This window comes from Sphingobacterium anhuiense, from assembly GCF_042686355.1.
In the GTDB taxonomy this organism is placed as follows: domain Bacteria; phylum Bacteroidota; class Bacteroidia; order Sphingobacteriales; family Sphingobacteriaceae; genus Sphingobacterium; species Sphingobacterium anhuiense.
In genome coordinates this window covers 230,687-285,142 of sequence record NZ_JBHUPE010000020.1, presented here as the reverse complement: position 1 = coordinate 285,142, position 54,456 = coordinate 230,687, and the positions used below count along the sequence as shown (strand labels likewise).

Annotated in this window: 44 protein-coding genes (1 of these 44 running past the window's edge); 30 read left to right on the top strand and 14 right to left on the bottom strand. The window is 36.2% G+C overall.

The window, feature by feature from the left end; all coding sequences use genetic code 11:
* Window positions 1-153: 153 nt before the first annotated feature.
* From ACFS6I_RS24435 to ACFS6I_RS24340, 20 genes are all read left to right on the top strand, one after another.
* Window positions 154-1,170, top strand: a complete 1,017-nt coding sequence (locus tag ACFS6I_RS24435) for a LacI family DNA-binding transcriptional regulator (RefSeq protein WP_021187795.1) — start codon at window positions 154-156, stop codon at window positions 1,168-1,170.
* Between the two features lie 184 nt (window positions 1,171-1,354).
* Complete coding sequence (locus tag ACFS6I_RS24430; protein ID WP_380924454.1) at window positions 1,355-3,946, top strand: alpha-amylase family glycosyl hydrolase; 2,592 nt, start codon at window positions 1,355-1,357, stop codon at window positions 3,944-3,946.
* A 21-nt stretch (window positions 3,947-3,967) separates the two neighbouring features.
* Window positions 3,968-6,952 (top strand): SusC/RagA family TonB-linked outer membrane protein, encoded by a 2,985-nt coding sequence (locus tag ACFS6I_RS24425; protein WP_380924452.1) that lies wholly within the window; start codon window positions 3,968-3,970, stop codon window positions 6,950-6,952.
* 19 nt (window positions 6,953-6,971) lie between these two features.
* Window positions 6,972-8,528: a RagB/SusD family nutrient uptake outer membrane protein gene (locus ACFS6I_RS24420; protein ID WP_380924450.1), complete on the top strand. Its 1,557-nt coding sequence runs from the start codon at window positions 6,972-6,974 to the stop codon at window positions 8,526-8,528.
* 26 nt (window positions 8,529-8,554) lie between these two features.
* A complete protein-coding gene (locus ACFS6I_RS24415) occupies window positions 8,555-9,529 on the top strand; it encodes a SusF/SusE family outer membrane protein (protein ID WP_380924448.1) in 975 nt (324 codons plus the stop codon).
* Window positions 9,530-9,578: 49 nt separating this feature from the next.
* Window positions 9,579-11,426, top strand: coding sequence for a glycoside hydrolase family 13 protein (locus ACFS6I_RS24410; RefSeq protein ID WP_380924446.1), 1,848 nt, complete (start codon window positions 9,579-9,581; stop codon window positions 11,424-11,426).
* 3 nt (window positions 11,427-11,429) lie between these two features.
* Window positions 11,430-12,077: a beta-phosphoglucomutase gene (gene pgmB, locus ACFS6I_RS24405; protein WP_380924444.1), complete on the top strand. Its 648-nt coding sequence runs from the start codon at window positions 11,430-11,432 to the stop codon at window positions 12,075-12,077.
* 15 nt (window positions 12,078-12,092) lie between these two features.
* A complete protein-coding gene (locus ACFS6I_RS24400; RefSeq protein ID WP_380924442.1) occupies window positions 12,093-14,375 on the top strand; it encodes a family 65 glycosyl hydrolase domain-containing protein in 2,283 nt (760 codons plus the stop codon).
* Window positions 14,376-14,394: 19 nt separating this feature from the next.
* Window positions 14,395-15,732 (top strand): MFS transporter, encoded by a 1,338-nt coding sequence (locus tag ACFS6I_RS24395; RefSeq protein ID WP_380924440.1) that lies wholly within the window; start codon window positions 14,395-14,397, stop codon window positions 15,730-15,732.
* 108 nt (window positions 15,733-15,840) lie between these two features.
* Window positions 15,841-16,731 (top strand): DUF4886 domain-containing protein, encoded by an 891-nt coding sequence (locus tag ACFS6I_RS24390; RefSeq protein ID WP_380924438.1) that lies wholly within the window; start codon window positions 15,841-15,843, stop codon window positions 16,729-16,731.
* 52 nt (window positions 16,732-16,783) lie between these two features.
* Window positions 16,784-17,731: a polysaccharide deacetylase family protein gene (locus tag ACFS6I_RS24385; protein WP_380924436.1), complete on the top strand. Its 948-nt coding sequence runs from the start codon at window positions 16,784-16,786 to the stop codon at window positions 17,729-17,731.
* A 53-nt stretch (window positions 17,732-17,784) separates the two neighbouring features.
* Entirely contained in the window at window positions 17,785-18,273 is a 489-nt protein-coding gene (locus ACFS6I_RS24380) for a DinB family protein (protein ID WP_380924434.1), read from the top strand.
* Between the two features lie 261 nt (window positions 18,274-18,534).
* A complete protein-coding gene (locus ACFS6I_RS24375) occupies window positions 18,535-20,352 on the top strand; it encodes a M60 family metallopeptidase (protein ID WP_380924432.1) in 1,818 nt (605 codons plus the stop codon).
* A gap of 205 nt (window positions 20,353-20,557) precedes the next feature.
* Window positions 20,558-21,718 carry a metallophosphoesterase family protein gene (locus ACFS6I_RS24370; protein WP_380924430.1) on the top strand — a complete coding sequence of 387 codons (1,161 nt, stop codon included), beginning with the start codon at window positions 20,558-20,560 and terminating at the stop codon, window positions 21,716-21,718.
* 339 nt (window positions 21,719-22,057) lie between these two features.
* Window positions 22,058-22,573, top strand: coding sequence for an RNA polymerase sigma factor (locus tag ACFS6I_RS24365; RefSeq protein WP_021187805.1), 516 nt, complete (start codon window positions 22,058-22,060; stop codon window positions 22,571-22,573).
* Entirely contained in the window at window positions 22,539-23,189 is a 651-nt protein-coding gene (locus ACFS6I_RS24360) for a hypothetical protein (RefSeq protein ID WP_380924427.1), read from the top strand. The genes ACFS6I_RS24365 and ACFS6I_RS24360 overlap by 35 nt, the downstream gene beginning before the upstream one ends.
* 5 nt (window positions 23,190-23,194) lie before the next feature.
* Window positions 23,195-23,668: a DUF4252 domain-containing protein gene (locus ACFS6I_RS24355; RefSeq protein WP_021187807.1), complete on the top strand. Its 474-nt coding sequence runs from the start codon at window positions 23,195-23,197 to the stop codon at window positions 23,666-23,668.
* Between the two features lie 85 nt (window positions 23,669-23,753).
* Complete coding sequence (locus ACFS6I_RS24350; RefSeq protein ID WP_380924458.1) at window positions 23,754-24,200, top strand: DUF4252 domain-containing protein; 447 nt, start codon at window positions 23,754-23,756, stop codon at window positions 24,198-24,200.
* A gap of 2 nt (window positions 24,201-24,202) precedes the next feature.
* Window positions 24,203-24,685 carry a hypothetical protein gene (locus ACFS6I_RS24345; protein ID WP_380924425.1) on the top strand — a complete coding sequence of 161 codons (483 nt, stop codon included), beginning with the start codon at window positions 24,203-24,205 and terminating at the stop codon, window positions 24,683-24,685.
* An 81-nt stretch (window positions 24,686-24,766) separates the two neighbouring features.
* Complete coding sequence (locus tag ACFS6I_RS24340; protein ID WP_380924423.1) at window positions 24,767-25,249, top strand: DUF4252 domain-containing protein; 483 nt, start codon at window positions 24,767-24,769, stop codon at window positions 25,247-25,249.
* 62 nt (window positions 25,250-25,311) lie between these two features.
* Here ACFS6I_RS24340 and sucD read toward each other — a convergent pair whose 3' ends face one another.
* Entirely contained in the window at window positions 25,312-26,190 is an 879-nt protein-coding gene (sucD, locus tag ACFS6I_RS24335) for a succinate--CoA ligase subunit alpha (RefSeq protein ID WP_132772105.1), read from the bottom strand.
* Window positions 26,191-26,281: 91 nt separating this feature from the next.
* On the bottom strand, window positions 26,282-26,815 hold the full coding sequence (locus ACFS6I_RS24330; RefSeq protein ID WP_021187810.1) for an RNA methyltransferase: 534 nt from the start codon (window positions 26,813-26,815) through the stop codon (window positions 26,282-26,284).
* A 111-nt stretch (window positions 26,816-26,926) separates the two neighbouring features.
* Between ACFS6I_RS24330 and rpsT the strand changes: the two genes are divergently transcribed.
* Window positions 26,927-27,181: a 30S ribosomal protein S20 gene (rpsT, locus tag ACFS6I_RS24325; RefSeq protein ID WP_132844653.1), complete on the top strand. Its 255-nt coding sequence runs from the start codon at window positions 26,927-26,929 to the stop codon at window positions 27,179-27,181.
* A 139-nt stretch (window positions 27,182-27,320) separates the two neighbouring features.
* Here rpsT and ACFS6I_RS24320 read toward each other — a convergent pair whose 3' ends face one another.
* Together ACFS6I_RS24320 and ACFS6I_RS24315 are read right to left on the bottom strand one after the other, a co-directional pair.
* On the bottom strand, window positions 27,321-28,163 hold the full coding sequence (locus ACFS6I_RS24320) for a 3-keto-disaccharide hydrolase (RefSeq protein WP_132772107.1): 843 nt from the start codon (window positions 28,161-28,163) through the stop codon (window positions 27,321-27,323).
* A 43-nt stretch (window positions 28,164-28,206) separates the two neighbouring features.
* Window positions 28,207-29,040 (bottom strand): helix-turn-helix transcriptional regulator, encoded by an 834-nt coding sequence (locus tag ACFS6I_RS24315; RefSeq protein ID WP_380924420.1) that lies wholly within the window; start codon window positions 29,038-29,040, stop codon window positions 28,207-28,209.
* A 397-nt stretch (window positions 29,041-29,437) separates the two neighbouring features.
* Here ACFS6I_RS24315 and ACFS6I_RS24310 point away from each other — a divergent pair, with 397 nt between their 5' ends.
* A complete protein-coding gene (locus ACFS6I_RS24310; protein ID WP_021187814.1) occupies window positions 29,438-30,928 on the top strand; it encodes a succinate CoA transferase in 1,491 nt (496 codons plus the stop codon).
* Window positions 30,929-31,099: 171 nt separating this feature from the next.
* Here the strand turns inward: ACFS6I_RS24310 and ACFS6I_RS24305 are convergent, their stop codons facing one another.
* From ACFS6I_RS24305 to ACFS6I_RS24290, 4 genes are read right to left on the bottom strand one after another with little or no spacing between them, the layout of a single operon-like run.
* A complete protein-coding gene (locus ACFS6I_RS24305; RefSeq protein ID WP_132772108.1) occupies window positions 31,100-32,041 on the bottom strand; it encodes a glycerophosphodiester phosphodiesterase family protein in 942 nt (313 codons plus the stop codon).
* A gap of 11 nt (window positions 32,042-32,052) precedes the next feature.
* The gene (locus tag ACFS6I_RS24300) at window positions 32,053-32,565 is read right to left on the bottom strand and encodes a shikimate kinase (protein WP_132772109.1); all 513 of its coding nucleotides are present in this window, start codon (window positions 32,563-32,565) and stop codon (window positions 32,053-32,055) included.
* A gap of 4 nt (window positions 32,566-32,569) precedes the next feature.
* Window positions 32,570-33,760 (bottom strand): BT_3928 family protein, encoded by a 1,191-nt coding sequence (locus tag ACFS6I_RS24295; RefSeq protein WP_380924456.1) that lies wholly within the window; start codon window positions 33,758-33,760, stop codon window positions 32,570-32,572.
* Window position 33,761: 1 nt separating this feature from the next.
* Window positions 33,762-34,307 (bottom strand): DUF1599 domain-containing protein, encoded by a 546-nt coding sequence (locus tag ACFS6I_RS24290; protein WP_132844649.1) that lies wholly within the window; start codon window positions 34,305-34,307, stop codon window positions 33,762-33,764.
* A gap of 187 nt (window positions 34,308-34,494) precedes the next feature.
* Between ACFS6I_RS24290 and ACFS6I_RS24285 the strand changes: the two genes are divergently transcribed.
* The 6 genes from ACFS6I_RS24285 (at window position 34,495) to ACFS6I_RS24260 (ending at window position 43,273) form a co-directional block, all read left to right on the top strand.
* A complete protein-coding gene (locus ACFS6I_RS24285; RefSeq protein WP_346582775.1) occupies window positions 34,495-35,292 on the top strand; it encodes a HipA family kinase in 798 nt (265 codons plus the stop codon).
* Window positions 35,270-35,653 carry a DUF3037 domain-containing protein gene (locus ACFS6I_RS24280; protein ID WP_183915864.1) on the top strand — a complete coding sequence of 128 codons (384 nt, stop codon included), beginning with the start codon at window positions 35,270-35,272 and terminating at the stop codon, window positions 35,651-35,653. Before ACFS6I_RS24285 ends, ACFS6I_RS24280 begins: the two co-directional genes overlap by 23 nt.
* Before the next feature lie 65 nt (window positions 35,654-35,718).
* Window positions 35,719-36,528 (top strand): serine O-acetyltransferase, encoded by an 810-nt coding sequence (locus ACFS6I_RS24275; protein WP_021189639.1) that lies wholly within the window; start codon window positions 35,719-35,721, stop codon window positions 36,526-36,528.
* Between the two features lies 1 nt (window position 36,529).
* Window positions 36,530-37,402 (top strand): cysteine synthase CysM, encoded by an 873-nt coding sequence (gene cysM, locus ACFS6I_RS24270; protein ID WP_380924416.1) that lies wholly within the window; start codon window positions 36,530-36,532, stop codon window positions 37,400-37,402.
* A 751-nt stretch (window positions 37,403-38,153) separates the two neighbouring features.
* A complete protein-coding gene (locus tag ACFS6I_RS24265; protein WP_380924414.1) occupies window positions 38,154-41,375 on the top strand; it encodes a SusC/RagA family TonB-linked outer membrane protein in 3,222 nt (1,073 codons plus the stop codon).
* A gap of 11 nt (window positions 41,376-41,386) precedes the next feature.
* Window positions 41,387-43,273, top strand: a complete 1,887-nt coding sequence (locus ACFS6I_RS24260) for a RagB/SusD family nutrient uptake outer membrane protein (protein WP_380924412.1) — start codon at window positions 41,387-41,389, stop codon at window positions 43,271-43,273.
* 98 nt (window positions 43,274-43,371) lie between these two features.
* Here the strand turns inward: ACFS6I_RS24260 and ACFS6I_RS24255 are convergent, their stop codons facing one another.
* From ACFS6I_RS24255 to ACFS6I_RS24245, 3 genes are all read right to left on the bottom strand, one after another.
* Entirely contained in the window at window positions 43,372-43,662 is a 291-nt protein-coding gene (locus tag ACFS6I_RS24255) for a hypothetical protein (RefSeq protein ID WP_132772114.1), read from the bottom strand.
* Window positions 43,663-43,725: 63 nt separating this feature from the next.
* Complete coding sequence (locus ACFS6I_RS24250; protein WP_380924410.1) at window positions 43,726-45,972, bottom strand: Tex family protein; 2,247 nt, start codon at window positions 45,970-45,972, stop codon at window positions 43,726-43,728.
* Window positions 45,973-46,068: 96 nt separating this feature from the next.
* The gene (locus ACFS6I_RS24245) at window positions 46,069-46,584 is read right to left on the bottom strand and encodes a Sec-independent protein translocase subunit TatA/TatB (protein WP_346582764.1); all 516 of its coding nucleotides are present in this window, start codon (window positions 46,582-46,584) and stop codon (window positions 46,069-46,071) included.
* Between the two features lie 208 nt (window positions 46,585-46,792).
* On the opposite strand from ACFS6I_RS24245, the gene ACFS6I_RS24240 reads away from it, so the two are divergent.
* Complete coding sequence (locus tag ACFS6I_RS24240; RefSeq protein ID WP_380924408.1) at window positions 46,793-48,148, top strand: MATE family efflux transporter; 1,356 nt, start codon at window positions 46,793-46,795, stop codon at window positions 48,146-48,148.
* A 60-nt stretch (window positions 48,149-48,208) separates the two neighbouring features.
* Here the strand turns inward: ACFS6I_RS24240 and ACFS6I_RS24235 are convergent, their stop codons facing one another.
* The 3 genes from ACFS6I_RS24235 to ACFS6I_RS24225 all read right to left on the bottom strand — a co-directional run bounded on the left by ACFS6I_RS24235 (window position 48,209) and on the right by ACFS6I_RS24225 (window position 53,715).
* Window positions 48,209-49,600: a dihydrolipoamide acetyltransferase family protein gene (locus ACFS6I_RS24235; RefSeq protein WP_380924406.1), complete on the bottom strand. Its 1,392-nt coding sequence runs from the start codon at window positions 49,598-49,600 to the stop codon at window positions 48,209-48,211.
* Between the two features lie 107 nt (window positions 49,601-49,707).
* The gene (locus ACFS6I_RS24230) at window positions 49,708-50,970 is read right to left on the bottom strand and encodes a competence/damage-inducible protein A (protein WP_380924404.1); all 1,263 of its coding nucleotides are present in this window, start codon (window positions 50,968-50,970) and stop codon (window positions 49,708-49,710) included.
* Between the two features lie 102 nt (window positions 50,971-51,072).
* Window positions 51,073-53,715: a putative LPS assembly protein LptD gene (locus tag ACFS6I_RS24225; protein ID WP_380924402.1), complete on the bottom strand. Its 2,643-nt coding sequence runs from the start codon at window positions 53,713-53,715 to the stop codon at window positions 51,073-51,075.
* A 171-nt stretch (window positions 53,716-53,886) separates the two neighbouring features.
* On the opposite strand from ACFS6I_RS24225, the gene ACFS6I_RS24220 reads away from it, so the two are divergent.
* Window positions 53,887-54,456 carry the 5' portion of an N-acetylmuramoyl-L-alanine amidase family protein gene (locus ACFS6I_RS24220; protein ID WP_232789198.1) on the top strand. It continues 261 nt past the right edge of the window, so the window shows 570 of its 831 coding nt (coding positions 1-570); the start codon lies at window positions 53,887-53,889; its stop codon lies off the right edge, out of view.

Here is a 54,456-nt window from a genome sequence, read left to right as displayed (position 1 = left end):
AGTAGGTCGGTGCCTTTTTTTATACAGAAGCCTTTGCTATACAGCAGAGGCTTTTTTGTGTTTGTACCTTTTTATACCTTAGCTATTCTTACTTTAAGCTTCATTTAAATCCTAAATTTGTTCTATATTTGAGATGCTTTTATTTCAGCAACAATGTCACATATAACAATTATAGAATTAGCGGAACGTTTAGGTCTATCCAAGTCTACAGTATCACGGGCTTTCCGCGATGGTAATGATATCAATCCAAATACAAAAGCACGTATTTTAAAAATGGCTGATGAATTAGGCTTTTCACCAAATATGTATGCGAGCAATTTAAGAGCTAATAAAAGCAGTACCATCGCTATTATAATACCTGAATTTGGAAATAAATTTTTTAGTCAGGCGATTAAAGGAATTGAATTGGTTGCCCGTTCAAAAAATTACCATACTTTAATTTATGTAACAGACCACCGCGTGGATAAAGAAGCTTCTATTATACGATCGTTGATCAACGGACGAGTAGATGGAGTTATTATGTCTGCTTCTGGTGAAGGCCATGATCATAGCCATCTTCAGGTACTAAAAGATAATAATATACCGGTTGTTTTCTTTGATAGAACTTATGATGATGTGAATACCAGCTATGTAACTGGAAACGATTTTGAAGCAAGTTTTGCTGCTACAGAGCATTTAATAGAGAACGACTGTAGACGAATTGCTTATTTAGTAATTAATCAAAATGTTTCTATTGGTAAGGTACGTATGGCGGGTTATCAGGCTGCTTTGGAAAAATATAAAATTCCTTTTGATGCTAATTTGGTGCTTGATACCGTGAATGAATCAGAAGGTAATATGGAAGACATTAAGAATTTGTATAAAATACAGAAACCTGATGGTTTATTTGCTTCCGTTGAACGTTTGGCTATTTCGGCAATGCGTGTTGCCAAAGATCAAGGAATTAATATTCCTTCTGAATTAAAGTTGATCTGCTTTTCATGTTTAGATATTGCAGATCTTCTAGAACCTGGATTAAGTGTTGTTAAACAACCCGCTTATGAAATGGGAAAAACTGCTACAGAATATCTGTGTCAACTGATTGCTAAACCGATTAGCTTCTCTAATCAAGAAGTAACTTATCTGGAATCTTCTCTAATTTTTCAGAAATCTAGTAAAAAAAATCATTAAAAAGTTTGGATTTAAACCTTTAGCTTTTTATCTTAGATAAATATTGGGAACGTTCCCAGTATAGGAATACCAATTGTAAAGGGATTTTAGCTTTGAATTTATAGTATATTTTTAGCGTACAAGATGCTTTAATGCATTATTATGGGAACGTTCCCATAAATTATATTGCCAATTGTAAGGAGTTATGAGACATTATTTTATCTGTATATTTTTTAGTATATCGGTTATTTTTTTTAGTTGTAAAAAAAGTAATCCTGCCACTATAGCGATAGAAAGTGAAGTGTCTCCTAGTGATATTGGTTTAGTCACAACGAATAAGCTGTTTAATTATTGGGATGAGTCCATTACATTTATGTTTGATGTAAATAAGGGGAATCGGGCACTGGTATCGGCAGATGGACCATTGTTTTTACATATTGGGCTAATTACTGCTATAAGTAAAGATGAAAATGATTGGAAAGAGGTTGCTACGGATTGGACACAAAATGATGATGCATTTAAGCTAAGCCTTCAATCTGATGGACGGTATAGCATCACGTTAAAACCGAGTGAAGTTTTTAAAGGAATTGCTGGAACTGACGTAATTAAAATTGCGTTAGTAGTACGCAATGGTTCAGGAACTAAAATTCAGAGGAATAAAGATGGGTCTGATATTTATGTAGATGTTGCTACAAAAGGGGAAGTTCATCTTTCATTTTTAAAACCTAGCACACAGCCTACTTATATTTTAACATCGGAAAAAGAAGCTTATTTATTGAATGAAGAGCTCGTTATCGAAGTTTTTTCTACGGTAGCGGGCAAACTTTCACTACGTATTGATGAAGTTGAACAGGAAACTGTAAGCAATTCATCGCAGCACACATTTAAATGTAAGTTTGGAACTGTGGGTGTACATCTTATTACTGCTCGTGTAGAAGTTAATGGAAAGATATACGAAAAGAAGCTACGGATATTCGTTAATGATAAGCCTGAAATTGCAGCACTTCCTATCGGCGTCAATAAGAACGGTGTAACGGTTGACAAGGAAAAGAAAACAGTGAGTTTCGCGTTAAGTGCTCCTGGAAAATCAACTATTTTTCTATTAGGTAGTTTTAATAATTTTCAGGCAGAATCAAAGTATGTCTTGAAACAGGCGCCTGATGGAATTACATGGTGGTTAACAGTAGCAGATTTGGATTTTTCAAAAAAGTATACCTATCAATTTCTAATTGATGGTCAGTTAAGAATAGGGGATCCTTATAGCAAGTTAGTATTGGACCCAATCTATGATAGCAATTTAGGAAGTTCGGTTGCGGAGTTGCCAGCATATCCGATACAGCAGACTACAGGTCAGGTGAGTGTATTGGAATTGAATGGTACGGACTATCCTTGGAAAGTTCAAAACTTTAACAAACCAAATGCTTATGATTTAGTGATTTATGAATTGCTTACACGTGATTTTTCAAAACAGCATAATTTTAATGCGATCCGCGATTCCATTCCATATTTAAAGCGTCTAGGTATTAATGCCGTCGAACTGATGCCTGTTCAGGAAAGTGAAGCCAATTCTACTTGGGGTTACAATCCTTCTTATCATTTAGCCGTGGATAAATATTATGGTCGTCCAAATGATTTAAAGAGTCTCATCGATAATCTTCACCAGGCAGGAATTGCGGTCATCTTAGACGTGGTACTTAATCATGCATTCGGACAATCACCTCTTGCTCAATTGTATTTTGAAGGACAAACCACGAGCTCTAACAATGTTTGGTTTAATATGATGCCAAGACATCCTTTTAATGTCGGATATGACTTTAATCATGAAAGTCCTTATACACAAACTTTTGTGAAGGATGTTCTGAAGTATTGGATTACAGAATTTAAGATAGACGGCTTCCGTTTCGATTTATCAAAAGGATTTACACAGAAAAATACAGGTACTGCAGAAACTAACGTTGGGTCTTGGTCTGCTTATGATGCTAGCCGGGTTGCGATCTGGAAAAATTATCACGATTATCTTAAAATTCTTGATCCAAGTTGCTATGTCATTTTAGAACATTTCGGTTCTGATCAAGAGGAACAAGAATTAGCTGCTGAAGGAATGTTACTGTGGAATAATTTAAATGGGAATTTTAATGAAGCGACTATGGGCTATAATAGCGGATCTAAATCGGATTTGAGTAGATTATTTGCGGAATCACATGGTTTTAAGACAGCTAATATGGTGAGCTACATGGAGTCTCATGATGAAGAAAGAGTCCAATTCAAGAATGCTCAATATGGTTATACTGACGGTTCTTATTCTGTTAAGAATATTGCTACTGCTTTAGATAGGATTCAAGCAGCAGCAACGTTTTTGTTAACTAGTCCTGGTCCAAAAATGATCTGGCAATTTGGTGAATTCGGTTACGATATCTCGATAGAAGAAAATGGTCGAACAGGGGAAAAACCATTGAAATGGGATTATTTGTCCAACATTTCTCGTAAGCGTTTATTTGAGCATTATGCAAAATTGATCAGGTTGAAAAAATTAAATTCAATTTTTAGAAAAGCAACATTATTATCGTCCTCACTGCAGGATGGATTGAAATACTATACCATGTCTGATGGAAATCAAACTGTATTTGTTATCGGAAATTTTGACACTGTAACGAGAGCGTTTCACATTACATCAGATTTAGCGGGGAGCTGGTATGATAATATGACTCGATCGAATCTAAATTGGGATCAAAATAGTGAGATTACAATTAAGCCTGGTGAATATTACCTTTTAAGTAAAACTAAATTAATAAACTAAACATATAAAATCAATTACATTATGAGCAAATTAACATTACGTGCTGTAATGACCTTTGGTCTTTTGATGATGCTTTGGATGAATGCTTTTTCACAAAATTCTTCACTTTCTGGTAAAGTGGTGGATGATAAGGGAGAAATTGTGATCGGAGCTACTATTGTAATCAAAGGAAGTCCAATTTCAACAGCAACAAATCAAAATGGGGAGTACACAATTAATCAAGTGCCACTAGGAAAGACGACGGTTACGGTCAATATGATCGGTTACAGTTCTATGGATTTACCGATCCAAATTGTCTCCGGTGCAAATGTGTTGAATTTCAACTTGAATTCAAGTACCAACGATTTAGAAGAAGTAGTTGTGATCGGTTACGGTGTGGCCAAGAAAAAGCAAATTACAGGTTCTATATCAAGTGTCGGTCCAAAAGAATTTAATACTGGGGTAGTGAGTTCGCCTGATCAGTTATTGGCAGGTAAAGTTGCAGGTTTGACGGTGAATAGATCAGGTGGTGACCCTACTGCAGGATCCACTATCCAATTGCGCGGACCATCGTCATTGACTGCTAGTTCTTCACCATTATATGTGATTGATGGGGTAGTCGGTGCAAACATTGAATTGGTAGCACCAGATGATATCGTATCGATGGATGTTATGAAAGATGCTTCGTCCACTGCAATTTATGGGTCACGTGCTGCAAATGGAGTTATTTTCGTGACGACAAAACGCGGTAAAGCAGGTAAGCCTGTCTTATCTTATAGTGGTTATGCTGCTATTGAAAGAGTTGCAAATCGTGTCAATGTGTTAAGTGCAGCTGAGCACAAGCAATTTGTTGCAGACAATGGTTTGACTGTAGCTGCCTCTGAGACTGGTTTTGATACTGATTGGCAAGATGAAATAACTCGGACTGGGGTTTCTCATAATCACAATCTCTCGCTAACAGGTGGTTCTGAAGGAACTCGCTATAATGCTTCTGTAAATTACTTTAATAACCAAGGTATTGTGAAAAGAAGTGATTTAGAAAGGGTCGTAGCGCGGGTTGGAATTGATCAAAATGCTTTTGATGATCGCTTGAAATTAGCGCTTAATGTTGCGAATAGTATGAACAAATCCAATCATGTAGACTACGGGATTTTTAATGGGGCAGCTCGTTATCTGCCTACTTCACCGGTTCGTTCTGATGATGTTGCTTATGCACCATATAATGGTTATTTCCAAGTACCTGGAAGAACAAACTATTTCAATCCTGTAGCCATGTTAAATCAACGCGATGAAGAGCGAAGTAACAATACTTTGCTAGCTAGTTTAAAAGCGGATCTGACGATCTTCAAGGGATTGACCTGGACTAACGTGATATCGTATCAGCAAAATCAATTTGATAAAAAATACTATATGCATCGTACAGACTTTGATTCGAAAGCATTGGGAAGAGGATTTGCTGAACGTTCAAACTTGAAAAATATAGATAAGATTTTTGAGTCTTATGTCAATTATAATCTCACTAAGAATCTTCATTCTTTTGATGCAATGGCTGGTTATTCGTATCAGAAAACTAAAAATAATGATGGTGTTGTTGCTTCTTCTGTCGGTTTTATGTCTGACGATCTAGGAGGCAATAACCTTAATTTAGGAACCTTGCCAGATGGTTATAATCCTTATAGTACATATCCTTATATTTTAGAATCTTTATTGATTTCGGTTTATGGTCGTGTGGGATATAATTATGATGAAAAATATTTGTTAAGTGCATCTGTACGTCGTGACGGTTCATCAAAATTTGGAAAAAATAATAGATGGGCAACATTTCCTTCAATTTCCGGAGCTTGGAGAATAAGTAGGGAAAGTTTCATGCAAGACCAAGATATATTTAGTGAATTAAAGTTACGTATGGGGTATGGTGTTTCAGGAAATCAAAATATAGATCCATATCGACAGATCATTATTTTCGGTCCTCAAAATGGTCAATTTCTATATAATGGTAATTGGATGAATGCATATGGCGTTAACCAAAATGAAAACCCTGATTTAAAATGGGAAAATACATCCATGTTCAATGCTGGATTGGATTTTGAATTATGGAGAGGTCGTTTTGGAGGTACCATTGAATATTATAATAAAGAAACTAAGGATTTATTGTATGAGTACGACGTTCCTTCGCCACCTTATCAGTTCAATCGTTTATTAGCTAATGGAGCAAGCATGAGTAATAAAGGTGTTGAGATCACTTTAAATGCCGTCGTTTATCGCAATAGTGATTTTTCATATAATACAACTGTCAACTTCGCCCGTAATATCAATAAGGTTGGTTCATTATCTTCTAATATCGAAAATATTGGCGTATCGCAACGTTATGAAGGAAGTATTGGTCTTGACGGCTGGACCGGTCAAACGGCAGCAATTGTTTTACCAGGTCATGCATTAGGAACATTCTATGTTGCTAATTATATGGGCTACGATGAAGTTGCGAAGAAAACGATTTATCAAAAACCAACAGGTGAACTTGTCACACAGGATCAGATTTCGGCACCAGATGATTATATGGTCATGGGGCAGGCGCTTCCTAAATTTACTTATGGATGGAATAATAGTTTTCAATATAAAAACTGGGACTTAAACTTCTTCTTACGTGGTATGTATGGCAATCAAATTTTTAATGCTACCCGTGCCGATTTAAGCCGTCTTCAACAAGCAAATGTGACGAATATTTCTAAAGATGCAGTTGAAGAAGGCATCTTTGAAACGCCACTAATTTCTTCTAGCAGATTTATTGAAGATGGTTCATTTTTAAGACTAGATAATGCAACATTGGGTTATACATTTAGTACCAAAGAATCTAAATATTTAAAAAATGCTCGGTTGTATGTATCTGGACAAAATTTATTTACGATAACCAAATATTCGGGTGTAGACCCAGAGGTAAGTTTAGGTGGTTTGGCACCTGGTGTTGATAATAGAAATTATTATCCGAAAACAAGATCTTTCTTGTTAGGTGTGAAATTAACTTTTTAACCCTTATTCACAATTAGTTATGAAAAAGAGATTCAGTAAAATTCATTTATTCTTATTTGCCGGGTTACTGGTTGCAGGACAGTCTTGTACCAAATTTGACGATAAGATGTATTCAGCATATACAGAAGATACATTTCCCAAGACTCCAGAACAATTTATCGCCTTAACAGGGCCTGTATATACCAGTGCAAGAGGTTATTTTGATAATTATTTTAGTCTGCAAACAGCGGGATCTGATGAAGTTATTATCCCAACAAGAGGAGGAGATTGGTTTGATGGTGGAAAATGGCGGGACATGCATTACCATACCTGGTCAGCGTCACATGAAGTTGTTCAAAATAATTGGGATTGGGGTTTCAATGCAATAGGTACTTGTAACCGTGTGCTTAGTATTTTAGAACAAGCTCCAGAATCAACTACAAAAGCACAGACAATTTCTGAAATAAAAGCCATGCGCGCTTGGTATTATTTTATGATGATGGATGCTTACGGAAACATTCCGCTAGTTACCAGCTTTGATACAGGAACAGAATTACCGGCAACTACAGCTCGGGCAGAAGTCTATAAATTCATTGTAAAAGATTTAGAAGATAATCTAGCAAATTTAAGTGAAGAAAAAACAGAAGCTACTTATGGTCGACCAACAAAATGGTTTGCACATACCTTATTAGCAAAACTGTACTTAAATGCACAGGTTTATAGTGGCACTGCAAATTGGAATAAGGTGGTTGAACATAGCAATGCTGTAATTAATTCGGGAAAATATGCGCTAGAAAATGATTTTTTGACGCAATTTAAACCTGATAATGGCGCTTCAAATCCTGAACCAATATTTTCAATTCCTTATGATGCTTCCCGTGCTACAGGGAATACTTTATTCAACCGTGTACTACATTATGCACATCGTCAAACCTTTGAATTGAGCATTAATCCGTGGAATGGATGGAGTGCACAACCGGCCTATTTTGACTTGTTTGAAAATGCAGATAATCGTAAAAAACAATGGTTATATGGTCAACAGTATAATTCTACGGGTCAACCTCTGAATTATAACGGACTTAATGTCGTCTTAGATCCATATAATTATAAATTAATACCTGGATCTGATTTTGACATTGGAGGAGCGGATGATGGAGGACGTTTAGCAGGTGCACGTTGTATTAAATACTATCCGGATAAGAACCAGATTAGTAATAATGCCGGCAATGATGTGGTTGTATTCCGCCTAGCAGACGTGTTGCTGATGAAAGCCGAAGCTGTTTTAAGAGGAGCTACAGCAGCAAGTGTTTCCCAAGCTGTTGATGCAGCTAATCAGGTCCGTAAACGTGCATTTCCAGTTAATACGGAGAAACATTTTACGGCTAGCACATTAACTTTGGACGCTATTTATAAAGAACGTGCCTTAGAATTTACGTTTGAATTGACCAGAAGAACAGATATGATTCGTTTTGGTAGATGGGAAGATGCTCAGTTATTTAAACCAGCAAATGCTGGAGAAACTTACAAACGTCTATTTCCTATTCCCGCAAGAGCAAGAGCTAATAATAATAAATTGGATCAAAATCCTGGTTATTAATCTTTAAATGAATAGAAATTATGAAAATGTCTAATATATTTCGATTACTATTAGTTTTATTTGTTGGTATTACTTCCCTTTTGTTCTCTTGTAAGAAAGTGGAGCACGGTACGGACGTTCCAATATTGTCGATTAACGAAAGTACAGTTTCGACCATTCAAGTCGGGAAAAAATTAAAAGTTAGTTTTATTGCTAATCAGGTTACTGATTTTACATTCTCTATTGTACCCGTAAGTGCAGGCGAAGCTTTGATCACAGAAAATATTACTGTTGATCCCAATACATTTATTTTATCAAAAGAATTTGATATTCCTAATCAAGCATCATGGATAGGAGAGGCTTTACTCAAAATCAGTTATAATTCTTCAGGACAGATTATTGAAAAAACAAGATCAATTACTTTCACAGAGAGTAATCCACAAATGTTTCTTGTTGGAGGCTCAGTTGCCGCTGGTTGGGAACCAACTTTAGCGCTTCCGATGAGTTTGTACGATAAAGAAAGTAAAACTAAGTTTGAGATTTATGAGTACGTTACCGTAGATGGTTCTGGATTTAAATTTTTACCGACTAATGTTGACTGGACAGATGCTTTTGGTAAAGGAGCAACAGACGGAACATTATTACAAAGCGGTGATGCTGGAAATATTACTGTTTCTTCGAATGATTTTTATAGAATTCGGATGGATGCTGAAGCTAAAACCTATGAAGTGTCAAAATCAACCTGGGGCGTTATCGGTAGTGCAACTCCTAAAGGTTGGGATAGTGATACAGATTTAACTTTTGTAGGTAGCAAGGGAGTATATACCTGGAAAGTTACAGTAAACCTGGTTGCGGGTGAATTAAAATTCCGAATGGACGATGATTGGGCTGTGAATATCGGAGGCGACTTATCCGCTCTACAACAAGATGGTGCCAATATAGCAATTGCTACTGCTGGTAAATACGATATTGAACTGTCACGAACAGCTTCAGGTTATTCTGCAAAAATTTCTAAAAACTAATTTAATAGGGAGCATGATGCTCCCTATTTCTTCAAACTTTTTTTGAACGATGATACGTTTATTGTTAAGTGGTGTTTTTATGCTACTTCAGCTTTCTTATGCCTTCTCTCAAGGTAAATTTTCTATACAAAGAGTCGAACCTTTGCATTGGTGGGTTGGTATGAAATCTTCTGATTTGCAGTTGATTATTTATGGAAAAGGCATTGGGCAGAGTACGGTTAAAATCAAGAAGCAAGGCTTAACCTTAGTCAAAACTAATCCGGTTGAAAATTCCGATTATTTATTTCTAGATCTATCGGTTGACTCCGACGCAACTGCTGGCTTTTATCCAATTGAATTTTATGAAAATAATAAGCTATTAGGAAGCTATAAATATGAATTAAAAAATAGAGAAACATCTTCTGTGAAAGCTCAGGGTGTCCATTCCGACGATTTGATCTACTTAATCATGCCAGATCGCTTTGCCAATGGAAACACAAAGAATGATCAAATAAAGGGTTTACGGGAGATTCAGGTAAACCGTGATTCCATGTATGCTCGTCATGGTGGTGATATAGATGGTGTTATTCAACACCTAGATTATCTAGCTGATCTAGGAGTTACTTCTGTGTGGTTAACACCAGTACTGACCAATGATATGCCCCAGGCTTCCTATCATGGTTATGCAAATACAGAAAACTATCATATTGATCCACGATTGGGAACCAATGAAACCTACCGTAAACTTGGGGAGGAACTACACAAACGAAATATGAAATTGGTGCATGATGTCGTTCCGAATCACGTAGGATTGTATCATTGGACCGTAATTGACAAGCCTTTTAAAGACTGGTTGCATGAATGGCCAAGTTTTACACAAACCACTTATAAAGATCAGACTATTTTCGATCCTTATGCTTCCGTTGCAGATCGCGAGCGAATGGAAAAAGGATGGTTTGTAGAGACGATGCCCGACATGAATCAAGAAAATGAATATGTTCAGAAGTATATTCTACAGAGTCATATTTGGTGGATTGAGTATGCAGGTATTGATGGTTTTCGTATAGATACCTATCCATACAACGATTTGGATTTTATGGCTAAATGGACAGCGGCAATTCAAAAAGAATATCCTCAGTTTTCATTCTTTGGTGAAACATGGGTACAGTCTGTACCGAATCAAGCTTATTTCTTAGGAGGAAAACGTGTTGGCCAGTCGATCGATACGAAGCTTGATGGTGTCACTGATTTTCAATTAAATTATGCTATCGCAGATGCATTGAATAATGAAAAAGATGGTGCAAATAGATTGTATGCAACTTTAGGATCGGATTATCAATATCCTAATCCATTAGCGAATGTAATATTTTTAGATAATCATGACAAGGACCGTTTTTTCTCTGTGGTTGGAGAGGACATAGAGAAATATAAAGCGGCATTCTCTTGGTTGCTGACATCTCGTGGTATACCACAGATGTATTATGGTGCAGAGGTATTGATGAAGAATTTTAATAGACCTGATGGCTTACTACGTGAAGATTTTAAAGGTGGATTTGCGGGTGATACTGTTAATAAATTTAATGCTTCAGGCCGATCTGATGCAGAAAATGAACTGTTCGATCATATTAAAAAATTAGCGAATTATCGTAAGAATAATACGGTGCTACAATATGGAACAACACAGCATTATGTACCGGAACATAATGTGTATGCATATTTCAGATCTCACGAAAACCAAGTGGTATCTGTTTTTATGAACTGTAATGACAAGGAGGTTAAATTACCCTTAGTACGATTTAAGGAGAGTATGAAAAAAGCAACGCGAATGAAAAATATTTTAACAGATATTGATCAAGAAATACCATTGGAAATTACATTAAAACCTCATCAAACAGTGGTGTTTGAATTAAAAAAATAAAAAATGAAAAGTGCATTGGACCTTTTGAAGGAAATTAAGGGAGTAATTTTTGATCTCGACGGTGTTTTGGTGGATACTGCGGTATTTCATTTTCAAGCTTGGAAAAGACTTGCTCAGGAATTGGGATCTGATTTTACAGAGATTGAAAATGAACAATTAAAAGGTGTAAGTAGAATTGCTTCACTAGAGAAAATTTTAAACTGGGCTGGAGTTGATGCTTCTGAAAGTGAAAAAATAGAAATGGCAGAACGGAAAAATCGCTGGTATTTAGATTTAGTTGAGCAAATGAAAGCAGATGAAATTCTACCTGGATCGCTTGAACTGTTGCATTGGTTAAAGAAAAATGGATATCAGGTTGCATTAGGGTCTGCGAGTAAAAATGCACCGCTTATCCTCGAGAAAACGGGTATGATTTCTTTTTTTGATGTCCTTGTTGATGGTAATAGTGTGAGTCTTTCTAAACCTAATCCAGAGGTTTTTTTAAAAGCTGCCCGTGATCTTAAGTTACTTCCGGAAGTATGTCTGGTGTTTGAAGATGCGCAGGCTGGGGTAGATGCTGCAAGGGCTGCAGGAATGAGCGTGATTGGTATCGGTTCAAACTTGAATGGAACCGATTTGTCAATCAGCAGTTTGGAAGAAGTTTTAAATTAATTAGTTGATTTTGCAATGAAAAATTACATCGTCCACGATGAGTGGAATATCATAGAAGAAGGGTTTCAGCCCGCATATAATGAAGTCTCTGAAAGTATATTTTCTATTGGAAATGGAAGAATGGGACAACGAGCAAATTTTGAAGAAGACTATAGCGGTAAATCACTGCCTGGATCATATTTGGCTGGAGTTTATTATCCTGATAAAACCCGCGTAGGTTGGTGGAAAAATGGTTATCCCGAATATTTTGCAAAAGTGATTAACGCCATCAATTGGATTGGTCTTCATATCGAAGTGAATGGTGAGGTTTTGGATCTTGCAAAATGTGATGTACACAGTTTTCAACGAAAACTGGATATGAAGCATGGATTATTAATTCGATCTTTCGATGCTAGACTTCAAAATGGAGTGGAGATTCGTGTAAAGAGCACGCGGATGTTTCATCTTTTTCAGTCTGAAACAGCGTCTTTAAAATATACGATTCAAGTTCTGAATCAAAAAGCTTCTTTACAGGTGGAGTCTTATTTGGAAGGAGATGTTGTGAATAGAGACAGTAACTATGATGAACATTTTTGGAATTTTATTTCAAGTGGTACATCAGATTCACAGTTAAATATGACTATGAAAACGAAAAAAACAGATTTCATAGTCCGTGCTGATTTGGTTAATAACTTTACTTTAAATAATAAAGCTCTGGAATCTAGACCTTCAAAAGAAGGTACATATGTTTCTGAAAGTGTAGCAATATCTGTAGAGCCAGGTGATATTTTCTCTGTAGAAAAACGTGTTTCGATGGTTACTTCTCAAAATTATAGTGAAACTGAATTAGTTGTGACGGGAAAAGCAAATATCGAAAAAATTTCTGCCATAACATTTGATGAATTACAACATAATCAAGCGTTGGCCTGGGGAAATTTCTGGAATGAAAGTGATATTGAGATCACTGCAGATGTTGCCGCACAGCAAGCTATTCGTTTTAATATATTCCAATTATACCAAACTTATACTGGCGAAGATTCCAGACTTAATATTGGTCCAAAAGGATTTACGGGAGAAAAGTATGGTGGTGTGACCTATTGGGATACAGAGGCTTATTGTGTTCCTTTTTACCTTGCTACGCAACCCTCGGCTATTGCCCGCAATTTATTGCTGTATCGCTATCAGCATCTGGATAAGGCGATTGAGAATGCCGCAAAACTTGGTTTTTCAAAGGGAGCGGCTTTATATCCTATGGTTACAATGAATGGAGAAGAGTGTCATAACGAATGGGAGATTACTTTTGAAGAGATCCACCGTAATGGCGCAATTGCGTTTGCCATCTATAATTATCAGCGCTATACCGGTGATTGGTCATATGTCGAAAATTATGGGCTTGAAGTATTGATCGCTATCAGTCGTTTCTGGGCACAACGTGTCAACTGGAGTGCGGAGAAGGATAAATATGTTATACTGGGAGTTACTGGTCCTAATGAATATGAAAACAATGTCAATAATAACTGGTATACCAATACTATTGCTAGCTGGTGTTTAAAGTATACGCTGGAATCCATACAAACGTTAAAAGATAGTGATCATATCAAACTAAACGTCTTATTTGAAAAAGTTGCTTTTAAGCAAGAAGAAGCCGTTGCATGGCAGCATATCATGGATCATTTATATTATCCGATCGATACTGAAAGCGGGATATTTTTACAACAGGACGGTTATTTGGATAAAGAGCAAGTCTTAGTTGCTGATTTGCCAGATAAAGAGCGACCGATCAATCAAAAATGGAGCTGGGACCGTATTTTGAGATCATGTTTTATAAAACAAGCAGATGTACTTCAGGGCTTATATTTTTTCGAAGATCAATATGATTTAGATACGATAAGAAAGAATTATGATTTTTATGAGCCGCGAACTGTTCATGAAAGTTCACTGTCACCCTGTGTTCATGCTATTTTAGCTTCAAAATTGGGTAATGAGGCTAAGGCATATGAATTTTACCTTAGAACTGCCAGGTTAGATCTGGATGATTATAACAATGATACTGAAGATGGATTACACATCACATCGATGGCTGGAACCTGGATGTCTATTGTCGAAGGTTTTGCGGGTATGCGCGTGAAAAACAATACCTTAAGTTTTCAAACCTTCATTCCTAAAACTTGGGATAGTTATGCTTTTCATGTGCAGTTTAGGGGAGTTAAATTATTTGTGAAAATAAAACAGCATGATTTTGAACTGATCAATAAGTCTAATCAAGAAATTAATATTATTTTTAACGGAGAGGCAATCTCTGTTAAGCCAACTGCATAACCAGCTAAGCAATAAAATTATGATTTCAAAACTGCATAAACCAAAACTGTCAACTGTTCAGATTATCAATATGAGCATAGGCTTTTTGGGTATCCAAACAGGGTTTGCTCTTCAAAATGGTAATGCCTCGCGCATTCTCCAGACATTTGGAGCTGATGTTGAGCATTTATCACTTTTTTGGTTGGCAGCTCCGATCACCGGAATGATCGTTCAGCCTATAATAGGCTATTATAGTGATCGGACATGGAATAATATTGGACGTCGCAAACCTTATTTTTTGATCGGTGCTATTTTAACTGCAATCGCACTGATATTAATGCCTAATGCTGCATTGTTTACGGCTATTTTACCTCCTTTATTAGTAGGGGCGGGAATGTTGACCATTATGGATGCATCAATTAATGTTACGATGGAACCATTTAGGGCGTTGGTTGCAGATAATTTACCGAGTTCACAACGGAGTTTAGGATTTTCTGTTCAAACCTTTATTATCGGATTTGGGGCAGTAATAGGATCTTGGTTACCGTATGTGTTAACTCATTATTTTGGAGTGGAAGGAACAGCTGCAGAAGGGGTAATTCCTCTCAATGTAATATATTCCTTTTATTGTGGGGCAGGTATATTGCTGTTATCCATTTTATGGACAGTTTTATCGACAAAGGAGTATAATCCAACGGAATTAGCTTCTTTTGAAGATACATCTCAAGAAGTTGAAGTTGAGCATCGTTCTGGTTTATTTGCTATTGCTGCAGATTTTAGATCCATGCCAAAGACGATGAAACAATTGGGTGTCGTACAGTTTTTTTCATGGTTCGCACTTTTTATGATGTGGGTGTATACTACTCCCGCAATTGCAGAACATATCTTTTATTTAAAGGGGGGGGATAAATCGAAGCTTTACATGGATGCAGCTAATTGGGTAGGAGTGCTTTTTGGTATTTATAATGCCGTTTCGGCAATCTATGCTTTGTTTTTAGCTAAGATAGCAACTAAATTTGGGCGCAAGCAGACACATGCTTTTTCACTTGCTATGGGAGGTCTAGGATTGATGTCGGTTTTTATAATTAAAGATCCCAATCTCTTAATTATTCCTATGATTGGTGTAGGACTGGCTTGGGGAAGTATATTAGCAATGCCATATGCTATTTTGAGTGACAGTTTGCCTGCAAAAAAAATGGGGGTTTATATGGGTATTTTTAATTTCTTCATTACATTTCCTCAGATTGTCTGTGGTTTTTTTGGAGGTTATATGATCAAGATTTTCTTCGATAGCAATTCTGTTTATGGCCTTTTATTAGCGGGTGTTTTTATGTTGCTTGGTGCGGTATCTGTGTTGCGCATTAAAGATAAGATTTAAGATAAATTACAGTTAAATAAAGGAGCTTCTCATCGAGAAGCTCCTTTTGTTTGTTCAAAGTGAAAGATATTTTTTAATTTAGAGATTATCTGTTTAAAATTTGTTTTTATGTATAGCGTTCAAATTACTTCCATTCTATTTTTTCTTTCCGTTATCTTTTCATCTTCATTACACGCACAAACCCAAGAGCAGGCTTTAGATGATGGGGTAATTCGTATACTGGCTATTGGTAATAGTTTTTCAGAAGATGCTATTGAAAACAATTTATTTGAATTGGCAAATGCTCGGGGGAAAAAAATTGTGATCGGTAATTTATATATAGGAGGAGCACCCTTGGAGCTACATGTTAAAAATGCTTTGGGAGATAGCAGTGCCTATAGCTATCGAAAAGTAGATGAATCCGGAGCGAAGAGCGTACATGAGCATATGAAAATATCGGCTGCGCTTTTAGATGAACCATGGGATTATATCAGTTTTCAACAGGCAAGCCCTCTATCGGGAAAATATGACACTTATGCAAAGGATTTACCATTGCTATATACTTATGTAAAGGAGCATGTCAAGTATCCTGAAACTAAGTATATTCTACATCAAACATGGGCTTATCAACATGATAGTGATCATAGTGGATTTAGTTTATATGAACGCAATCAAGAGCAAATGTATAAAGCTATTGTATCGACATCTGAAAAGGTATATAAATGGGGGAATTTTTCAATTTTGATTCCTTGTGGAACTGCAATACAAAATGCTAGAACGACTTATATCGGAGACCATTTTACTCGGGATGGCTATCATCTTAATTTAAATTATGGTAGATTTATTGCAGCCTGTGTTTGGTATGAAGCCCTATTTAAGGAAGATGTTCGGAATAATGCGTTTGTACCGCTTTCAATAAGTTATGTTGAAAGTAAAATAGCAAAGCAAGCCGCTCATCATGCTGTTATACATCCATATAATATAACGCTTCTCACTGATTATACTTTTTGGACTTATTGATATCTTATCGATGAAACAGAAAAGGCAAAGATTTTCATTTAAACACATCTATTTGGTCATATTATTCGTGATTCTTGCATCCGATATTATTTACGCACAACGTTTTGAACATATTGTGGACTATCAGGTAAATTTTGCCAATGTTTCTTACAAAGGAAAACAGTATGTTGGTATTCGAAGTTTTCAGGACCAAGGTCAGAACTACGTGTTGTCAGTAGATCCAATAACATTGGAGACATACGTGTTGAATCGTAATGCTTGTAAAATTGTAGCCGTTACTTCCATTGAGAAGGTACCATATTTTGATTCATCTTTGTATATGAAGAGCTTTAAACATGTTCGAAGTAATGAACAGGTGCTTCAAGATGCTGGAATTGATTTTCCCTTTCCAAATGAGCGGGGCATTAATCTGACTATTGATTTATGCCCATCGCATAAACCATTAGATAAAATTGTTTTTGAGACTCTATTTGTTGCTTTTAAAGGTGTTGAAAATTCGCTTCCAGTTGCTATTTCTCTTTCTGGAAAATGGATTTTGAATCATGAAACGGACCTGCAATGGCTCATTAATTTACAAAATAAAGGGTTGTTAACGATAACATGGATCAATCATACTTATAATCATAAAGTGAATAAGGATCCTTTAAATCATAATTTTTTACTAGCCACAGGCACTGATGTAAATTATGAAGTAATAGCCAATGAGAAGTTGATGCTTTCTAAAGGAATAGTTCCGTCCGTCTTTTTTAGATTTCCAGGTCTTGTTTCGAGTAATAAAATTATTGAACAGGTATTAAGTTTTGGTTTGATACCAGTAGGATCAGATGCGTGGCTTGCGAAGGGACAGCATGCAAAAGACGGCAGTATCGTTTTAATTCATGCCAATGGAAATGAAGAGATAGGTGTACAAGATTTTATTCAATTATTGAAGAGTGAACAAAGTAATATCAAGAGTAAACACTGGATTTTACATGACCTGCATGAAGGTTTCCAGTATTAACATTTATTTTTAAAATAGATTAAGCAAATCATTCTTGTATTTAAAATAAGGTTATGAGTATTAAAAAGAGTTTTCTGATTGAATTAGAAAGAGAGACAAGTAATACAGGTCGTGTTTTGGATCGCATTACAGATGAACATCTGGATTGGCGTCCACACGAAAAATCGATGAGTTTAGGCGCATTGGCAGCACATGTTGTGGAATTGCATAATTGGGTTTCTAAAGCTATTCCGAAGGATGTCTTCGATTTTAAAACTGATTATCAACCTTTAAAAATTAATTCCGTTGACGAATTAAAAGATATTCTAATCAAAGGTTTAATTGCAAATAAGGAAACTATTGAACAATTGCCTGAAGAGGACTGGTTAAAAGAATGGGTGTTAAAAGCTGGTGACTGGGAAATGGCACGATTGCCCAAGGCTGGAGCCGTGCGCTATATCATTACCAATCACCTGATCCATCACAGAGGTCAGTTGACTGTTTACTTGAGATTATTGAATATTCCAGTACCAGGACTTTATGGTCCTTCTGCTGATGAATAGACTAATTTTAAACCGAAGCCAAAAGCTTCGGTTTTTTTTATGGTTTTACTTCTTAGCTTATCTACCAAATTAATTTTGAACGGATGAGAAGTTATATCAAATTTGCGTATAATAATACATTATTATGCTTGTTTTATCTATCCACATGTCTAATTGAAAAACCTAAATTAGTGGTTTTAATACCTATATTATTATAATATAAAACTCCAATTATTGTTAAGTGCCCTGTTGGCTTTACCTTAACACGTTTTTATTCATGATATGAAAAAGTACATTATAACCACATGTTTTTTAATCAGCACTGTTTTGCTATCGTTGGGGCAAGATAAAAGTGATTTTAAAGTCTTTAATGATAAGAAATTTACAACTCTGAAAAAAGGAGTAAGTGACAAAGAAATAAATGCCATATCTTCAGAGGTAATTCGAGCTGTTGCCAAACAGCTGAAAAGTAAGACATATCCTTTGCATGAGCGTATTCGAAAATATGAAAGCTACCAAGATCCCCATATTTTAGCCAATCGACTGAAAACAGGTGCATATTCGCAGTTTGAAAATCCGACGGGTATTTACTTTGATCAGAATGACGAAATAATTGCCTGGGTCGGAGATGTTAACGGTAATTCTATTTCTTTGGATATTGTGAACTGGGATGATAAAGATTTCAGTAAAGAGACTTACAAATTAAAACCTGGACTTAATATTCTTAAATCTCATTCAAAAGGTAATAGTTACATCAATTATTATACGAAAGAAGCAAAGCTTGCTAATAAAATTGAGGTACATATTCTTTCAGGGCACATCAATGGTGTTTTTCAAGTTGCTAACGATGATAATAAAAAATGGGACCAACTGTTAGCAAACGCTTACGGACCTATTTTAGATATCGTTGGAAAAAAAACACAGTTAGCTTATTCTGTCGCTTCTTTAAAAAAGTATGCTCCATCACAGGGGACACAACTTATTCAGTTGTATGATTCTATTATCACTATCCAACATGAATTAATGGGTCTTGTTAAGTATAATAAAGTTCCCCGTAATCATATGTTCGGTCGTGTAATATGGGATGGATTTATGCACGCAGATGAATTGGGGGCCGCATTTCACGATGAAACGATGCCCTGGGTGGCTCATATTCCAACCTTACAGAAGGATTGTTGGGGAGTTGCTCATGAGTTTGGACATGTTAATCAGGTACGGCCCAATATGACTTGGCCGGGTACAACGGAAACGACAAATAATATCTATTCCGTTTGGACACGTTATCTTTTTAATAGAAAGGATGTTAAATTAGAACGCGAAGCTTTAAAGGATTATGATGAACATAAAGTTGGGGGGCGTATCACGACTTATATGGAATCTGCATTTGTGCACAAACAACCTTGGATGACACAAGCAGGGCATGATCGTATGAAACGGGAGAATGACAGAGGGTTTGCCGGCGATCATTTTGGCACTTTAGTCCCGCTTTGGCAGTTACAACTTTACATGGCTGTTGTAGGAGAAGGTGAAAAGTGGGGTAATAAAGATTTTTACGCAGATATCTTTATGAAGGCAATTAATGATCCCATAATTGATGCAAAGGAGAACAGTTACTATCAGCTAAGCTTTATTAAAAATGCATGTGATGCTGCTAAATTGGATCTGACAGATTTCTTTGAACATTCTGGTATGTTGACAACAATGGATATGATGGTAGATGATTATACACCCGGACGTATGACGATTACTGAAATGGATGTTCGTGAGGTTAAATCTTATGCATCTCAATATAATAAACCGACCACTCCTGTTATGCATTACTTAACAGCGAATTCCATTGATATTTTTAAGGGAAAGCAACCTGTTCGTGGAACTAAAAATAGTGGGATCGAAAAACAGATAGGAAAGATTGTAATTGATAATACAAAGTGGGAAAATGCTGTAGCATTTGAAACGTACGCAGGTGAAAAATTGCTGAAAGTCGCATTTCGTGGTGCAGGTTCTGTTGATGATATTAAAACTACAGTGGTTCAGACACCCGAAGGCTATACCAGAGTGGTTGCAGTAGGATGGGATGGACAACGTATTGAAGTGATCTAAAATAAGGTATTTAAATTTTTTTGCCCAAGATCACGATCTCACCATGATCCAGATTTTTTAACATAACGTGTCACAGATATTTCTTTATAAAGTCGAGCAACATCTTAAAGGGCTTGCTGTGACTCTACTGGTATTTCAAGATTAACTTAACTAATATGAAGCTGATTTTTTTGATAATCAGCTGTCAATTTTTACTCATATATCTATGATGAATTTAGATAGACGTTTTTTTATAAAAAGCTTAGGCTTGCTTGGGGGTGCATCTTTCGTACAGAACGTAAATGCTAATGAATTAGAACTAGCAGAAACTGCTTTTAAATTTGCCGCACTTCCTTATCTCCAAAATCTAACAGAACAGCATATAACTATCTGTTGCGTTTTGAGTAGCCCAGGTATAGCCTGGGTTGACATACTAAAGGACGATGGTACATTGTCCCATAAAATCTATGAAGTAGTAGATGGTATACGTAACGCCCGTGCTGAAGTTTTTAAATTTAAGGTACCACATCAAGGAGCAGATTTTAAGTACCGTGTGGGGGCCAAAGGACCGGGTGGTCTTGAAATCAGTTCTGAAGTGATAAATACAAAGCTACCTATAGAGAACAAGTCAACCTGCGATGTTTTAATTTTAAATGATATTCATGAAGACAGAAGCAGTTACTCGTATTTATACAATAAGACTGCTCTGAATCATAAAGATTTGGTCATTATTAATGGTGATTCGTTTCATTATATTATGAAACAGAGCGATGTAACGGATAAAATGCTAGATCCTATAGCTAAAGCTTTTGCTTCGCAGGTTCCTTTTGTTATGGTGAAAGGAAATCACGATAATAGAGGATCATTTATACGTCATTTGAAAAATTATTATGATTTACCTAACAATAAGTTTTATCAGGCTTTTACCGTAGGCCCTGTTCTTTGGATTATTTTAGATGGGGGTGAGGATAAGGAAGATGAACATGAAGCTTTAAGAGGTGAATACGAATTTGATAATTACAGATTAGAGCAACGTGCTTGGTTAACGGGGGGCATGCAATCAAAAATGCGTAAAAAAGCTAAACATATCATTGTTGTCAATCATTTTCCATTTTTTCATTCCGATGAATATCACGGAACCGTACATAACAGGACAAGTTTTCATGATATTTTAGAAAAGTACAAAGTTGATGCAGTGATCGGTGGACACTCACATGAATTTGGTTTTTATCCCCCTGATGCCAATCATAATTATCATGTTATCATTGGAGGTGGGCCTGAAAAGGATAACCGTACGATGATTGAAGTAGCTGCTATAGATCAGAAATTAGTTGTTAATTTAAGACGAGAGAATGGTGAACTTGTCAACGCATTGCAAAAAGGTTAATAATGCATGCAACCGTTACGGTAATTAAAGTTTATTCCTTTTTGGTAAGGTAATAAAGGATTATTTTGTAAATTCAATGATATCCTTTTATACTGATGTAATGAATTTCTAGGGGTAGTTTATTTCAGGCTACTTCATAATTTATACACAAACATGATTATTCATTTCATGGATAATCTATCTTTTTAAACCGAAGCTAAAAAGCTTCGGTTTTTTTTATGTTCCTTCGTATAAGGAAGACAATTCCTAGAATATAAAAGCACCAATTATTTTTTTTAAAAAAAGTATGTAATATTTCGATACCCTTGCATGTCTTCTATATAAAAGCGATCAAAATTTATGAACCAAGAAACCTTTAAAACGACAGTCTTCATCCATAAGGATCGGTTATTTCGTTTTGCAAATAGGTTTTTGCTAGATCAGGATGATGCGTTTGATTTGGTTCAGGAAGTATTATTGAAGTTATGGGAATCGAGGAATGAACTTTTAAAAATTACGAATATCGAAGCTTATGCGATGCGAATGACAAAAAACTTTGCCTTGAATAGATTAAATAGAGAGGGGGTCAAAACAAAATATATGGCACAACTTGATCAAGATATTCAAAAAGAAAAGTATCCTTCCTTAACTAGAGAACTTATCTTAAAATTCATAGATCAGCTCCCTGAAAAGCAAAGACTGGTGATGTATCTCAGAGATATTGAGGAATATGAAATTGCAGACATTGTTGCCTTGGTCGGAATAGATGAAAATGCAGTGCGCGTAAATTTATCGCGAGCTCGAAATGTGGTAAAAGTCAATTTGACAAAAGTATTTGATTATGAAGAAAGAAGAATTAAAGAAATTAGAAGCTAAATATTTAGCAGGAGAAACGACTCTTGCCGAAGAAAGGTTACTAAAGGAGCAAAGCGAAGAGGGGTATTTTTCGGTCTTATCAGAGCAGGATAAAGCGGAGATGCCGTTGGATTTTGAATCTTTCTTAACAACAACAGAAAAGGCGCAATCTGTCCATCTACCGCAAAAGAAAAAAATATGGGCATTGTTTTCGTCTATCGCAGCAGCTGTTTTGGTCATCTGTTTAGGTATATGGTATTTGCCTAATCAAAAAGCAGTGGAAGTAGAAGAGGTGGCCACTCTTAAGATTCCCTCGAAAGAGCATCATGAAAAGGATATCATTGAAACGAAACCATTGGTTGAGAATAAAGAAAGTGAAAAAAAGCTATCAAGGAATTCAACGGTTGTAAGGATCGATACTTACAATAGTGACAGATCAGTTTTAAAGCCAGAATTAGATCTGGCAAGTGAACCGCTTACGTCAGAAGAATTTTATGTAGAGGTCAATGGGGTAAAAATTACAGATGAAGCGGAAGCATTAAAGATTACTGAAAATGCACTGCTATTTGCCTCTTCGAACTTAAAAAAAGGAATGAAGGAAGTTGAAAATATAAAATGTTTAAGTATTGAATTATAAAAATTATGAAAACGATATTATTAGTATTAGCGCTATTGTGTTCAAGTTTGGCACATGCTCAACTATCGAAATTAGATGAGATCTTCGAGCAATATAAAGAAGGAAAAGGGGTGACTTCTATTAAAATTGGTAAGCCTATGTTCAGCATGCTGAATAAGATGAAATTATCCGATAATGAAGTGAATAGTATAAAACCATTGCTTTCTAAAATAAACAGTATTAAGATGCTGATCTTAGAAGAGGCAGATCTAGGAGTACAATCTGATGTGTCAAAAGCTATTGGCAAATTGAAATACGAAGAATTGATCACCATTAATTCGGAAGGTAATAAAATTAAATTTTTAGCAGAAGATACAGCAACTGATGTTATTAAAAATCTATTGCTCAGCATTCAATCTGAAGGAAGTACGATTTTTATGATCCTGGATGGTAAGGTGAGCTACGATGATGTAAATAAATTAGTCAATACTAAACAATAGGATTATGAAGCATTCAATAATTATAGGAGCCCTTTTACTCTTTTGTCTGACCTTGCAAAGTTGTTTTGTTAAAACAAGTCCAAACATGTCGTTTGTGAGTAAGAGAGACCTCTCAAATGATACGGAAGTTGCATCAATATGGGTACCGATGTTTTTAACAAAAGCATTTATTAAAGGTAAAATAAAAGAATTAGATGAAGAGGATGCGATTGCGGCATTGGCCTTACGGAAAATCAAGAAGTTAAAGATCATGACAATTTCTGGAAATAAAAAAGATAATCTCATGAGTAAGTTTAATGCTTATCTAGCTAAAAATAATTTTGAAGAAATGATGAGTTTATATAGTGAAGGATCAAAAATTACGATTAATACAGAGATGAAGAAAGATCATGTGAAGCGTGTACTATTGGGGATCGCAGATGAGGAGGACTATGTTTTTGTTGATATTAAGGCTGATCTGGATTTAAATGAGTTATCTAAAATGATCGAGTATTACGAAAAGAAAAATAATAAAACTAAAATAATAAACTAGTTATGGAAAAGTTAATAACCGCAATTGCACTTGTTTTTAGTGTATTTACCGCTCAGGCACAGCTTTCTAAAGTTAATGAATTTGTAAATTCATTGCCAAAAAAACAAAAAGGGATAGACATTTTTAGATTTAGTGGTGCTAATATAAAAGATGTAAACAAACTTAGCGATGGGGATTTGTTTATGGATATTAAACAATTTGTTCCCGATTCTTTATTGAAGGATATTCAAGATTTGGTCATCTGCCAAATTGGGGCTGAGCAAGCTAAAGAATCTAAAGCTCTTGAAAATGCTATAAAAAAAGCAGATTTAAAAACGTTGTATGCTGTAGAAACAGATGGTGTGGCAGTGCAGATGTTGACAACAGATTTTGATGAGAATAATGCGCAGGATTTACTAATTGATGTGAAATCGGAAGATGATTCCAGAATAACTGTCATGCTAAAAGGAAAGATTCCAATGGAGTTGACTGGTAACGGTAAGTAGAAGCGGGTATAAAAAAATTATAGTGCGTTTTTCCAGATACTAATGAAGGAAAATAATGATTCAAAAATAAATAACCAAGTTATGAAAAATATACTAATTACTCTATTGCTCTTGATTGGCGTTAATAGAGTTGATGCTCAAGTATCCAAATTGAATGAGTTTTTAAAAGCAAATGAAAAAAACACCCACTTCAGAAGTAATAAGTTTATTAGTAAAGATTTGTTTGATCTCGAAAAGAGCGAAAATATAAAAATTGATAATATCAATATGAATAACTCTCGAGAAAAATTGAAAGATTTCAAAGGATTACGTTTAGTTGAAATCACTACTGAAAAAAGTAATCAGAAAACCTTAAATGAAGTGATGAAATTTGTTAATGAAGCAAAACTGGAATCTGCCTATAATTTTACAGAACCTTCAACTAATGCTGATTTTTATATAACAAAATATGATGATGAAGTATATGAAGATTCATTAGTTATTACTCGTGAAAAGAAGGGGTCTTATGATCTAATTAATATTATGATCTATTTAGGGAAAATACCTATTCCTTATATTAAATAGGAATAATGTAAAAAAAGCCTTGCAATTTTTTGCAAGGCTTTTTTTCTATATAAAGCTTACGCTTAGTTTTTCTTAGCTAATTCTTCAGCGATTGCTTTTCCGATTTCAGCAGGAGATTGTACTACACGGATGCCACACTCAGCCATGATTTTCATCTTAGCAGCTGCAGTATCGTCAGCACCACCAACAATAGCACCAGCGTGACCCATACGACGTCCTGGAGGCGCTGTTTGACCCGCGATGAAACCTACTACTGGTTTAGTACCATTTTCTTTAATCCAAAGAGCAGCTTCAGCTTCCATACCACCACCGATTTCACCGATCATGATGATCGCTTCAGTTTCTGGATCATTCATTAATAATTCTACTGCTTCTTTAGTTGTAGTACCAATGATTGGGTCACCACCGATACCGATAGCAGTTGTAATACCTAGACCAGCTTTTACAGTTTGATCAACAGCTTCGTAAGTTAATGTTCCTGATTTAGAAACAATACCAACATTACCTTTTTTGAAGATGAAACCTGGCATGATACCAATTTTAGCTTCATCAGCAGTGATGATACCTGGACAGTTTGGTCCGATTAAACGAGAATTTTTGTCACTCAAGTAAGATTTTACTTGAATCATATCTTTAGTAGGAATACCTTCAGTGATACATACGATTACTTCGATACCTGCTTCTGCAGCTTCCATAATCGCATCTGCTGCAAATGCAGGAGGTACGAAAATAATAGAAACGTTAGCACCAGCTTTTTCTACAGCATCTTTAACAGTATTGAATACGGGACGGTCTAAATGTGTTTGACCACCTTTTCCTGGTGTAACACCACCAACTACGTTTGTTCCGTACTCGATCATTTGACTAGCATGATAAGTACCTTCTGTTCCAGTGAAACCTTGAACAACTACTTTTGAATCTTTATTAACTAATACACTCATTTCTTCTTAAAATTTTGCATCACAAATCTACTATTTTGCATTGGAAATAGGAAGTAATATAAATACTTATATCCCCTTAATTGATAAAAAATTAAGAGAACTTACTTTTTTGAATAAAATCCCAAGTTACGATACCAATTGTGACAGATACATTGAAGGAATGTTTTGTTCCAAATTGCGGAATTTCGATACAATAATCCACTAATGTCATGACTTCTTCATCGACACCATTCACTTCATTGCCAAATATTAAAGCATACTTAGCATCTTTTGCAGGTATAAAGTTTTGTAATAGTACACTGTTTTCGGCTTGTTCGATCGCAATAATGGTATACCCCAATTCTTTTAAAGTTTTAATTGCTTCCGTAGTTTCCTCGACATGTTCCCATGGAATTGTTTGTGTCGCACCTAAAGCTGTTTTTTCAATTTCGCGATGTGGAGGTGTAGCCGTGATACCACATAAGAATATTTTTTCTATTGCAAATCCGTCAGCCGTTCTAAAAGCTGATCCGACATTATGCATACTTCTCACATTGTCTAGAACGAGTGTGATAGCTGTTTTCTCTTGGTTTTTGAATGTTTCAACATCAGCACGTTGCAGCTGATCCATGGATAATTTTTGCATGTTGCAAAGATAAGTATAGAAAACTTTAAAATAGATTTTGAATATTAGAAATAAGATGTTATTTTTGCATTCCGAATTTTAAGTAAAGAACGAATAAAAATTAGCTAAAAAATGGCAAATCATAAATCAGCGATCAAAAGAATTAGAGCAAACGCTACAAAGCGTTTAAGAAACCGTTACCAAGCAAAAACTACTCGTAACGCAATTAAAAAATTACGCACTTCTACTTCAGCAGAAGAAGCTAAAACTTTATTGCCTCGTGTAATTTCTATGCTTGATCGTTTGGCTAAGAAAAATGTAATCCACAAGAAAAAAGCTTCTAACAACAAATCTAAGTTAACTAAATTTGTTAACGGTTTAGTTTAAGCTTTCAGTATAATATATAAAGGGATACAGTTCTCTGTATCCCTTTTCTTTATGTTTTTACTTTACCCTGGATTTTCTCTTTTCCAAGCGAATGAATGTAAATAAAAGTGTCGAGATTCTCGACACTTTTTTATTTTTTTTATTTTTCCATTACCGCTGCAATTGCCTTTTTCAGAGCCGCTGGGTTTTTCATATAAGGTTCTAAATCGTAAATCTCAACCTTTTTAAAGTCTATAGGGTGACTCTCGCTTTGAAGAGAGATTGTTCCTTTACTGAGTAGTTGCCCCGCTTTTGTTTTTGGAAGGTCAGAGTGCGATACATTTCCACCACCATATTGCGGCTTCTGATATTCGAGAACTTTTTCTCCATTTACAAAGTGTTGGATAATTGAATCTCCTAAGACAAGAAAATCTGCTGTTACCCATTGATCTCCATGATAAGTTTTCGATGTAGAGCTTACACAATGTGGTGTAAATAATTTATTGTTCATGACAACATTTGTACCCGGTGTACATAGATTACTTGTTGTCCGTTCATTTGTTCCGTCGCCACCTAATAACTGGCCTTCAATTGAAACTGGAAAATCTTGATCTTTTGCCATTGTTTTAGGATCTTGACCATGTAACATAGCACCACTGTTGCGCCACGCCCAACCTTCACCTCCATTAGCTTGATCGCCAACGAAACGATATTGAACACGCAGGATGTAAGCAGAAAATTCTTTGTTGTAGAATAAATGGCCATATTGTTGATCAAATTGATCATACCCATCATATCTTACTTTTAATAAACCATCTTCAACACGAAACGTATTCGCATAGTTTTCTCCAACCTCGTGCTTGCTAATTTTTGGCGTCCAATTTTTTATATCCTTGCCATTGAACAATTGTAATGGTTTTGGTTTCTTGTTCAGTGAGCTGGCGCCAACTGAAACACACAGGGCAAGTCCTGCTAAACTAAAAAATAGTTTTTTATAATTCATTATTAAGATTTTAGGTATTAGAGAACTAAAATACTTAAAAATATTAAATTAACAATTGTTTTTGCTTTACATATTCGCTTGGTCTTACACCGATCACTTTATTAAAGGTATTACTGAACGTCGGCAAACTACTATAACCTACCTTCAGAGCAACTTCATTTACACTCAGTTTTTCATCTAAAAGAAGTTTAAGAGCCGTTAACATTCTTAATATTGTATAATACTGTATAAAAGACATGTTGAGTTCTTTCTGGAAAAGACGCGCTAATGTACGTTCGCTTATGTTGAATTTTTGAGAAAGTGTTTTAAAGCTTACATTTTCCTCAATGCGGCTTTCTAAAAAGGTGACGATATCTTTTAGCTTTTGATTGTTCGGATAGGGGAGTGCCAATGGTAGCTCGTGCTGGGAGACTTCAGGTAATAATAATTTAAATGCTTTTGCAAGCGAATATTTAGGCTCTTCAACAGGGAAAATATTACCGTTCCATCTGTTTGTGAACATGATCAACTTATTAAGAAGATCGTCGACAGGGTAGATGCTTATCTTCTTGTAGAACTCCTGGTCAGTATCATACTTTGGAAAATAAAGATTACGCATAACCACATCAGGGGTGCTCGGATGAATACTGTGGCGAATGCCAGCCGGTATCCAGATGTAATGTCTTGCAGGAAGAAAATAGGACTTTTCAGCTGTTTTTAAAAAAACAACACCACCTTCTGTGTAAAGAAATTGATCTTTATTGTGCACATGCTCGGTAATAAAATTTTCGCCAATGATAGCATGGTGACAATAGATGCTATCCTCAAAAGAATCCACTTCTGTTACGTAATAACGATTAACATATTTGGGATCTTTTATATCGCTTTTTATATTCATGATTTCCTTCCGTTTCCGTTGCAAAGTTAAAGTTTTTATACAAAAGCTTTGTATTACTTTATGAATGTAAGTTAATACTCACCATTATTGATTGTTAATTTGGGTATGTAAGTAAGTGTGTACTAATTTTTTGAAATTTTTTAAATAATTAAAAGGTTGATTGATAGTGTTTTATGTATTTTTAAATATTTAATATTAAAACGATTTCTTCGGATAAAAAATATTAAATGCTGATTTATAAATAATTACAAATATATCGTCTTTATTGGATAATTTTGTGACTAATTGCAATAAATTGACATAGAAAAAATAACTTAATATTGTTTGTTCTAATATTCAAACAATTACTAAGAATATGTTTGTAAATATTAGTAAATTGGGAAATAAGTAAAGGAATATGTCATACGATAGAATTAAACTTAAAAGTTTACTTGATAAAGTAATTACAGCAGAGCAGGCTGCACAACTATTTGAAAATGGTATGATCGTTGGCTCAAGTGGATTTACGAAAGCCGGAGACAGCAAAGTCGTATTGCCAGCTTTGGCAGACCGGGCGAAAACAGATCCTTTAAAGATAACATTGATCACAGGTGCTTCTTTAGGTCATGGCACAGATGGTAAGCTGGCTGAAGCTGGTGTTCTTGCTAAGCGTATGCCGTTCCAGGTGGACCGAACACTTAGAGGAAAGATCAATAGCGGGGAAGTCCTATTTATTGACCAGCATTTGAGTGAAACAGCAGAGTTGCTGCACAATAAGAATTTAGCCTCTGTTGATATTGCCGTACTTGAAGTAGCAGCGATTGAAGCCGATGGTAGTATTATTCCGACCACTTCAGTGGGTAACTCAGCAACTTTTGCTGCTTTAGCCAAGCATGTGATTTTAGAAATAAATACAGCTGTTCCGATGGAGATTCGTGGCATCCATGATATCTATCAAGCCGAAGATTATCCAAGAAGAAACGTTATACCTATAGTAGCTCCTGAGAATAAAATTGGGCGAAAAACAATTGCCTTAGACCCTTCAAAAGTCGTTGGAATTGTATTTACTGATATCGAAGATAGTCCGGCAGATATTGCAGAACCAGATACTAAGACAACGGCTATTGCCAGTCATATCTTAAATTTCTTTGAGAAAGAAGTAGAAATGGGACATCTGTCTTCTAGTTTATTGCCGCTTCAGGCGGGGATAGGTAAAGTTGCGAACGCTGTTTTAATGGGTTTTAAAGACAGTAATTTCCGCAATTTAACGATGTTCTCAGAAGTTTTACAAGATAGTACCTTTGATTTAATTGATGCGGGAGTAATGGATTTTGCATCGGCTTCTTCCATTACGGTTTCAAAGCCCTGCTATGATCGTGTATTTGGAAACTTGGATAAGTATCGTGATAAGATGGTCTTGAGACCGCAAAATATCTCAAATACTCCAGGATTAATTCGTCGTTTGGGTGTTATCGCTATTAATACGGCTATTGAATTTGATATTTATGGCAATGTAAATTCCACACATATTTCAGGTACCAATATTATGAATGGTATAGGTGGTTCAGGTGATTTTGCAAGAAATGCTTACTTAAGTATATTCGTTACACAGGCAGCATCAAAAGAAGATCGTATTTCGCATGTGTTACCCATGGTATCACATGTTGATCATACAGAACATGATGTTGACATATTAGTAACTGATATCGGTCTAGCCGATTTAAGAGGATTAGCTCCTCGTGAACGCGCTCAAGTTATCATTGATAACTGTGTTCATCCAGATTATAAAGAGCAGTTACAAGACTACTATGACCGTGCCTGTGAGCGCGGGGGCCATACACCACATATCTTGGAAGAAGCATTTAGCTGGCATGTGAATTTGCGCGATCAAGGAAGTATGAAGAAATAAAAAAAGAGTGATACAATAAAAAAGTAAAGCAGCTATTCTTAAGAATAGCTGCTTTACTTTTTTGTCCCCAATTCAATGATTGGTAATAGACAATGATAAAAGCGCGCTTACTCTAAAATATGCTATTTTTTAACCATGTTTTAATTTTACTTGCTTCTTGTCTTACCATCGTTATTGAATAAATTTGGAAGTAATATTTCTCTTTTTTATGTAAAAGTCTAAAACGCGTCCCGCTTCTAGGGGTCTATCGGTGCTCAAAATATCTGCGCCATTTTCAATAAAGCGGGCATATAGTTGATCTCCTTTTTGTTTGGCCTGGCGGTCTAAATTTCCTAGTGTACCTAATATACACATGATACCATGTTCATGAAGTAGCTCTATTAAGTTTTTATCCGCTTCTCTGGTGCCGAGAAAGGCAATAATGCGATTATCTGGAATATCTCGATCATTGAGCCGCACTAAATCTGCTTCATTTTTTATAGGTGCAGACAGCATGAGGTCAGGGGCTAAATTATGCACAACAGCAGCCTGATTTGCGGAATACGTAATGATTATGGCATTACTTTCAGCTTTTTGACTGCGAATAGCACGGATCACCAAATCATAGGGAACCCCTTGTTTAATATCTAAGGTGAAGATGACTCTACCTTTGCCCCATGCTAAGGCTTCTTCCAAGCTCGGAATTCGATAAGGGGTTAGCTTTCCATTAGGATCTTTTAATCTTAAACCTTTTAATTCATTTTTAGTTTTAGAATCTACTGACCCCGAGCCGTTAGTTGTTCTGTTTAAGTTGCTGTCATGCATCAATATTAAAGCAGAATCCTTAGTCAACCTAACATCACATTCCACAATGACAGGTCTGTAGCTCGCGTTAAATGCAAAAGTTTCTACTGCATTTTCAGGATAACCGGTTGTAGGGCCTCCTCGATGTAAGCTGATGAGCGGATATCGGTTTTCATCGTATGTTAAAAATTGATAAAGCTCCTCTGCTGTTTTTAAATTGAGTGTTTTACTACCCGCCAGAACATCCGAAGATGTGCCGGTCCGAAAGCAGGATGCTAAAAGTGCGGTTGTAAAAATTAAAAAAGGGAAGAGATTTATTCTTCTAAACATACAGTGATTTGTTATTGGTTTTTCTTTAATAAAATGATGAGATCATCTATTGGCGTATTGATATGATCAATAATTAGATGAGCTTGTTGATAAAACGGTTCTCTTTCAGTTAATTTTTCAGTAATAAAATTAAATAGTTCCTCTTCAGTTTTACCGATTAAAATAGGTCTTTTATTCGGTTTTGACTGAGACAATCTATCAAATAGCGATTTTGGTGACATCTGTAAATATACCGAAATACCATTTTCATTCATCCACTGCATGTTATCAAAAAAACATGGAGAGCCACCTCCGGTAGAAACGATTGCATTTTGTTGCGCAGTTTTTAGTAATTGCTTGCGTTCTAATTCTCTAAATTTTTCTTCCCCGTGCAACTGAAAATATTCTGTGATGGACATGCCTATCTCTTTGACGATTTCATCATCAGTATCGATAAAAGGTAACTCTAATTTACTTGCTAACTTTTTGGCTAAAGTGGTTTTTCCACTTCCCATATAACCAATTAAAAAAATAGGTTTTGGCATATTATTATTTATCTAAACTTAAGTATCGCTCTTCTATATCTTTTGCATCGGGTATAGCATTGTAATGCCATTTGTCGATTACGGTTCCTGATTTTAATAAAAGTACCCCAGGATTTGCACGGATCATGCTTTTCAACGGAATAAGATCAGCATAGAATATTTCTGAAATTAAGTGTAATTTATCACTTAGGTAGTCTGAATCTTCAGAAGAACTGGCCGTCAATAACACTATTCGTAGATTGTAATCTTCCGTTAATTTTGTCGCTATTTTATTGATTTTATCTAAAGCCTCTACATTAGCTTTGGACAGGTCTTTAGCAACAATAATTAAATTATAATAAGGATTATTGATTATTTCTTGGGTATGGTCATTTCCTTCAGCATCTGTAATCAGAAGATCTGTAATCGGAATCTGATAGCCTTTCTTCACCAATTTACTTTGCGGTTCGCCAACGATCTCCCAGTTTGTGTCTTCCCAGACTTTTTCAGACATGTAAATTTTATCGGTAATGGTCTTTGTTTCCCCCGTTTTAACATTTTTCATGCTGTAGATCTGTTCATAAACATCGCCTTCTTTTCCTTCAGGTAGAACCATTAGGGATGGGATATTATTACCGATTTTATAAGGTAAAAAATCTATAAACGGTAAATACATGAACGTATAGATTCCAATGCCAAAAGATAGGACTGCTGTAAATGTTGCTACGAGGCCACGATTGGTCGGATCTTTAATGAGTGGTGTAATTTGATTGCGGTAAACAAAAATGATTAAGATCAAAGCAAGCAATACGAGATCCTTGCCAAAGGACTGCCAGGGTGTCAGCGGAATAGCGTCGCCAAAACAACCACATGAAGTAACAACTTCAAAAAAAGCAGAGTAAAAAGTAAGGAAAGTGAAGAAAATGATCAGCAGTAATAAACCCCACGCTACAAGCTTTTTGTAAAAACCTAACAAAAGCCATATACCCAATATTATTTCTAGTGCACAGACAACGATAGCAATCGCTGTAGCATAGTCATTTAAAAAGTCGGTATGAAAAACATGAAAATATTCTTCGAGTTTATAACCAAAGCCAGTAGGGTCATTTGCCTTTATAAAACCGGAGAAAATAAAAAGAAGACCTGTAAAGATGCGCGCAAAGCAAAGTAGATAGTTTGTTTTTTGCGATTTATTATTGATGACTGATGACATAATTTTAGTTTGATTGAGCTAACCCCATTTTTATAAGTGCAAAAACGGCATAATTTAACATATCTTGATAATTGGCATGTATTCCTTCGGAGGCGATTGTGGCGCCGTTATTGTCTTCAATTTGTTTCACACGGTGAATTTTCATGAGTATCAGATCTGTTAACGAAGAAATCCGCATATCGCGCCATGCTTCGCCATAATCGTGATTTTTAGCAAGCATAAGGTCACGTGTTTCATTTACTTTTTCCGTGTATTTTTCATTTACAAATTCTGGACTTAAATTTTCTTCACCATCTTCACCCAATTCGAGCTGAATCATACCCATAATACAATAGTTGATGATACCCACATATTCTTCCAAAATACCTTCCCCAACTTTAGATACTTTTTTGATCTCTAAAGTACGAATGCGTTGTGCTTTAATATAAATTTGATCGGTTATAGAAGGAAGTCGCATAATACGCCAGGCTGTTCCATAATCTTTCGTTTTCTTGATAAATAAATCTTGGCAGTGCTCGATAACTGTATTGTATTCCTGAGTCGTATTCATAACTATTATTTGCGTATTTCACGAGAAAGTGAGTGAACTATTGTTACAAATATAATTAGAATTAACCATTTTTATGCGTCACAATTATGTCCAATTTAGCTGAATATCGCTAATAAAAAATAAAAATGTTGATATTTGATTTAAGGATTTATCGCTTGAGTATCGGTAAATTATAAAAGGATGACAGATGATAATTAAAAAACCTGAAATAAGAGAAGTTAGAATTACCCGCTACATACAGCCTTTTCGTGAAGGAGGTTCTTTGCCGGCATTGGCCGATGCAGATGATGGCTTTAGTTACGTGATTAAGTTCAGAGGTGCCGGACAGGGAAAGAAAGCTTTAATTGCAGAGTTGATAGGCGGAGAGATTGCCCGTGTTCTTAATCTCAGAATGCCTGAAATGGTTTTTGCAGATTTAGATGAATCTTTTGCCAGAACCGAACCTGATGAGGAAATTCAAGACTTATTAAAATTTAGTGTTGGCAAAAATCTAGGTGTTCATTTTTTAAATGGGGCCATTACTTTTGATGCCAATGTTGATCAGATAAGTCCTGAAGAAGCATCTCGAATTGTCTGGCTCGATGCATTGTTGATGAATGTTGATCGTACGGTCCGTAATACAAACATGCTGATCTGGCATAAAGAATTATGGTTGATTGATCATGGAGCTTCCTTATATTTCCACCATAGTTGGGACAATTGGGAAGAGCAAGCTATAAAACCCTTTGTGCAGATAAAAGATCATGTGTTATTAAAGAACGCCAACCAAGTTGAATCGGTGGACCGACAATACCGTTCTTTATTAACCGAAGAAGTGATCCGTAATATAGTGAATATCATACCAAGTGAATGGTTAGTTGATGAATCGAGAGATTTATCTGCAACCGAGGCGCGAGAAGTTTACGTGTCCTTTTTGATGAAGCGCTTAGCACATGCTGATCATTTTTTAAATCAAATTGAAGATGCCCGAAAAAACATTATATGAGTATGCGGTGGTACGCTTAGTACCACGTGTGGAGCGTGAAGAGTTTATTAATGTTGGTGTGGCGTTATATTGCCGGAAATACCGATTTGCAAATGTTCTGTTTGATATCGATGAAGTGCGCGCCAGATCTTTATTTCCGGATATGGATATAGAAATGATAAAGGCTCATCTTGAATCTTTTGTGAAAATATGTAGAGGAGCAAAAGATGGTGGCAAATTAGCTGCGTTGGATCAGACAGAACGTTTCAGATGGTTGACCGCCAACCGAAGCACAGTTATCCAGTGTTCTCCGGTACACCCCGGATTATGTGAAGATCCGGCAGAAACTTTACAACTTCTTTTTAACAAGCTGGTTTTATAAATTGTATATTTTATCTACCATATAAGTATAGTATATTTGTACTATTACATAAAGGGATTACACCCATGAATGATTTTTACGAACACATTTATCAAAAACAATTGGAGGTATTTGAAATGCCTTCCAATAAAAAAATATCAGGTTGGGCAGTAGGGATCTTAGATCTGTTATTTCCAGAGCGAAATGCAGGTGGGATAAAATCTGTCGCAGAAGTGCAACTTGCTTTTCAGCAAGCTGAGCTTGAATTAGAGCAACTGTTAAGTAAATCAAAGGCTTGTGAAGCATGTGATCACTCGCTTGTTGCACGCGATTTTTTTCAATCATTACCACAATTATATGAATTGATGTGTTCAGACGCTGATGCTTTAATCGCAGGCGATCCGGCAGCAAAGAATCAACGGGAAGTTATTCGTACATATCCCGGTTTTTTCGCAATAAGTATTTTTCGGATCGCAAATAGACTTCACCGTCTTGGTGTTCCTTTGATACCCCGTATTTTAACAGAGCACGCGCATTCGAAGACGGGCATTGATATTCATCCGGCAGCAACTATCGGCCATCATCTTTATATTGATCATGGTACAGGTTTAGTCGTAGGTGAAACCTGTGTTATCGGAAATTATGTAAAGCTTTATCAGGGGGTGACGCTAGGCGCATTGAGTGTTGAGAAAATTTTATGCAATGTGAAAAGGCATCCTACAATCGAAGACCATACCATTATTTATTCGGGAGCAACCATATTAGGTGGCGATACTGTTGTAGGCCATCACTCCGTTATCGGGGGAAATGTGTGGTTGACAAATTCTGTAGAGCCTTATACAACTGTCTATCATCAAGCAAATTCTAAATTTATAGATTCCAAACCTTTAATTTAATATGGGAAATATCATTGATACCATTGGCAATACTCCTTTAGTTGAAATCACAAAATTTCATAGTAATCGAAATGTGAAGATTTACGCTAAAATGGAAGGAAATAATCCTGCAGGTAGTGTAAAAGACCGTGCTGCATTGAATATGATTCGATCGGCTATGGAAAGAGGTGAAATTACGAAGGATACAAAGTTGATTGAAGCAACGAGTGGAAATACAGGTATTGCACTCGCTATGATTGCAGGTATTTATTGCCTAAGTTTAGAACTAGTAATGCCCGTTACTTCTACGCGCGAACGGACATTAACGATGCAGGCATTTGGTGCACAGGTCACATTATTAGAGAGCATGGAGATCTGTCGTGATTATGCGGAAGATAAAGCTGCCACAGGAGATTATTTTATTTTAAACCAGTTCGCAAATCCCGATAATTATAAAGCACATATTAAAACTACAGGTCCTGAGATCTGGCGTGATACCGCAGGAAAGATTACACATTTTGTTAGTGCAATGGGTACTACCGGTACGATAATGGGGAACTCTATATATCTGAAGGAGAAAAATCCTGAAATACAGATCGTCGGTTGTCAACCAACTGAGGAGTCATCCATTCCGGGTATTCGTCGCTGGCCTGAGGAATATCTTCCGAAGATATTTGACGCTTCTCGTGTGGACCGTATCCTAGATATCTCGCAGAAAGAATCTACTGAGATGGCTCGTGAGTTAGTGAAAAGGGAGGGTATATTTGCAGGTATGAGTTCTGGAGGAGCATTTGCGGCCGCATTGAAGGTCGCAAATGAAATTGAAGAAGGAACTATTGTATTTATTGCATGTGATCGGGGTGACCGTTATTTAAGCTCAGACTTATTTGCCTAAGTAGCATTTTTATAATTTTAGAAAAAAGAGTCATCCCTTCCGGATGACTCTTTTTTTTTACCTTGTTATTTCATTTTCTACATCTTAACTTTTTTATCAGATTTGATGATTCTCTACTTGAAGTTATCCACATTGTGAATTAATATTGTTGATAACTATAATGCTTGTGTTTTATGTTATCCACATTTTATTATAAAAATGTGAATAAGGTATTTATGCAGGATTTAATGCTTTATGACTGATTAAATAGTATTTAAAGCTGTATTTTTTAAATTTTAGTTTTACAAAAAAAAAGTATTAAACATTTATATTTTTTCTGATAATCTTTTTAAACTTATTTATACTGTCCATAAATAACTAGAATATATGTGAATAGCCAAGTGTTAATAAGTTAAGATTACTACAATTATTAACACGTTATGTTAGTTATTAACAATAAAATGTTAATAACTTATTGCGACCAAACATCTGTTACACGGTAAAAAAACTCTTCAACTTTTACTTTCCTGGTAATGAGAAATTTAACTATTTTTTTTATAAAAGGATATATTTTTCTTTTTAGACAACTTTAATTTGATATAACTTAGTTGGTGTACATAATACAGCCTTAGTGTTTTGTATACATTACCAATTTAAACCGATTAAATTAAATAACGGTCTTGTTTAATAGACTATTGGTATACTTCCAATAGAAACAGTCTGTTTACCTAATTTAATTAACATCAACTATTTTAAACCAAACTAAAAAATTATGAGCAATCTTAATTTAGGTCAACAGCAATGGAAGAAAGCCTTTTGGATGGGAGCTATCGTCTCTTTATCTACAATCTGCCAATCACCAGTGCTTGCAAATCCAAAGAGTTTAACTTTTATGAGTTCGACTCAGGAAAAGATTTCAGTTAGTGGCATAGTCACTAATACAGATGATGGTTCACCGATTGCGGGGGTCACTGTATCTGTTGTCGGGACAAATGTCGCTACCAAGACAAATCAAAAAGGGGAGTATGTTTTGACAAATGTTCCAAGTGACGGAAAGCTGAGTTTTCGAATGATCGGAATGACTTCTACAGATGAAGAAGTTAAAGGAAGAACCAGTATTATGGTGAGTCTGGTTAGTTCCAACGCCAATCTAGAAGAAGTGGTTGTGGTTGGTTATGGGGTGCAAAAGAAGGAAACTGTTACAGGATCTGTAGTCGCTGTAAAAGGTTCTGAACTATCGAAGTCACCAGCTCTCAATGTTTCCAATGCCTTAGCGGGCCGGGTACCAGGGGTTATTGCAACAAATGGATCGGCAGAACCAGGTTATGACGGATCAACAATAAGTATCCGCGGAACCAATACCTTAGGGAATTCTAGTCCATTAATTGTTATTGATGGAATTCCGGCACGCCAAGGTGGTTTTGAACGATTAAATCCTGCTGATATTGATAATATTTCAGTTTTAAAAGATGCTTCTGCAGCTATTTATGGAGCCAGAGCGGCAAATGGAGTTATTTTGGTAACGACCAAAAGGGGAACAAACGGAAAACCTAAATTATCGTATAATTTTAATAAAGGATTTTCGCAACCGACGGTCATTCCAAAATTGACAGATGCCGTTGAATATTCCGAATTGCGAAACGAACTCGAGATTTATAAATTACCGGTAGCAGAGTGGGCTGCAGCACAAAATGCCTTCAGAACGACCGGAACTTTTATCCGTCCAAACAGTACAGCCGTTTCCGCTCCTTTTACACCAGAAGATGTTCAATTATTTAAAGATGGCAGTGATCCGTGGGGACATCCTAATACAGATTGGTATGGGGAAACCTTAAAGAATTGGTCTCCTCAAGAGAAGCATAATGTACAGATTACCGGAGGAAATGATGCGGTGAAATATCTAACCTCAATTGGATATCAGAATCAAGATGCCTACTATAAAAAATCTGCAACCGGATATAAGCAATATGACTTAAGAATTAACTTGGATGCCAAGATAAGTAAATACATCACAACCAAATTTGGAGTTTTAGGGCGTCAAGAAAATAGGAATTTCCCAACTAAAGGAGCCGGTACTATTTTTAGAATGTTGATGCGGGGTAATCCTACACAACCTGCTTATTGGCCAAATGGAATGCCTGGACCTGACATTGAAAATGGTGAAAATCCTGTTGTGATCACGACTAACGAAACAGGTTATGAACGCGATAAAAGATATTACTTTCAAACCAATGGACAGATTGATATTACAATTCCTTGGATAGAAGGCTTGAAGTTTTCTGGTAACGCAGCTGTTGATAAATACATTAAAAAAATTAAACGTTGGGAGACGCCTTGGTACCTGTATACTTGGCAGGGAGCTTATGAAGCTGATGGAGTAACTCCACAATTGGTACCGGGTAAAAGAGGTCCGGCAGATCCAAGGTTAAACCAATCTGATGAAGATCAGTTGAATATTTTGCTGGGCGGTGTATTAACTTATGATAAGGTCATTGGTGATCACACATTTAATATACTAGCTGGGGTAAATAGAGAAACAATCCAAAATGATAACTTCTCCGCTTATCGACGTTATTTCTTGTCAGATAATATTGATTATTTATTTGCTGGAGGGGATGCTGAGAAGAATAATGATGGTAGTGCATGGCAGCGAGCAAGATTGAATTATTTTGGAAGGGTAAATTACAATTATAAATCGAAATATATTGCTGAGTTGTTATGGCGTTATGATGGTTCTTATATGTTCCCTCAGAAAACGCGTTACGGATTTTTTCCTGGCGCAATGTTGGGATGGGTAGCATCTGAAGAAAAGTTTTGGAAAGATAATATTAAAGTCGTCAATTATTTTAAGGTCCGTGCTTCTTACGGGCAGATGGGTAATGATAATGTTGAGTATGATAATGTTCTTCAAGAATATCAATATTTCTCAACATATAAATTTGGGTCCTATATTCTTGGAGATGAAATGATTAAAACCTTGTATGAAAGCCGTGTTCCAAATAATTTCATTACTTGGGAGGTTGCTAACAATTATAACTTAGGTATTGATGCACAACTTTTAGGAGGCAAGATTAATTTTGAGTTTGATGTTTTTAAAAATAGACGAAATTCAATCCTATGGAGACGGAATGCATCTATTCCTCAAAGTACAGGTATGACGTTACCTGCTGAAAATATCGGCAAAGTCGATAACAAAGGATGGGAGTTCAATTTAGGTTATCGCGATCAGAAAGGAGATTGGGGATATAGTGCTTCCATCAATGGTGGGTATGCTAAAAATAAAATTGTATTCTGGGACGAAGCTGCTGGAGCACCATCTTGGCAGCAGACAACTGGTAGAGTGATCAATTCCGGGTTGTATTATCAATATGATGGTGTATTTAAAAGTCAGGAGGAGATCAATTCTAATACCCTGGATTATTCGGCAATTACAAATAATCTTCGTCCTGGGGATATGAAATATAAGGATTATGATGGTGATGGAAAGATTACGCCGGATGATCGTGTGCGGACAAATAAGAATACCAACCCAACTTTTCAAGGGGGGTTGAATCTGGGATTACGGTATAAGAATTTTGATCTATCCATCTTATTTCAAGGAGCTATGGGTGGCGAAGTGCGTATTGCTACAGATGAATCTGGTGCAATTGGTAATTACTTACACGAATTTTATGAAAATAGATGGACGATCGATAATCCTAGTTCTGTGCATCCGCGTATTACAGATCGTTCTGATCAGTATTATTCCAGTGGCAATACTTATTGGTTACATTCAAACAATTACCTGCGTTTAAAAAATGTGGAAATTGGTTATAATTTAAGTGCAAAACTTGTGGAGCGCTTAGGTATTTCAAGTTTCAGAGTTTATGCGAGCGGTATGAATTTAGTTACTTGGTCCAAATTGAAAATGTACGATCCCGAGTCGACTAATACCTTGGGACATTACTATCCTCAAGCTCGATTAATCAACACAGGAATACTTTTATCTTTTTAATTCGCTATCTTATGAGAACAATAAAATTATTTTATATACCGATTTCTGCATTATTATTTACGGGGTTACTTACCAGTTGTAATGATGATTTTGTTAATACAAAACCACTGGCAGAGGTTCCAAAAGAGCTTGTCTGGACAGATGCTGGACTAGCGCAGGCATTTGTAAATGATCTATATAATGGATTTGGACAGGGAGGTTTTAATGAGCAAATGTTAGCTTCGTTGACAGACGAGTCCATGTTTACCCATCCGGGTAGAGGAATCAATACCATTACGGAGAGTAGATCCAATCCAGCGGATCAGGGATGGATTGTTGATTCATATGAGTATGGAAACATGTACAAGCGTATCCGCGCCACTAATATTGCGATTGAAAATCTTATTACGCCAAAATTTAATAATGAAGCGCTAGCGAAACAGATGTTGGGAGAGGCTTATTTCTTAAGAGCCTATTACTATCAGCAACTTTTGCGTTTCTATGGTGCAATTCCATTGATTACTAAGATTTATACGCTTGAAGATACGGATTATACTGCTGCTCGAAATACGTATGAAGAATGCGTCAATTTCATTGTTAAAGATTGCGAACAGGCAGCTACTTTATTGAGTGGGGTGGCAAAAGTAGATGGTCGTACCAGTGAGGCTGCAGCTTTAGCTCTAAAAGCTCGTGTGTTACTTTATGCTGCTTCCGATTTGCATGATGTACCAACGGCAAAGACTAAATCTTCAACTATATCGGCATATGCTAACCCAGAACTGTTAGGTTATGTATCTGGAAGTCGTACAGAGAGATGGCAAAAAGCTAAAGCAGCAGCAAAGGCGGTGCTGGATAAATCTGAACTGGCATATAAATTAAACTTATCAGAACCGGTTTCCCCTTCAGAAGGGAGAGCAAATTATATCGCTTTAGCGATGGGGGGTAATTCAAAAATTGCCGATGCTGATGCAAAACGGGATTTAATTTTAGGAAGATTCTTTAATGACTTGAAAGATGAAGGTGGTGCTTATGTAGGGCGTAACAATGGACCTAATGGCTATCATAACTGGGCAGGAAATAGTCCTACGCAATTACTGGTAGATGATTATGAGACATTGTCCGGTGAAAAATTTAATTGGAATAATTCTGTTCACGCAGCAAACATATATACCAATCGTGATCCTCGCCTTGGAGCTTCAATATTATATGACGGTGCTACTTGGAAACCAAGAACAGATGATGTTAAGAAGAGAGATCCTGCGAATCAAATCCAAACAGGTCAATATGAGGTAATCAATGATAAGGGAGCGAAAGTCATCCAGTATGGGTTAGATACGCGTAATTCTCCGGTTGAAGATTGGAATGGTAGTTATACGGGATATTATATGCGTAAGTTTGTTGATGCGGATCCTGCGATTGTTGATCAAAATACCAGACAACGTGTGCCGTGGCCAGTACTTCGTTATACTGAGGCCGTACTGAATTATGCAGAAGCTTGTCTTGAATTGGGGGAGGATGCTGAAGCACGTACATGGCTCAATAAAATTCGGTTCAGATCCGGAATGCCTGCAATTGATAACGATGAATCTGGGCAAAAATTAAAAGATCGCTATCGTAATGAAAGGCGTGTTGAATTGGCTTATGAGGAACACCGCTTCTTTGATACACGCCGTTGGATGAATGCCAAGGAAACGATAGGGAGACAAGTTACTTTAATTAATATTTTTGGGACTTTAAAAGCGGGTAAGCTTGTGAGTCTTTACCAATATAATACAGACAATTATAGCTACTCCTATAAAGTGAATACAATTGCACCTGGGATAGAAAATAGAAATTGGTTGGATAAAATGTATTTCATATCCATTCACCGAGATGAAATGAATAGAAATACCAAGTTGATTCAAAACCCGGGTTACTAGTTTTAATTAGCTAATTAATAAAATGGGGTTATCTTGAGTAAGTCATGACTTTAATTATAAAAGTTTCATCGTGCTTATTTGAGATAACCTTTTTTTTGTTAAAATAAATGAATGCGAACCAATTGTTCCCATTCGTCGTCAAGTGAGCCTATAAATTCCGGTTTCTTAGCACGGTTATACCAGTAGCGTGCATTCCAAAGATCTTTTTCTTTACGGTGTAGGTAAGCATGCACATGTGCCGATTTTGAATCTTGTAGATGATCGATTAAATCATGGGCTTTTTGCCAATCACCTTTTTTATCCCACCAAAGTGATTCGAGCCATATAGAAAGTTCAGACGGTGGAACTGCCAATACGGTGGAAGATGAAAATTTTTCAAATGTTAACATGCTTCTAAAATAGCGAATAATGTCAACATAAAAGGGTGATTTTATTAAAATCACCCTTTTATGTTATTTAAATCTGCTTGCTAATGCGGCTAATTTTGAAGCCATATCAGTCTCAGGTTCTTTTTCTTTTCGCTCTTTGTTGTGAAAACTTTTTGGCTCACGCTTCTGTTTTGGAGATGAAGTGGCTTCACTTGTTTTCATAGAAAGACCGATGCGATTTCTTTTCTCATCAATTTCAGTTACTGTAACCTCCACATGTTGCTGTACTTTTACAACTTCGTGCGGATCTGAAATAAAACGGTTCGAAAGTTGGCTTAAATGTACAAGTCCATCTTGGTGAACGCCAATATCAACGAAAGCACCAAAATTAGTAATATTCGTTATGATACCCGGTAATTTCATTCCTACCCTTAAATCCGATACTGCATTTACACCATCAGTAAAAGAGAAAGCTTCGAATTTTTCACGTGGATCCAGTCCCGGTTTTGCCAATTCGGCGATGATATCATTCAGTGTCGGTAGACCAACTTCATCAGAGATATAATTTTTCAATGGTATCGTTTTCCTTAGTTCGGCATTATTCAATAGGTCATGAACACTTGTTTTAAGATCTTTAGCCATTTGCTCGACCAATTTATAACGTTCAGGATGTACTGCTGATGCATCTAAAGGATTTTCAGCATTGCGGATTCGTAAAAATCCGGCAGCCTGTTCAAAAGCTTTATCTCCCAACCTCGGTACTTTCTTCAATTCACGACGTGATTTGAAAGGTCCGTTTTCTTTTCTATAATTGATGATCGATTGTGCCAAAGCAGGACCTAAACCAGATACGTAAGCTAGAATTTGTTTTGATGCGGTATTTAATTCAACACCTACATTGTTCACACAGCTCATAACTGTATCGTCAAGTGAGCTCTGTAATTTGTTTTGATCAACGTCATGTTGATATTGTCCTACACCGATCGATTTTGGATCGATCTTCACCAATTCTGCTAACGGATCCATCAATCTGCGACCAATAGAGACAGCGCCACGCACCGTGATATCCTGATCTGGGAATTCATCTCGTGCAGTTTCTGAAGCAGAGTAAATAGAGGCGCCACTTTCATTAACCATCACAATAGTAACTTGATCTAGATTCAGTTTACGGATGAAATCTTCTGTTTCCCTTCCTGCTGTTCCATTACCGATAGCAATGGCTTCGATATCATATTTTTTTACTAAATAAGGTATAGTACGTGTTGCTTCAGCTAGACCACCAGCACCACTATGTGGAAATATAGCCGTATTTTCTAGTAAAGCACCTTGCTGATCCAAAACGACAGTTTTACAACCCGTTCTAAATCCAGGATCGATTGCTAAAATTCTTTTCTGTCCTAATGGGGCCGCCAAAAGTAGTTGACGTACATTATCTGCAAATACTTTGATTGCTTCTTCATCCGCTTTCTGACGTGTTAAAACCCGAATTTCAGTTTCCATAGAAGGTTTTAATAGTCTTTTAAAGCTGTCTGTCAAAGCTAAGCGAACTTGCGCCGCAGCTTCATTATTAGCTTTGATATAAAGGTGGTCAATTGCAGGAAGAACTTCCTCTTCAGCAACTTCGATGTCCAAATAGAGAAGTTCCTCTTTCTCACCACGACGCATGGCCAAGACACGATGTGAAGGTGCATTTTTTAATGATTCTGACCATTCGTAATAATCTTTATATTTTAATGCAGCTTCTTCTTTTCCTGGAACTACCCGAGATACAAACTGGCCTTTGTCCACAAATATTTTACGCGCTTTATCTCTTACTTCTGCATTTTCAGCAATTGTCTCGGCAATAATATCGCGAGCACCAGATAGTGCCTCTTCGATCGAGTTGACACCTTTTTCTTCATCGATAAGTGATGTCGCTAAATCGGTGAAATCTGTACGTTCCTGCGCTAATAGCAGGTCAGCAAGCGGTTGCAGTCCCTTTTCTCGAGCCATACTTGCACGTGTTTTACGCTTAGGCTTGTAGGGAAGGTAAATGTCTTCTAGATTTGCCATCGTCTCTACATGCTGGATTTTTAACGCTAGTTCTGGAGTTAATTTTCCTTGATCTGAGATTGATTTTAAGATGGCGTCCCTTCTTTTATCTAAGTCACGTAATTGTTGAATACGGTCACGGATGGTCGTAATTTGTACTTCATCTAGACTGCCCGTCATCTCTTTTCTATAACGTGAGATGAAAGGTACTGTAGCACCTTCATCTAATAATCCGATTGTTGTTTGTACTTGTTTTTCGCTAATCGCTAATTCCTTCGAAACTATAATTTCGTGTGTCATAAATAGGGAATGTAATATTTATTAAAATAGAAAGCTGCTGGAAATAATCCAACAGCTTTATTTGACGATATCTTATTGAAAATAATAGGCTTAAACTTATGCTTCTTTAGAAGGCTCTTCTGCTTTTTTAGCGGGATCAACTGCTGTTTTTTCAACAGATTCAGTTGTATTATCCTCAGTTGCCGCTGTTTGTCCGTTATCTGCAAAATGATCGTTGTAACCATATTGAAAATGGTTTGGCTCTTCACCATATTCAGGCTGACGGCTATACTGCATAGTTCCTTCAGGTGCGGTAAACTGAGGCGTTTTCTTTTCGGATTCATCTTTGTTCTCCGCTTCAGCCTCTTCTTTTACTTTTTGTTCTGCTGCTTGGGCTTCTGCCAAAGGATTTTCCTCTATTTTTAAATCAATGTCTTTTTCGAAATTATTAATTTGATCGGAAATTTCTCTTTTGATACCTTCTGAAGCATCTTTAAACTCTCTGATCCCACGCCCTAGACCTCTTGCCAATTCAGGAAGTTTTTTACCCCCAAATAATAAAAGAGCGATAACCAGAATCAACATCATTTCTGATGTTCCTATGTTAAGAAATGCAAATATTTGACTGTACATTTTACTATCGTTTTAATAAATTATAAATGCTAAGTTACAGCAATATTTTAAAAATGAAATAGTGTTTAAGGAAATATTAACATTTCAATTGTAAAAATTTAGTGTGCTAATTTGACATTTTCATTATGATTTATTGATAGATAAGAAATGTAGGATTGGGAAAAATCTCGTACTTTTGGAATCTTTTCAAATTAAGTAGCGGGAAAATATGTTGAAGCGATTAAAATCTTACAAGCCTTATTATTGGAGCACTTTTATACTAGCGGGACCAGTCGTGATCTCTCAACTTGGTCATACCATGGTACATATGGCAGACAGTGTCATTGTAGGGCATTTTGCAGGTACAGTTCCTTTGGCTGCGGTATCATTGGTCAATGCGGTCTTTATGGTCGTTATGGTTATCGGTTTGGGTATTGCTTACGGAATTACCCCATTAATTGCTCAGGAAAACGGACGTGGCAATAAAGAAGAATGTGCCAAGTTGTTATCGAATAGTATTTGGATGAATGCTATAGCAGGTATACTCTTATTTTGCCTCGTATATTTTGGTTCTATGTTGGCTATTGATCATCTTGATCAGGATCCAGCGGTGGTAAAAGAGGCGAAACCTTATTTACTTATTCTGAGTCTATCAATTTTTCCTTTGATGATTTTCAGTGCATTTAAGCAATTTGCTGAAGGTTTAGGTTTTACTAAACAAGCCATGAATATCACCATATGGGGGAATGTTTTAAACATTATTTTAGCAGTTATTTTTGTTAAAGGTATGTTTGGTATCAAACCTATGGGCGTCAGCGGGGTAGGATACAGTACGTTGATCGACCGTATTATGATGATGGTCGTCATGTTGTTCTATGTTATGAGATCTTCTTATTTTCTGCCCTACATCAGCAAATTTAAGCTATGGGCTGTTGATCTTATCCGGATTCGAAAAATTTTAAAAATAGGAGCACCTGTAGCCATGCAATATGTCTTTGAAATAGGTGCATTTGCAGGAGCCTCATTGATTGCAGGAACTATCGGTGCTGTTGAGCAAGCTTCACATCAGGTTGCTATTCAATTAGCTGCTATGACTTATATGATGGCAAGTGGAATTGCGGCGGCTGCAACTATTAAAACAGGGAATAGCTTTGGTAACAAAAACTTCTTTCGTTTACAGCGTTTTGCAGTTTCCTCTTATCAATTGGTTTTAGTATTTATGACATTGACGGCTTCACTTTTTGCTATCTTTAATAACTACCTTCCTTTTATTTTCACAAAGGACATGGCAGTAGTTACTATTGCAGCCCACTTATTAATTATAGCTGGATTGTTTCAGCTTTTTGATGGAACTCAGGTTGTAGGTTTGGGCATATTAAGAGGTATGGGCGATGTTAATATACCGACGTTAATTACTTTTATTGCCTACTGGATCATCGGATTGCCAAGTGGATATTTTATGGGAGTTCATTTAGGAATGGGCGTCGAAGGAATCTGGTATGGTTTGACTTTGGGCTTGCTCACATCGTCTGTTTTATTATACTGGCGTTACCGTATTGTAATTCATAAACATTTGAATGCTTAGCATTAAAAAAAGGCTTCTTTTAATTTAAAAGAAGCCTTTTTTTAATATTTTATATAACCGTTAGATTTCGCGATTAATATCCCAGTTCTCTAAGTAATCGGCCACTCTTTTCAAAAATGTTCCTCCCAATGCTCCATCTATGACACGATGATCATAAGATAGTGAAAGATACATCATCTGTCTGATACCAATTAGATCACCATGTTCTGTTTCAATAACAGCAGGTTTCTTTTTAATCGTACCAACGGCCAGAATAGCTGCTTGAGGCTGATTGATAATGGGGGTACCCATGATATTTCCAAAAGCACCAATATTAGTAAAGGTAAATGTCCCACCTTGGGTATCATCAGGTTTTAACTTGTTAACACGTGAGCGATTAGCCAGATCATTGACAGATTTGCTAAGTCCCACTAAGCTTAATTGATCTGCATTTTTGATTACAGGAACAATTAGATTACCATTTGGAAGTGCGGCGGCCATTCCAATATTGATATTTTTCTTTTTGATAATATGATTCCCATCAACAGAAATATTGACCATAGGGAAGTCTTTTAGCGCTTTAGCTATTGCTTCAATAAAAATAGGAGTGAAGGTGATATTTTCGCCATCTCTCTTTTTATACACCTCTTTCGCCTTATTGCGCCAGTTGACCAAATTAGTAACATCTGCTTCCACAAAAGAGCATACATGTGGTGAAGTCTGTACACTTTTCACCATATGATCTGCGATGATCTTGCGCATACGGTCCATCTCGATGATTTCATCACCTCCTGAATTTATAGTATGAGCAGTTTCAACTGGAGTTGCAGCATACTGTTCTTTTTTCTCGGGAACAACAGTTGCTACTGGTTGAGGTGCACTTGTGCTAGTATAATCAGTACCAGTCTGCTCTCTTTTGCGTGTTACATATTTTAAAATATCTTCTTTGGTTACACGTCCCTCAGAACCTGTTCCAACAACCTGATCTAACTCTTGTTGACTTAAGCCTTCATGAGAAGCTATATTTTTGACTAAAGGTGAATAGAATCTAATTCCATTATGAATGCTGGACTGATGATTTTCAATAGCAGGTTGAATCTGATTTAATCCTGGTATTTCTATTTTTTTATCTTCAATCTGAATCGTCGTCGGAGCAACTTCTAATTTGTCTTGATTTTTCTCTAATGCTGATTGTGTATCTACTGTTGGAGATTCTATTCCATCTTGCTCACCTTCGATCTCAATAATGGCAATTATATCACCTACTTGTGCAACTTGATCAATTGAAAAAAGTTGTTCTTTTAATATTCCTTTTACTGGAGAAGGTACATCCGAATCGACTTTATCAGTTGCTATTTCTAAAATTGCTTCATCTTCACTAATGGTATCACCTGGTTGTTTTAACCATTTTGTTACAGTAGCTTCAGATACACTTTCCCCCATTTTAGGAAGTAATAATTTATATAATGCCATAATAATTCAACTGCAATCCTTTTAAATACTAAGTTAGTTATTTTAAGGTTTATATTTTACAAAGTAAAATATAATTTTTGATAAATCAATTTTTGCGGAATAATATTTTACAAATCAATGCCTATCTGATGTTCTTTGACAAGTAATTGCCAAAGCATGAAAAGCGCTAATTGTCTGGTTCGTTCGATATTTATTGTTCTGTCATTTTGAAATTGGAACTTTCTCGCAATGGTTTCTTTTTCACCGGCAATTGCTATCCAAACTGTACCTACCGGCTTTTCGGGAGTACCTCCTGTTGGCCCTGCAATTCCACTGGTTGCAACCGCGTAGTTTGTATCAAATTTATGTTTAGCACCTTGAGCCATTTCAATAACAGTCTGTTCACTTACTGCTCCGTATTGACTCAGTGTTTCTTCTTTAACATCCAAAAGCTGTTGCTTTAACTTATTTGAATAAGGAACAGTTCCACCCACATACATCGCACTACAGCCAGGTACCGCAGTGATTAAAGCGGCAAGACTGCCTCCAGTACAGCTTTCTGCTGTTGTTAACGTTAATTGGTGACGAATAAATTTCTGAATTAAAAACTTTTCTATTGAGGTGTCATGATTTGCAATGACATGATCAGCAAGTCTGTCGATCAGCTTACTTGCGAATTCTTTTGTTTCTTTTGTAATGTCGTCTTTATGAGATCCAGTTCCCGATAGCCGTAACCTAACAAAGGCTAGGGTGGGCAAGTATGCGAGTTTAATATGTGCAGGTAATTCTGATTCTAGATCCGCTATTTTTTCAGCGAGATAAGATTCACCAATTCCTCCAACGATAATATTTTCTTGCGCCAGATAGGTTGTGTTATCTTGTTTGCATAGTATGGGTAATACTTGTGTGTTCATGAGATGTTTCATTTCAAAAGGAACACCAGGCATAAAGATATAGGTGGTAGCACCTTTTTTTATGAGCATACCCGGAGCAGTACCGTATTGATTGAACAGGATAGTACATCCTTTTAACACATCCGCTTGCTGTCTGTTGATTTCCAGCATTTCTTTTCCACGAGCTTCAAAAAATTGCGTTACATGCTGTAAGACCTCTTCATCGCGTTGTAGGAAAGTATCAAAATACTTCGTCGCAGTTTGCTTGGTTATATCATCTTTCGTAGGACCTAATCCCCCTGTAATGAGTACAACATCCGCCTGATCCTGACTATTGGATAATGCATTGAAAATAGCTTCCTCTTTGTCCGAGATCGAAAGAATCTGTATTACTGAAATATTATTGTTTTGAAGCTGAGTCGCTATCCAGGCTGAATTGGTATCAATAATTTGACCGATCAGGATTTCATCCCCTATGGTTATAATTTGTGCTTTCATGGATATATAATAAAAGAAACGTATTGTTGTTGGGAGCAAAAGCTACGAAAGTTCAACGTTGAATCTTTTACGTCACTTAAAAATGTTAAAAAAAAGCAGTTATTAAAAATAACTGCCACCTGAACTATTCCTTTTCGAAAGTTTTAAATCTTGCAGAATTGAAGATTTAGCTCTTATCGTAATGTTATAACTTTGGTATCTTCCAAAAGGTGTCCATCCAATTGCCATATCCCAACAGTGAAGGTCTCTATAGATATTAAACTGTGTCAACGATATTTCTTTTGCTTTTAGATCGTAGCCTGAGTTAAAGGTTACTTTCCATTTCGGCGTTAAACTAAAATCACCGTGAATATTTACCGTACTCGTGATGGTCGAAACATGACCTGGCTTAGAATATTGGAAACTAAATGATCCGGCTAAGTTCCAAGGTATATTGAAATTCACGAACGCATTTGGGTCGGCACTGATGCGGGATAGAGCCTGCGCCTGTTCCGGAGTCATATTGGCTCCCATTTGGTTACGTAAAGAATCGATGTTATTATTTCTGTTTTTTGAGGCCTTTGGATTGAAACTATAATCAAATGAAAGACCGAAATTGGTCAAACGTGCAAGTTTACCGTCACTGAACATATATTTGTTATAGCGTTGTCCTGCTTGATCAATTGCATAGGGATCTAACGTACCGTTGAAGTTAATGTTAATTTTCTCTCCAAATACGGCAGTTCTTCCCGAGAAAGAGATGGGTGATAATTTCATGGAATCGGCCACAAAATTGTAGTTTCCACTAAATGATAAACCTTGTAGGATCGGAATTTTCTTAAATCCACCATCTGTCGTATCCGATTTACTTTTTACTTTTGCTTCGATATTATTATCAACAGAAAAACCAATTCCCATTGATTTTCCAGCTGAAGGTGAGCCGTATACATTATCCTGGAAAATGGAGTACTGGTTTATCATACCATATTGATCGACATACTTTTTATAGAAGCCATATTTCGAATCGGAAAAATCAGGTCTGTAGTTTAAATTGACAGATGGGGTGATGACATGCCTTATAGCCTGTATTTTACCGATTTTTGGATACATACCATAGATTTTGGTAGATACCCCGGTTGATACAGAATAATCATAAGCCCTTTTAAATCCTTGTACTGTATCTTTGGCAGGAACATAACCCTCTTTCGTATTTTCCATTCGTTGCCGGGTACTCTGTAAATACCATCTCTCCGTGTAATTTACACTTGTATTAAATTGGAAATGACTAGCATTTAAAGATAAACTGATCGGGATATTATGTTGAAAGCCGTTTGTAAACTCTTTTAATGTTTCTTTTCTAAAAATTCTAGATTCGTTCGTGTTCAGGGTGTTGGTTCCCTGTAAGCTATAACCGACATTGATTCGTTGAAACCATTTTTGTTCTCCCACTCGTTCTTTTGAATCAAAAGGATTGAAAGAAGAAACGTTTAAACTGAAATTTGGAAGTTGCAACTGAATATCACCTTTATTCATGTCCTGACGATGACTTAAAGTCGAAGTAAAGTTGACTTTTCCATCGGCAAATACACGTCCATAGCTAATGGAAGAAGACATGTTGTTTTTGGTGATATCATTAAAATTATTGGTACCGTTAACACCCGTATTTTGAAAATATGATCCAGTTCCAAAATTTACATTCGCAGAAAAAGATGTTCCCGGATTTGCTTCCTGTCGCTGTGTATGGTTCCAGGTAACATTAAAATCTTTGTTAGTCCCATAATTATCTGTTCCTTCAACTCCAGCTTTGGTTGAGGCATAACGGATATTGAATCCACCATTGTATTTATAGTTGACCGTATATCTTGTATTGATCGATGCTTCCCATGATCCTTTCGAATATAAGCTTCCTCGAACTTCACTGTCCCAATAATCATTGAAAGCTAAATACCAACCGATGTCACGCATGGCAAATCCACGGGTATAATCTTCTCCAAATGATGGAAATAAAAAACCTGAAGATCTTTTGTCCGGTTTAGGGAAAAAGGCAAACGGGAAACCGATAAATTTTAAAGGGATGTTCTGTAATACGAGATAGGATGGACCTGCGATAATTTGGTTTTTAGTCACAATACCTTTGCTAAGAAAAATCCCGAAGTGTGTGTGTGGTTCTGGAAGATTACAGGTGCTATACAGCCCATGATACAATGACATTTCATCGTAAATATTCTTACGAACTACCTTTGCCTGGATATAACCTCCTTCTACATCAGTCATGATTCCATAGGTATTACCTTCTTGTTTTTCGTAATCATATAGAAGGGAGTCGACCGTTTTAGGACTTTCAGCTCCAGTCATTACAATAGGACGCCCTACATACTTGCCATTATGGTCAATAATACCTGACGCAAATATTTGTTTTTTATTTCGGTCTAATCGAATATAATCGGCAGATAATTCAAAATCTTGATACTTAACTTTAGCACCTCTATATAAGTGACTTATATTTTTATCGACTTCCGTACGTTGTGAATCTCTGGCGATGATACTGACCTCCGCCTGCAATCCACCCTTATTTTTGGTACTGTCTTTGCCGATAATTGTAGAATCTCGTTTAACACGAACGGAATCAGTTGTTCCTTTGACCGAAACAGAATCTTTTAGACTCTTTGACGTTGTCTTTACGGGGGTTTTTTCTTGCGAAAATGTTGTAGAAACACTTAGCGAAAGAATAAGAAATATTGTTAAAATGTGTGTTAACGACTTCAAAATTAAAGACAAATGTTATTTTTGTAAAAATATTTAAACTAAGCTTGACAAAATTAGTCAAAAACAAATAGAAAGTGATGTTTTTTAACGAGATTAACATTTCCTATTTTTGTACCACAATATTACTCATTACATTTTGTTATTAAATTACAGAAATCAAAAAAAATATACATGAAATTAGATTTGAATATTAGAAAGCGGAAACTTATATTTTTTTTAGCTCCAGCGATTTTTCTATTTATGGTTTTGACGAGTGCTACTCCTCCAAGCAATACTATTTCTAAAGCACATGTTACTCCTCCCCAGGATTATCAAATTAAAACAATTGTGATTGATGCCGGCCACGGTGGGAGGGATTCTGGAGCAAAAGGATCACGTTCTTTGGAAAAGAATATAGCTTTAGAGGTGGCTTTGAAATTAGGTAAAGAAATCGAAAGACAGTTGCCTGGAGTACGCGTAATGTTTACCCGTAGAACAGATGAGTTTATTGATTTATATAAGCGTATTCGAATGGCTAATGCTGCGAAGGCTGATATTTTTATATCGATTCATTGTAATTCTGCACCAGGAAGATCGTCAAGAGGTACAGAAACAATTGTATCAGGCTCACATCGCTTAGGTGAGCAGACTGCTGCCATTCGTGAAAATGCGTCCCTATTATTAGAGGAGAATTATAAAGAAAATTATCAGGGATTTGACCCAAAAGATCCAGAGAGTTATATCATCTTCTCTTTGATGAAA

What these genes read in the sequence shown, in the direction of transcription:
- ACFS6I_RS24360 (WP_380924427.1), top strand. Translation starts at nt 22,539, where the DNA reads ATGAAGAAAGAAGAATTAAAGAAATTAGAAGCTAAATATTTAGCAGGA.
- ACFS6I_RS24275 (WP_021189639.1), top strand. Translation starts at nt 35,719, where the DNA reads ATGAATGATTTTTACGAACACATTTATCAAAAACAATTGGAGGTATTT.
- ACFS6I_RS24430 (WP_380924454.1), top strand. Translation starts at nt 1,355, where the DNA reads ATGAGACATTATTTTATCTGTATATTTTTTAGTATATCGGTTATTTTT.
- ACFS6I_RS24285 (WP_346582775.1), top strand. Translation starts at nt 34,495, where the DNA reads ATGATAATTAAAAAACCTGAAATAAGAGAAGTTAGAATTACCCGCTAC.
- ACFS6I_RS24310 (WP_021187814.1), top strand. Translation starts at nt 29,438, where the DNA reads ATGTCATACGATAGAATTAAACTTAAAAGTTTACTTGATAAAGTAATT.
- ACFS6I_RS24425 (WP_380924452.1), top strand. Translation starts at nt 3,968, where the DNA reads ATGAGCAAATTAACATTACGTGCTGTAATGACCTTTGGTCTTTTGATG.
- ACFS6I_RS24400 (WP_380924442.1), top strand. Translation starts at nt 12,093, where the DNA reads ATGAAAAATTACATCGTCCACGATGAGTGGAATATCATAGAAGAAGGG.
- ACFS6I_RS24265 (WP_380924414.1), top strand. Translation starts at nt 38,154, where the DNA reads ATGAGCAATCTTAATTTAGGTCAACAGCAATGGAAGAAAGCCTTTTGG.
- sucD (WP_132772105.1), bottom strand. Translation starts at nt 26,190, where the DNA reads ATGAGTGTATTAGTTAATAAAGATTCAAAAGTAGTTGTTCAAGGTTTC.
- ACFS6I_RS24315 (WP_380924420.1), bottom strand. Translation starts at nt 29,040, where the DNA reads ATGAATATAAAAAGCGATATAAAAGATCCCAAATATGTTAATCGTTAT.
- ACFS6I_RS24280 (WP_183915864.1), top strand. Translation starts at nt 35,270, where the DNA reads ATGCCCGAAAAAACATTATATGAGTATGCGGTGGTACGCTTAGTACCA.
- ACFS6I_RS24330 (WP_021187810.1), bottom strand. Translation starts at nt 26,815, where the DNA reads ATGCAAAAATTATCCATGGATCAGCTGCAACGTGCTGATGTTGAAACA.
- ACFS6I_RS24415 (WP_380924448.1), top strand. Translation starts at nt 8,555, where the DNA reads ATGTCTAATATATTTCGATTACTATTAGTTTTATTTGTTGGTATTACT.
- ACFS6I_RS24300 (WP_132772109.1), bottom strand. Translation starts at nt 32,565, where the DNA reads ATGCCAAAACCTATTTTTTTAATTGGTTATATGGGAAGTGGAAAAACC.
- ACFS6I_RS24255 (WP_132772114.1), bottom strand. Translation starts at nt 43,662, where the DNA reads ATGTTAACATTTGAAAAATTTTCATCTTCCACCGTATTGGCAGTTCCA.
- ACFS6I_RS24260 (WP_380924412.1), top strand. Translation starts at nt 41,387, where the DNA reads ATGAGAACAATAAAATTATTTTATATACCGATTTCTGCATTATTATTT.
- ACFS6I_RS24370 (WP_380924430.1), top strand. Translation starts at nt 20,558, where the DNA reads ATGATGAATTTAGATAGACGTTTTTTTATAAAAAGCTTAGGCTTGCTT.
- ACFS6I_RS24375 (WP_380924432.1), top strand. Translation starts at nt 18,535, where the DNA reads ATGAAAAAGTACATTATAACCACATGTTTTTTAATCAGCACTGTTTTG.
- ACFS6I_RS24435 (WP_021187795.1), top strand. Translation starts at nt 154, where the DNA reads ATGTCACATATAACAATTATAGAATTAGCGGAACGTTTAGGTCTATCC.
- ACFS6I_RS24235 (WP_380924406.1), bottom strand. Translation starts at nt 49,600, where the DNA reads ATGGCATTATATAAATTATTACTTCCTAAAATGGGGGAAAGTGTATCT.
- ACFS6I_RS24290 (WP_132844649.1), bottom strand. Translation starts at nt 34,307, where the DNA reads ATGAATACGACTCAGGAATACAATACAGTTATCGAGCACTGCCAAGAT.
- ACFS6I_RS24305 (WP_132772108.1), bottom strand. Translation starts at nt 32,041, where the DNA reads ATGTTTAGAAGAATAAATCTCTTCCCTTTTTTAATTTTTACAACCGCA.
- ACFS6I_RS24365 (WP_021187805.1), top strand. Translation starts at nt 22,058, where the DNA reads ATGAACCAAGAAACCTTTAAAACGACAGTCTTCATCCATAAGGATCGG.
- ACFS6I_RS24350 (WP_380924458.1), top strand. Translation starts at nt 23,754, where the DNA reads ATGTCGTTTGTGAGTAAGAGAGACCTCTCAAATGATACGGAAGTTGCA.
- ACFS6I_RS24380 (WP_380924434.1), top strand. Translation starts at nt 17,785, where the DNA reads ATGAGTATTAAAAAGAGTTTTCTGATTGAATTAGAAAGAGAGACAAGT.
- ACFS6I_RS24410 (WP_380924446.1), top strand. Translation starts at nt 9,579, where the DNA reads ATGATACGTTTATTGTTAAGTGGTGTTTTTATGCTACTTCAGCTTTCT.
- ACFS6I_RS24245 (WP_346582764.1), bottom strand. Translation starts at nt 46,584, where the DNA reads ATGTACAGTCAAATATTTGCATTTCTTAACATAGGAACATCAGAAATG.
- ACFS6I_RS24320 (WP_132772107.1), bottom strand. Translation starts at nt 28,163, where the DNA reads ATGAATTATAAAAAACTATTTTTTAGTTTAGCAGGACTTGCCCTGTGT.
- ACFS6I_RS24420 (WP_380924450.1), top strand. Translation starts at nt 6,972, where the DNA reads ATGAAAAAGAGATTCAGTAAAATTCATTTATTCTTATTTGCCGGGTTA.
- pgmB (WP_380924444.1), top strand. Translation starts at nt 11,430, where the DNA reads ATGAAAAGTGCATTGGACCTTTTGAAGGAAATTAAGGGAGTAATTTTT.
- ACFS6I_RS24340 (WP_380924423.1), top strand. Translation starts at nt 24,767, where the DNA reads ATGAAAAATATACTAATTACTCTATTGCTCTTGATTGGCGTTAATAGA.
- ACFS6I_RS24390 (WP_380924438.1), top strand. Translation starts at nt 15,841, where the DNA reads ATGTATAGCGTTCAAATTACTTCCATTCTATTTTTTCTTTCCGTTATC.
- ACFS6I_RS24345 (WP_380924425.1), top strand. Translation starts at nt 24,203, where the DNA reads ATGGAAAAGTTAATAACCGCAATTGCACTTGTTTTTAGTGTATTTACC.
- ACFS6I_RS24240 (WP_380924408.1), top strand. Translation starts at nt 46,793, where the DNA reads ATGTTGAAGCGATTAAAATCTTACAAGCCTTATTATTGGAGCACTTTT.
- ACFS6I_RS24395 (WP_380924440.1), top strand. Translation starts at nt 14,395, where the DNA reads ATGATTTCAAAACTGCATAAACCAAAACTGTCAACTGTTCAGATTATC.
- rpsT (WP_132844653.1), top strand. Translation starts at nt 26,927, where the DNA reads ATGGCAAATCATAAATCAGCGATCAAAAGAATTAGAGCAAACGCTACA.
- ACFS6I_RS24230 (WP_380924404.1), bottom strand. Translation starts at nt 50,970, where the DNA reads ATGAAAGCACAAATTATAACCATAGGGGATGAAATCCTGATCGGTCAA.
- ACFS6I_RS24250 (WP_380924410.1), bottom strand. Translation starts at nt 45,972, where the DNA reads ATGACACACGAAATTATAGTTTCGAAGGAATTAGCGATTAGCGAAAAA.
- ACFS6I_RS24355 (WP_021187807.1), top strand. Translation starts at nt 23,195, where the DNA reads ATGAAAACGATATTATTAGTATTAGCGCTATTGTGTTCAAGTTTGGCA.
- cysM (WP_380924416.1), top strand. Translation starts at nt 36,530, where the DNA reads ATGGGAAATATCATTGATACCATTGGCAATACTCCTTTAGTTGAAATC.